Origin of the sequence: Microcoleus sp. A2-C3 (assembly GCF_036706065.1) — a bacterium.
Taxonomy (GTDB): domain Bacteria; phylum Cyanobacteriota; class Cyanobacteriia; order Cyanobacteriales; family Microcoleaceae; genus Microcoleus.
Map to the genome: position 1 here is coordinate 282,249 of NZ_JAUBVX010000001.1, position 56,751 is coordinate 338,999.

The following is a 56,751-nucleotide window of genomic DNA, read 5'->3' on the forward strand; positions in this document are numbered from 1 at the left end:
AATCTAGCCATTCAATACAGTCTAGCCATTTAGTACAGTAATTTTCACACAGAGAGCTTCTGCCAGGAGTTTCCCCCTGAGATTTTGGTCGATCGGATTTGGGTTCATCGTTACCCTCGAAATTGGAGTCTTCACTGCCAGATTCACTGGTAAACCGGGCTTTCAAGATTTGGTTCGCGTGCTTGCAAGCAGCAAACCGGCGGCGCGACGCTTTTATCGCCCCAAATAAGCCAAATTTGGCGATCGCGCCCTTGATATACTGCGAGCAAGACTCCCCCGCGTATAGCACTCGGTGAGCGCAAGAAAACCCTTTTATCGGTGAGATGTGTTTCTGGTATCCGCTAATAGAAGCTACAGCTAATTGTCGGAGGGCTGCATCAAAGATAGGCGTTTGCATTGGTTTCCCATACGTTTAGATATTTCCTTCCTGCTAAAAACTACAACCAACAGCTCAACAATTCCCCGCGCCCCATCCCTCGCGCGATGCCTATTTTCGTATCTAATTGTTAAGCTCTGTTTCATTTCATTTAAATCTCCCATTCTCACCCCACAGCAAAGAAACTCCGTGATACCATCACATCTGACTGGTAAAAACTATAGAAAAAATTGGGGAGAAAAGCTTTGACACTACGGGTTGCAGTTGTTGGATCAGGGCCAGCCGGTTCTTGCGCCGCCGAAACATTGGTAAAAGCAGGCATCGAAACTTATTTATTTGAGCGCAAATTAGACAACGCAAAACCCTGCGGCGGGGCAATTCCCCTGTGCATGGTCGAAGAATTTGACTTGCCGCAAAGTATTATCGATCGCCAAGTCAGAAAAATGAAAATGATTTCCCCCTCCAATGTAGAGGTGGACATCAATATCGAAAACGAACACGAATATATCGGTATGTGCCGCCGGGAAGTCCTCGATGGCTTTTTGCGCGATCGGGCTGCCTCCTTAGGTGCCAAACTGATTAACGGTACCGTTCACACCTTAGACATTCCCACGAACAACACCGACCCCTACATTCTCCACTACGCCGACCACTCCAACGGCACCGCAATGGGAATTCAGAAAACCCTGAAAGTGGATTTGGTAATCGGGGCTGACGGCGCTAACTCCCGCGTCGCGAAGGCGATTGATGCTGGTGACTACAATTATGCGATCGCCTTCCAAGAACGCATCCGCCTCCCAGAAGATAAAATGGCTTACTACGAAGGTCTAGCCGAAATGTACGTCGGCGACGACGTTTCCACCGACTTCTACGCCTGGGTGTTCCCCAAATACGACCACGTAGCCGTCGGTACCGGCACCATGAAAGTCAATCAAGCCAGCATCAAAAAGCTTCAAGCCGGAGTCCGGGCCCGCGCTGCCAAAAAACTCATGGGCGGTGAAATCATTAAAGTGGAAGCCCACCCCATCCCAGAACATCCGCGTCCCCGCCGGGTTGTCGGCCGAGTTGCCCTCATCGGTGATGCTGCCGGTTATGTTACCAAGTCTTCGGGCGAAGGTATCTATTTTGCCGCTAAGTCTGGCCGGATGTGCGCTGAAACTATTGTGGAGATTTCCAATAATGGCGCGCGGATTCCAACGGAACAAGAAATCAAGCTGTATCTGAAGCGGTGGGATAAGGCTTACGGTATTACTTACAAGGTGCTTGACATTTTGCAGCGCGTGTTCTACCGTTCTGATGCTACTCGCGAAGCTTTTGTGGAAATGTGTGCCGATCGCGATGTGCAGAAACTCACATTTGATAGCTACTTGTATAAGACCGTGGTGCCGGCTAATCCCTTCATTCAGATGAAGATTACTGCGAAAACCATTGGTAGCTTGTTGCGCGGTAGTGCTTTAGCTCCTTAATTTTGAGTAGGCTATCGCACTTTGTATAAGAAAGCGGAGATCCCCCTAGCCCCCCTTAAGAAGGGGGGGACATGAGTATTCAGAAAGTTCCGCTTCGATGGGGGGACAGGAATATTCTCAAAGTCCCCCTTCTTAAGGGGGATGGGAGGGGGATCTAGACTCGATGATGAGCGAGATTTATCAAGGCTTTCAGGCTTCAGTTGACACGCATTGAGCAGTGCTGTGTCCCTACAGATAAGCTGCCAAATCTGAAATCCCCCCAAATTTTGAATTTGGAGGGGATTTTAAGCTTTTTTCCGATTTAGGGAAATTGCTTTTTTCGGGTTAGTTTAAGTTCAATTGCACTAAGGTATCGGGGGCGAGGAAGTGGGAAATGTGATAAGCTCGCTCTTCTGTTTTTAGCAGGATTTTTTCGTAGAGGTAGCGCGTAGCTCGATCGCCCAAACTTTCTGCTTGTCCTGCTTGACGGCGCAGTAAACCTATAATAGCTTGTTCTGCTGTCAAATCATGTTCCAGCATTTGGCGGCAGGAATATACGCCGTCGGCTTCTGGCTCAAAACAGCACATCTCGGCTAATTTGCTAAAGCTAGCCGCCGGTATGCCGCCCAACCCGTTCAAGCGTTCGCCCAATTCGTGGACACTATCTTGAGCTTCTCCGTAGCTTTCTTGAAAGAATTGGTGCAAGGAGTAAAATTCTGCCCCTTCCACCACAAAATGATGTTTTTGATATTGCAGGTATAAAGCCTGAAAACTTGCCAGCAGCGCGTTCATCCCTTCACAAATCGGTGCTGTGACTGAATGTTCTAGTAGAACTGGGTTTTCGGCTATGTGACCAAACGGTCTCAATGCACTCTGAATCTCAGCCATGTGTGTTCTCCTTTCAATAGGCAGTTTTGTTGCCAATAGACTCACTCTAGCACCCTAGATTTACCAGTCAAGCAGGGTCGGCCTCGATAGTGGAAGACTTTGTATAGTAGAAAAATTTTTTACAAAATCTATTGAGAATTATTTGCAGTTGCGTTATCCTCTAAAAAGATGCTTGTTCTGAATGCTTCCTGAAAATGGGGTACATCAAGAGCAAAAATTAATGCAAATCATTATTGTTGTTAAAAAAATGAATCCAGCAGATCCAGAATTAGAAGTCTGTGACATCGTGCCAGTCAGTTGGCTAGACAGATGGCAAGTTTACCAACGCTTGCAAGAGCTAGAAATTCCCTGCTGGTGCGGAGTTGATCAACCTTTGCGGGCAAAAATTAGCACGGCTAAACAAGCTGCTCAATTAGCGAGTGTTTTGAGGCAATTGAGCGCTTCACGGGGCGAACTGGTGCATTTGCTGGAGTGCTGCTGGCAAATCGCCTAAAGGCAGTTCGGGAACGGATTATTTAACGGATTTAATGGATGTCACGGATTTAAAGGAGTTATGACAATGTATCAATCTGGTAAGCAACTTTCGGAATTTAGCTTAGAGGGAGAAATCCTCAGCCTGATTATTGAAGATGGTTACAAACTTAAATATTTGCGAATTGGTACGGATCGCGGAGTAGAGTTTCTGGTTAAACTTTGCAAGGAGTTGCGGTCATTTTTAGGGCCCGTTTTGACGACTGGGTTGAGAGTTCAAGTTGCGGGTGAGAAAGAACTCAATTTGAAAAATGGTAAAATAAAACTTAAAGCTCGCAGTCTCAAGCTGGCTCAAGGTAACAACGATCGATCGCCCGAACAGCTCGACTCTACCAGTTTACCTGCTGCGGTATTGACCTTAGATGGCGCGATCCTTTTCCAGGGCTTCGCCAACGATAAAACCGAAGTCAGCACTTGCACAGCAACTCAAACTGTCCAAACTCCGGCTAAAACCAAAACTAAAATATTAGTATGTCAAAAATCTGACTGCCAGAAGCGGGGCAGCGCAGCAGTCTGTAAAGCTTTAGAAACTGCTTTGAATGCGCGGGGTTTAGAAGGGCAAGTGACTGTTCAGGGAACCGGATGTCTCAAACAGTGCAAAGCCGGGCCAAATATGGTTTTGATGCCGGACAAAACTCGCTACAGTCGCATCAAACCTGCTGAAATTCCAGCAATGATTGACAAACATTTTGCGGTTATTGAAAAAGCTTAGCCGATCGCACGGCATGAGAGAGTCGAAGAGTTTGAGGGAAGCATCTCAATAAGTGCAAAAAGCATTTTTTTGGAGTGCGAGCTTAAGAGCTCGCGAGCTAGATAAGGCACGCGAGCTCTTAAGCTCGCACTAGATAAGCTGGCGTGCGCGCTCGATGCTCGCACTAAATAAGCTGGCGCGCTCGATGCTCCCAGTGGGAGAGTGTGGGCATTTTTCTGCTTATTCCCTCTTCCCTCTTCCCTCTTTCCTCTTCCCTCTTCCCTCTTCCCTCTTCCTTCTTCCCTCTTCCTTCTTCCTTCTTCCTTCTTCCTTCTGACTAGGGGTTTCTTTTGGAGAATCTATCAGGATAGACTGTATGTGAGACCCTGTGACTATTGGGATAAAAAGCCATGTCAGAAGCTGATCTTCGAGCCAGTCAGCACCAATCGCACCCTGCTGTTCGAGCCGATGAACCATTGCAGTCAAATTTTGCTGCTGCTGGGGGTTTTGAGCCGATCGCGCCCCCTGCGACAGAAACTCCCGCAAGGGTTCCCCAACAGCCAGAAGAAGACTGGCAAACAGTAGATTTTCCCAACGCGCTCAGCGTAGATGCAATTCCCACAACAACCTCCGCCAACAATTTGCAATCTCAGACACAGCCGCCAGAGCCGGGATCGCCGACGATTTCAAACAATCTCAAAAATCTGCTTGGCAATGCCGAACAGCATCAGGGACAAGGCTCTACCCCAGTCACCCTCATGCAAGCGCTGCACGAATGCAACCGCGACCTTTTGCAGCGCATCGCCCAGCTAGAAACAGCGCTCGAAGAGTCCCAAAAAAACTGGCAGCATCGCGAAGCCTTGCTAGAAAAGCAGACTGCTGAACTCGAAAACACTCAAGAACAATTGACGCGGCTGTTTGGCAAAGTGGAAGTTTCCCATCAAACCCTCCAAAGTCAAGAAATTTTAGTGGAGAGTTTAAGAAGTAAGTTAGCAACCAGCCAAACCAGGCTAGCGATTGTGGAGCGAGAATGTGCGTCTACTGTGCAGCGCTACAACGAACAGTTTCATCAGCTAGTAGCCACAGAAAATGTTTGCAAGGAATTGCGATCGCGCTTGCACCGCCAGCAGCGCCACACTCTGCAATTCAAAGCTGCCTTGGAAAAAAGTCTGGAGATGCCACAGAAGTCTCCAATTATTGAGCCACCTGACGATGCGGAGGATAGCGCCCACAAGCAATTAGAATCCTTGCTTGCGGTGGTCAAAAGCTCTCAGGTTCCGCTGCCGCCAGCCTTCAACGCTGCCCCTGTCAAACCTTGGTCAGAGTCCGAAGAGCATCCAGAGGTAGCGCTTGCTGAATATGCGATCGACCCTGAATCGATCGCCAATCTGGAACTTAACCAATTAGCCCAAGCATCCGGCATTCAATTGGAGAGCGAAACCTACCGCACTCAGGAGGCTGCAACTGACTCGGCGGTTGCGGTTGCAGAACCTCAATTACCTATGGCTGAGCCTGAACCGGAAACTGCTGCTGCCAAATTAGGCAGCCCAGAATTGGCCAAGGCGGTTCCAATTTTGAATTCAGTGGAAACCTTTGGCCTTCAAGAAGCGCGATCGAGTGAAGCCATACCTACAGCAATCGCACAACCCGATTGGCTGGCCTTGATTGCTAGTCCGCTACGGCCTTATAAAAAACCTCGATCGTTAGCTGAAATTGAATTGCCTAGTTTTCGATAGGTTGACAGTTGACAGTTGACAGTTGACAGTTGAGGGCGACCTCTCCCGGTCAGGAAGAGGATTGGAGTAATGAATCATCTTCTTTTAATTTCTCCCGATCAGGGTTCCGGCGTTCAAGCCATTCTTTATGGTAATTGGTAATTGGTAATTGCTCAAAATTATCAATTACCAAAAAGACAGCTAATTGGGTTTCAGCTTGGGATAAGTCGGTAAAAGTCTCCTATCCAGTTTACTTTTAAGAGAACTGATTGATGACTACATTTGTCAAACTTAAAATCGCTTTAGAAGAGTTCCTGAAACTTCCAGAAACCGAACCTACCTCAGATTTTATCGATGGAGAAATCATTCAAAAAACCATACCTCAAGGCGAACATAGCAGATTACAGAGTAAATTTTGTGCTGTCATTAATCAGATAGTAGAAACACCAAAAAATGCTTATTCTTTTCCAGAGTTGCGCTGTACTTTTGGGGGTGCATCAATTGTCCCAGATATCGCCGTATTCCGATGGGCAAGGATTCCCATACAGTCATCGTGGAGAATTGCTAACCGCTTTGACATTCATCCAGACTGGTCAATTGAAATTCTATCTCCAGAACAAAGCCAAACCAAAGTCCTGAGTAAATTACTGCATTGTTCACGAAATGGCACAGAATTGGGGTGGTTGATGTATCCAGAGGAAGAAAGTATTTTGGCCGTGTTTCCCGGACAAAAGGTGGAACTATACAAAGGCACTGCTCAATTGCCCATACTCAGTGGAATCGAATTAGAATTGACCGTGGAAACAGTTTTTAGTTGGTTGAGTTTTAGATAATACGGCGGTTGAAACCGCATCTACAAAAATGATGTCCGCACTTTGACAAGCTCAGCGACCACCTCCGCGGTGTCGAGAAAATAATGTCAAACGTAATTGTAACCGCCTGTTCTTCAACCCTTGGCAATGCGGGTGAGAGTTTGTATAGCCGCCGTTTCAACCGCCCGGTCTTCTATTTTCTACCCTTTCCCATGCCGTAGGTAAGAGCATAGCTGGTAGCCAACAGCCACAGCCACACAGCCGGATAGCGCGGCTCTAACCAAGGCTGTATTTTGCGGGCGAAACTGGGAAGCCATCCGAATAGGAAACTCGCCAAAGCCAAGAGAGTAAAAGTCAAGTAACTCCCCAACCAGCGCCAAATATCGCGCAAGGTGACAAAATCTAAAATCCACAACAGGAGAGAAGGATTTTTTCTGGCTGCTTTAATTGCCAATTGATTGAAAGTTAACCAGTCGGCTCTGTCTTTAATAAAAGTTTCCGCGACGGTGAGTTCTTGTTCTGCCAAAAGACCGAAAAAGGTATTGAGCATTGAATTAATTCTTTGGGGTGGCAAAGTTCGCCCCGTCGGCACCATCATGCCTTTGGAAAACAGCCAAGTTACTGATATATTGCTCTGGTAGGCACGAATTTGGTTTAAGTGTTTGGCACTTAATAAATTGTGCTTTAAAGCTGTATCCAATAAATCTGTTAATCGAAAAAGATTGCGGATGAGAGAGCCGAAACCGGTGAATACTAAGGGAGATTGCAAAGATGCTGCATCGCCGATCGCAATTAGGCGATCGACAGCCACGGCCCGATCGCTGCTGCTGGTGCTAAAATGGCCCGGAATATAACCAAAAGTAGTTTTTTTCCAGATTAATTTATTGACATCGCAGCGGCGGTACTCCGGCAAAATTGCGAAAAAATCCTCGTACAGTTCCAGCAAAGAACCGGGATTCTCGGCATTTACTTGGTGATAGTGAAAGAGATAAACTGTGAGTTCTCCACCAGCGCCGGGAAATAACTCCCAAATCAGTTGGCGGCCGCGGGAAATATCGCCGTGACTCCAGAGAACGTCGCCGTAATCGGAATCCCAAACTCCCGGCTCCATTCCTCCGTCAATGACTCCTCCCACCGTCGGACAAACGCTGTCAAAAGCCCGTCCTTCGTTCAATTGCCAAGCTATGGGAGAAGCCGAACCCATTGCATCGACGAGCAAACGTCCGCTGACAGTGCGATCGGTTTTTGTCGGCAAGTGGCAGCTCTGAACTATAACTTTTTCAGCTTCAATATCGGCTCTGATAAACTCAGTTTCGTCCCAGATTTCGCCGCCAGCTTCTGTGAGTTTAACTCCCGCCAAATACACCAGTTTATCGCTGTCCAAAGCTATATTCAACACCTTCGGCACGTGCAGAATTTCCGCTTTAGCAATGGGCGGATTGTTAGCATCAAAAAACTTGCAGTAGCCATCTTTGTATTCTCGCGCAATCAAAGTTTCGATTTCTGCTGCCGTAAATAAACCCAAATCAACTAAGCTTTGCATTTCGTCTCGCGAAATATTCCACTCGCGATTCATCTTCCCGAAAGGCATTCGTTCCAGCAACAGCACTCGGTAGCCCAATCTCGCCATGACTGCGGCGTGAATCACTCCTAATGCTCCGCCGATATAAATTAAATCGTAAACAGTCTCGCCAGCATCCGACAAAACAGTGCCTGCTTTCTTCTCCCCTCTTCCTTCTTCCTTCTTCCCTCTTCCTTCTTCCTTCTCTTCTTCTTTCAAAAACACGACTTGTTTTGGCTTTTGAGGATTGCGAGTGTTTTCGCGCCAACGCTGCTCCCACCAGTAAACGCGCTGCAAGTCGTATTCGCCTTTGGGCATTTTTTGGAAGTATTTGACGGTGAGAGGGTAATAGGGGGCAAGAGCTTCAAAAATTGACTGTTTGGAGAGGTCTATGGTGGGGGGTTCTGGGTAGCGATCGGGAAACTTGTTTCTGACAGCCAGATTTAGAGCTTGCAGGAACTGTTTTTCTCCAGGCGGCGCGTCTTCTAGACGAAAGACTTTTAAATAAGTTGTGCGCTGTACTGACCAGACAAAGGTGGAAAGTTCTGTGCGCCAATTGTGGTTTTCTGAATTGGTATCAGCGAGGGTCGGTTTTGGATTAGCATTTTGAGTTCCAGATTTGACTAACTCCGCTGTTGTTGCGTTGGAAAGCAGGCGAAAACCGTCAGGAGTAATAATTTTTTCTCCGATTCCGGGGTCGAATTCGTGCTGCAACCAGGTGCAGACTGCTGCTGTATCCGGTGTGGGGACTTCTAGATAAAGAATTTCTTGCATGATGGGGAGTTCAATTCTGAATAAATTAATAAAGATGGGGGAGTTGACAAGGGAGCAAAGTAGGCTATACTCCCGAATACTTATTCAGTTTTAAATAAGTTTACAATGTTCTCAGATTTTTAGCTTTTCGATCGCCTTAGCTCTTCGTTGACCCGCTGCGGGTCAGTATCTACTTTTTTCGGTATGCAATCTCATGAATTATCCCATTCCTACGAATCCTCAAGAAATGATTGCTTTGCGACAGCAGCCGCTGAATGAAGAATTGGTGGCGTCGGCGATCGCGGGTGTGATTCAAATAGCTCGATCGCGCTCTCAGTCTTTAGACGAGTTAAAGGCTGAGGTACTCGCCGACGACAATTTGCTCGATTTTACTCAACGGCTCTGGCTGAGCGAGATTGTAGCTCAAGCTTGGGAAAATTTGCCCTGATCGTGATCAAAATCCGAACAAGACACCGCGGTGAAAATTATCGCTCTTCTTAAGTCCGCGCAGGCGGACTTCGTTTGTGTAGTCGCGAATTCCATTCGCCGTCCGATCTTTTTCTACTATTTTCAAATATTGTTATTATTTTAACCAAAGCACAGGGGATTTAAGCCCCCACCTTTAGGTGGATTGTTTTTAGGCTGGGGATTTAAGCCCCAGCCTAAAAACTTCGCTGTCAACTGTCAACTGTCAACTGTCAACTGTTAAACTATCTGCATATCCATACCCAAGAAACCGGGTTTTTACTTAATTCAAGGCTGAGATACATGATTTTCGGAACCCGGTTTCTGACTGCTTGAATTGATAGGTTGCGAAGGAATAAATAAGGTTATCGCAATTCAACTTCTCGCTTAACTTCTGTTAAAACTCGATCGCCCCGCGTCAACCGATATTCTGCGCGCCACACTCCCGGAGTCAGAGGAGAATTTGTACTGTTTCTTTTGCCGATATAACCCAACCAAGTGCGGCTGGGGGCTTTAATTTCATTGGTTTGGTCAGCGATGGTTTGGCCGTTTGGTGCAAATAATTTGTATTGTTCGCGATCGCCCTTAAGGACTCCGTAACTCTGCACCCAAAACAACAAAGCTGGACTATTTACAGGTAGTTGAGTCTCAGAAAATTGTCCGGCCCAGACGGTGTTCTCGTCAGGTGCCTTGTTGGCAAAACCGGCGCGTATTAAACCTGTAGAAACATAGTCGATCGGCTGATCCCAAATTGGATTGCGGGCGGTGTTGCAGCCCAATTTGGCATCGGGCCCGACAAACGGATCTACGGGCTTACCTTGATAGCGAAAAGTGACGTGTACGTGAGGAAAAGACGCCTGGCCGGAGTTGCCCACCATGCCCAAAACTGTGCCTTTTTGTACCTGCATTCCCGGCTTGACAACAATGCTGTTTTGGCGGAGGTGGCAATATTGGGCTTCCCAACCGCCACCGTGATCGATTACCATGCCGTTGCCACATTCTGTACCTGCGACGTTGGCTTTGTCTGTCTGGTTTTGCAAACGTCGATCGACTACACCATCTCGCACTCGCAAAACTTTGCCCGCTGCGGATGCGATAACTGGAACGCCTTTTGCCATTGCTTTGGCGTCGGGAATGGCGAAATCTATGCCGTCGTGCCCGTCGTAGGTTTGCCGCCCGCAGCCGAAATCGACGGCGGCTGGGCTGGGATCGCGATCGAAATAGTGCATGATAAAACAGTCTTTGCCTAGGGTACAGGCGATCGGCTTACCGAATTGCCCGCTGGGTTTTTGGGCTACTGCGGTTGAAACGAGGCGCTGGGCGATCGTGTTGGCTTGGGCGATCGGCGCATTGACTGAGCTGTTGGTAGCACAGGCAGCCGTACTTGTCAACCCCACGGTTAACAAAATTGCAGAAAAGTGTTTTTTTGATATGATAGTCATTCGTCGGTGGGAGATAAAATTTGAGGAATGAAGTCAGTTAACAGTTGACAGTTGACAGTTGACAGTTGACAGTTGACAGTTGACAGTTAACAGTTAACTGTTGACAGCTTGCCTAGATATGGAAGTCCGAGGATTGAAGCAATGAATAGTCTTCTTTTAATTTCTCCTTCAAAGGGTTCCGGCTTTAAACCAATTCCTTCAGGTCAAAAATCAATCAATCATTCAAAATATAGTTGGCTCAATCATCTAGACGATCGATAAGGCGTTTTAGTTTCCCATATTTATTGTAAACTGTCGCGTCTTTTATTTATAATAAACTGTTTATTGAGACTTTTGTAGAGCGGAATTTCTGCCCGCTAGAGAGGTTAAATTGCAAAAGCAAAACAGCTTGATCTTCTCAGTTTTTACTGCTTAATTGGTTAAAAAATGCTCTCTAAAATTCGATCGCTCATTTCGATAATTCGGCTTGGCGGCCTTGCGGTTGCTGCTTTGGCGATGTGGGCATTTGCCACCATTGCCGAAGAGGTTTTGGAAAAGGAAACCTACGCTTTCGATAAATCTATCTTACTATATCTGAGGAGCCTGCACACTCCGGTGCGCGATCGCCTCATGCTCGGCTTGACATTTTTGGGAGAACCCAATCTGCTGCTAATGCTGAGCGTGAGTTTGGGTATTATATTGTGGGTACGCAAACATCGCTCCGAAGCCACAACTATTGCAGTTACAGGCGTGGGAGGCCTGGGTTTAAATTTACTATTGAAACAACTGTTTGCGCGCGATCGACCTCAACTTTGGGAGCGCACGGTTGACGTAAAATTTTACAGTTTTCCTAGCGGACACGCGATGATTTCAATGATTATTTACGGTTTGCTAGGATATTTATTGGGTTCGCGCTTTCCCAAGCAGCGCTGGTTGATTTACAGCTTGACTGTGGTATTAATTGCTGCTATTGGTTTGAGCCGGCTTTATCTCGGAGTTCACTGGCCTACTGATGTGATTGCCGGTTATATTGCTGGTTTTATATGGCTGCTTGCCTGTATTTTTAGTTTACAAGTATGGAAGGAATTTCATGATTCTCGTGCTGTTCCTGAAGAGAACTTTTTGTCGCCCGATCGCTCAAATGACTGTTGAATGATATTATGTCCGCTGGCATCAATATCTAGCCGGGGCGGGTTTATTTATCCCTTAATTTAGTTTCAAATATTTAGAAAAAAATCTTGAAACAAAGTTACCGGATATGACAACTTACAACTGACAACTGACTACTGACTAACAACTGTTTGCTTTTGGGTAAAACACATCGCAATCCCTTTTTCGTAGTAAGCAGCCTCGTTAATAAAAATTGGATAAACAATCGATTTGTCTTCATACAAGACTGACTCACCATCAAAGGTCAAAAACATCGGATCGCCAGGATTTAGGGCTTCATAATCTCTGGATTGTAGCTGAGGATGAATCATTGCCTGAATTTCTCCAGACTTGTTTCTGGGATAGTCGATCGCCCCAATGGTATGATAAACAGTCAGGGGATTGGTTGCAACTGGCATAGTGCCTTGATTGTAGCTTTCTACGCCGTCTAAAATTGTGCCGACAACTTGCTCGGTTTGCTGAAACAAAGAGGCATCCAATACGCCTTGTGGCACTGCACCAACCTCTAGCGTACCGCCTAACTCGGAGAGCGATCGCAGCAAAGGACTATCATAATTGTTAGTTGCCGAAACCAGCAGCTTGAGGTGGGGATAGACAGAGGTTAAATAAGCTGCTAGTTGCAGGTTAAAAGGATGCTGGCTGGCGAGAATAAATGTTAGCCCCATATTGGATGTGGTGCTGTGCAAATCGATAATTAAGTTTTGCTGCGGAGTATTTTTTGAGCTAAAAATGTGGTAGATTTCTTTTGCCCGCTGCGCTTCATAGGTGGAGAGGTGGGGATTTTGTAAATCTTGCTGTCGAAAGCAGCGGTTGAGGTCGATATCGATGTAGCGTGTCCCGATTTCGCAGGCTTGGGGATTGGCTAGCAGGGCGATTGTTTCAAAAGTCGATCGCCAAATTGACTCTGGCGCGCGATCGAACTTCTTCACAAGGTATACTCCTGTGAGTTCGTTTCCGTGGGTTCCTCCCACTATGGCAACACGTTTAATTTGATTCATAAACAAATAACTTCCTATGCCAAGGGTAGCATCATTTGTCATCAGTTGGTAACAAAGACCTCAGAAACCGGGTTTCTCTCTATATTTTTCGTCACCCAACCAAAGACTCGTAGAAATCCGGTTTCTTGGCTTATTTCTAGTTACTTGAGTCAAAAGTTCGATCGCGAATCTATCCCCAAACTTCATCGGGATTTAAACCTAGTTCATGTACTTGATATTTTTCCCGAAATGCACTGAGAGATTCTCCAAAGCTAAGTTCGAGATGCTGCGGTTGTTTGCGGCGTTGAATGTATTCGCGCAAGGCGATTTCAACTAGGGTTTCGATCGCAATTTCTTCCTTAAGTGCGATCGCCTCTTGCAGTAGTGCTGTATCCACATTTAGGCTTGTTACCATTGGCTTTCCTTTGTTAACTGAGATTCTATCATAAATGCAATCACCAGATAACAGAGATTACACCTGAATCGGTAATATTTCGTTCTACAATCCATGCAGCTTCAGCGAGGGCGATAGCAGGTAGAACAAGCTGACTGGTCACATTCGAGAGAATTGCTTGGGCTTGAGTCCCCAATCTTTGATTTCCTTCCAGAAACCAGATTAGCGCGTGGGTATCGATGACATATTTCATCGGCATCTATGACCAATCTAATTCATCGTCAGTAGCTAATAATCCTAGTTTAACAAATCTTCGCCGAAAACACAAAATTTTGATATAATAGTTGGAGCGATCGCCATTCCATCTTCTGTAAATTACTGGCTATGAACATTCAGTTGGTTGACTCCTTAATTCAAGTCATTGAGTCGCTGACACTTGAAGAGAGTTTGCTCTTTCAAGAAAAACTCTCGGCTAAGGCGATTCAGAGTACACCTGGAGTGTGTGGAGGAAATGCCAGGATTCGCAATACCCGCATTCCGGTTTGGACGCTGGTTTCGCTTCACCAACAGGGCGCTGATGACGCTGAGTTACTAAGGAATTATCCAGGTTTGTCGGGTTTCGATTTAGATAATACTTGGCGTTATTACGATCGCCACCGCGAACAAATCGATCGCATTATTGTCGATAGTCAAACCGATGAAGCAGTTTAAGAAAACCAGTTTTCGATGGGCAAGTCTTGAAGATTTGCATAATCAGCAATATTTTGTGTCACCAAAATCAGATTGTTGACTTTACTAATTAATTAATTTGTCGTATTCTGAGTGAGTACCAATCCAGAACCAGAGAATTCCTTGTTTAACTTCTATACCCAAAGCCCGATGACTTTTGCCAGCCCGAACTGACCAGTATTCACCAACTTTTTTAAAGTGTAAAGATGGATGACTGGGATCGACTTTGAGAAGTTCGTAGGCGCGATCGGCGGTGGATTGCACATTGTCTGGCAGTGCAGCATAGCAACTCCAAAAACGGCGGGTGGTATAGTGCATTAGATTGCCCGGTATTGCCCTTCTTCAAAGTCAGCTAGTGCTTCTTGTGCTAGAGTGTCGAGTTTACCACCAAGGATGTCTTGTTCGAGCTGTTCGCTCCAGCGTTCATAATCTAAATCTAGCAGCCATTGCACCAGTTTTTGATAGTCGCTGGGAGGCAGTTTGAGGATTGCGGATTCGATTTGCTCAATCGTTGACATAGAATCTGTAGGTTTGGGTTGCTTACTTATTATAGCTTTCTGGCTTTCCCCATCAAGCAAAAAATTCGATATTTATCGTCACCCAACCAAAAAACTCGTAGAAACCCGGTTTTTCGCCCCAGGCAAAAATCTCAGAAACCGGGTTTCTCTCGATATTTATCGTCACCCAACCAAAAACTCGTAGAAACCCGGTTTCTTGGCCTCGATGCGGTTTCTCGCCTCCACAATCGCGCGTCATCTTTCCCGGATCGCCAAAATCTCTGTCAGAATAGAAACAAGATGGCGGGGAAACACACGGGGAAATAAAGGGCATGACGCGAGAAGAAGCAGTGCGACGAATTCACCGGGCGGCTGAGGAAAATTTGACCCAATTGGATTTGGCGGGGCTGGAGTTGGAGGAATTACCGCCGGAGATTGGCAAGTGCACGCAGCTTGAGACGTTGGTGTTGGGGAAGGTGGAAAGCTGGATGTGGTCTAATAATGGTAAAACGACTCTGACGCTAATCACCAATCAATTAAGAACACTGCCAGAGGAATTACGATCGCTCTTAAATTTGCGATCGATCAATCTCAGCGGCAATCCATTCGGAACGATACCAGAATTGCTACGGGAAATGAAGCAATTAGAGATTTTAAATTTAACCAGTATTGGTTTAACAGACATTTCCAAGGATATCGATCAACTGTTCAATCTGACAGAGCTTGTCTTCCAGGACAATCAAATAACTCAAATCCCAGATGCGTTAGCAAAGCTTTGCGAAGCACTCGCCCAACTGTCCTATCTGACAAAGCTGGATCTTAGTTACAATCAGATAGCCCAAATTCCAGATACGATCGGTCAACTTTCCAAAATCAGAGAACTTGACCTAAGTCATAATCAGATTAATGAAATCCCAGATACGCTCGACCAATTGCCCAATCTGAAAAAGCTTAACCTCGGTGGAAATCAACTTGCACAAATCCCAGATGAGTTAGTAAAGCTTTGCGCAGCACTCGTGCAACTGCCAAATCTGTTAGAGCTTGATCTCAGTTTAAATCAGATTATATCCATCCCAGAAGTCATCGGTCAACTATCGAATCTGACAGACATTGACCTCAGAAGCAATCAGATTATATCCATCCCAGAAGTCATCGGTCAACTATCGAATCTGACACGGCTTCGCCTCAGTTACAATCAGATTACATCCATCCCAGAAGTCATCGGTCAACTGTGGAATCTGACAGAGATTGACCTCAGTTACAATCAGATTATATCCATCCCAGCAGTCATCGGTCAACTATCGAATCTGACACGGATTCGCCTCAGAAACAATCAGATTACATCCATCCCAGAAGTCATCGGCCAACTGTCGAATCTGACACAGCTTCACCTCGATTTAAATCTGATTACATCCATCCCAGAAGTCATCGGTCAACTATCGAATCTGACACATCTTTATCTCAGTAACAATCAAATTACCCAAATCCCAAAGGATCTCGGGCGACTGTCGAATCTGAAACAGCTTGGCCTCAGTAGCAATCTGATTACCTCCATCCCAGAGGAGCTCGCCCAACTGTCGAATCTGACACTGCTTGACCTCAGAAACAATCAGATTACAGTCATCCCAGAGGCGATCGCCCAATTATCGAATCTGACGGAACTTAACCTCGGTAGCAATCGGATTACAGCAATCCCAGAATGCTTAGAAACCCTGCCAAAACTTGAAAAACTCGACCTCCGCCGCAATCCCCTACCCATTTCTCCAGAAATCCTAGGGCCAGCCAACGAGAGGGAAGATCCCGGTACTCCCGCCGCCATTTTCAACTATCTCCAAAAACTCCGCAGTGGCGAAGTCCGCCCCCTCAACGAAGCCAAAGTCCTCCTAGTCGGGCAAGGTAGCGTCGGCAAAACCTCCCTAATTAACCGCCTGATCCGCGACAAATACAACCGCAACGAATCCCAAACCGACGGACTAAACATCACAGACTGGCAAATTACAGTCAACACCAAATCCGTCAAACTCAACGTCTGGGACTTCGGCGGACAAGAAATCTACCACGCCACCCACCAATTTTTCCTTACCAAACGCAGCCTCTACGTGCTCGTATGCAACTGTCGCATCAGCGAAGACGAAAACCGCCTCGAATACTGGTTGAAACTGATCGAAAGCTTCGGCGACGCATCCCCCGTCATCATCGTCGGCAACAAGTGCGACGAACAACCCCTCGATCTCAACCGCAAAGCCTTGCGCGACAAATATCCCAACATTAAAGCCATCCTCGAAACCTCCTGCGAAAGCGCAAAGGGAATCGAGGAACTCCGCAGCGCCATCCACACCGAAATCTCCGAACTCAAAGAAGTTTACGATCTTTTGCCGCTAAGCTGGTTTCAAGTCAAACAGAGTCTGGAAACGCTTGACAAAGACTTCATCAATATGAGTGAATACGCCAGTATTTGCGGCAAACAAAACATCTGGGAAGAAACCGACAAAACCCAATTGCTGGAACTGCTGCACAACCTGGGCATTGTCCTCAACTTCCGCGAACACCCCATCCTGCAATCCACCAACATCCTCAACCCTCACTGGGTGACAGAAGGAATTTATGCCCTCCTCAGCGACGAACATCTCAAAGTCAATACTAAAGGCATTCTCACCCACGACGACCTCAGCCGCATCCTAGACTCACATAAATATCCCCGCCACCGTTACAACTGCCTCACTGAGTTGATGCAGGAATTTCAACTCTGCTTTCCCGTCAGCAATTGCCCCGCGCCGACTTTCCTGATCCCCGGCATCTTGCCGAAAGAACAACCGGAAAACACCGAACTCGAAGGCGAAACTCTGGAATTTCAATACCACTACGACATCCTCCCCGACAGCATCGTCTCGCGCTTCATTGTCCTCACCCACGACAAAATCCACGACAAAATCCACTGGCGGACTGGCGTAATGCTGGCCTACTGCGAACGCGCTGATGTCTGCAACATCGCCCGGATCAAATCTGACCCGAAAGATCGAAAAATCTTTATTTCTGTTAGCGGGCGGGAATCGACGCGGCGTTCTTTTCTCACGATAATTCGCGATATGTTTAGCAAAATCCACAATTCTTTTGCGAATCTGGAAGTGAGTCAATGGGTTCCTGTTCCCGGACATCCCGATGCCGATCCGCTGGATTACGAGGAATTGCTGGGATTGGAGGATATGGGCGAGAATACTGTGCGCGTCGGTAAACTTAAGCTGAAACTGGATTTGCGGCAGTTGCTGGATGGCTATGATGCGATCGAGGTTCGGCGCCGAAAGCAAATGGGCGGCGAAGAAATGGAAAAATACGGAAGAGAATATGGCGACCTTGTAGATGCTTCTAATTCTCAGCAAATTGTGTACAACGTTCACTTAGGTAATAACAAAATGACTCAAGATTCTCCCCAAAACAACAACTTGCAAGGTGCACAAATCGGCAGCGTCGCTATTGCTAAGGAAGTAAAAGACAACGCCAAACAAACAGCCTCTGGCGGCATTCAAATCAATAACGCGAATACCGCTGAAATTCTACAACTGATTTTATCGATGCGCGAAACCGCAGCGCAGTTTCCCGAAGACATCCGCGATGGGATAATTCTGGATATTGAAGCTGTGGAAGCGGAAATCAAGAAACCGGAGAAGGAACGGGACAATACCAGATTAAAGACAATATTAAAACGTATTGTAACGACGGGTATTGCGATCGGCGTTGGTGTCGCTGGCGTGACTGATTTTGCTAATACGGCGATCGATGTCGCTCAAAAAGTTGGTGTCAAAATCGAGCTACCGTCAGGACGTTAAATTAGATCCAAATCCCTGATTTCCTCGGTTTCTTGGCCTCGATGCGAAAATCTCAGAAACCGGGTTTCTCTCTATATTTCTCGTCACCCAACCAAAGACTCGTAGAAACCCGGTTTCTTGGCCTCAATGCGTAAACCTCGGTTTCTTGGCCCCATGCGAAAATCTCAGAAACCGGGTTTCTCTCTATATTTCTCGTCATCCAACCAAAGACTCGTAGAAACCCGGTTTCTTGGCCCCGATTGGTACTTCTCTCCGGTCAATTACTGCGATCGCCCTTATTGCCCGCGTTGTCTTCCGACATGATACGATCTAAAATTAAGGTAGATCGGGCGATCGCCCCCACAGCCAAAATCCCGGTATTGCCATGCGTAAAGTTGTACTCTTCATTGCATCTAGTTTAGACGGTTACATCGCGCGATCGAATGGCGAAATTGACTGGCTGTATACAGACCAAAATTACGGTTATACTAAATTCTTAGATAGCATCGATACAGTCCTCATGGGTCGCAAAACCTACGAACAAGTTCTAACTTTTGGCGAGTATCCCTACCAAGAAAAAAAAAGTTATGTTTTTACCAAAAATGTAGATTTTTCAGCAACTTCTGATGTGGAAGTCGTAACACAATTAGAGAGCTTTGTCAATGATTTGCGCTTGCTTGAGGGCAAAAATATTTGGTTAGTGGGAGGATCTCTGCTAATTCGCGATTTCCTGAACAACAATCTTGTAAATGAGCTAATTCTATCGGTACACCCGCTGATTTTGGGCGAGGGAATTCCTTTATTTGCTAATCCCAATACTACAGCTTTGCAACTAACTGGATGTCAGACTTACAGTTCGGGTATGGTTCAGCTATCCTATGATGTGGCGGCTTGAGGGCGCGTTTTGTTGTTAAGCGGATGATGAAATATTTTTGCTGTTGGTTGCTATTAATCTCTTTTTTCTGCGCCGCGCTGCCGGCTGAGGCTTCTGTTTGCCGAAATTATCAAGGGCGCGAGATTTGCATTGTCGATATCAAACGCAGTGCGAAAAATTATTGGGAATACAGGGTGATTCTGAGTGTTGATGGAGTCAAACAGCCTCTGGAAATCTATAATTGTCGCGATCGCACTACAGTTAAGCAAGATGGCACTGTTTTGGCGTTTGGACAAAACAACCCTGGTGAAATCGTCTGCCATTTTTTTAAGAAATAGCATATTCGGGACGGGCTAGAAGCCCATCCCACAAGAGTTGGAGACGGCGGTTGAAACCGCGTCTACACAAACGAAACCCGAGCTCAGAGGGGTTGAAGACGATGGTTAGAATTTGCCGTCAACTGCTGACACGCAGCGTTCGCAAATTAGCGGATGCTCGATCGACTCTCCGACATGAGTAGAATAGTTCCAGCATCGATCGCACTTATGGCCACCCACCTTAACAACACCAATCGCTAACTCTGGAGATTCGTAACTGTAGGGCAATCCTTCAATCACCACGTTCGATTCAACCAGTTCGACTTCTGATGTGATAAATAAGTACCGCAGTTCGTCTACGGCGTTGCTAGCCTTGGCAGAATCAGGTATCAAAGTGATGTTAGCCAGAATTTCCGACTGTTTATCGATCGCACTTAATGTCGCTTTCGGGATTTCAGGCGCTTTCACAATAGCCATTTCGGCGGTTGCTGTGGCCATTTGTGCGATCGGCTGTAACTCTACAAGCACCTTTTCGGGCACTTCCATCACAATCGGCTGTTTTTCGGGGAACACAATCGCCGCATCATTTCCAGCCACATCTAGCCTCAGCAACTCAACTTGTGCTGCAATTTCTTGACGGTTTTCAGCAAACAACAAGTTACGGAAAACAAACCACAATGTGAATAGGAAACCGATCACTTCAAACAGTTCACCCAACATCGGAACCTGATTAATCGTATCCAAAACCGCCATTGTTATTCTACCAGTCAGCAACACAGAACCTAACAGCCCAAGTGTGACGATCGCCTTTTGGTATTCCGTGAAAAAATTGCCCATGTACTCAGGCAAATCAGTCAAAAACTGGGCGCTTTCATCTAACAATTGCTGCCATTCCGCAGCCGACGGTTCAGCAACCGCCGTATACTCGACTAATTCAGAAGATCGATCGCCCTTTTCGACAGTTTCCACAGCATCAATTGTCTTGACTGTCAAGACTTTTGCAACACTTGCCGCTTGTTCTTCCTGTTGATCTTGTACTGCTTTTGCCTTCTCCTCTGCGGCTAACTGAATTGCTGAATTTTGCGATCGCACATAATCCATCAATCCTTCGCTGCTAGGATTCAAAGCTTGCAATTGTGATCTTTTGGCGACATCAGGAACATACAATAAAACCTTAGCTTCCAAAGAAGAACCGATCGCCTTTTCAGTCCTCGCCTGTTCCAAAACCTTATTAACTTCCCCGCGTACTTGGCGCAAATACTGCCAGCGAGTAGCCAATTCAGGATTATGCCATTTCGCATCAAGTTGCACCCAACCAGCCTCAAACACTGACTTGTAGGGAGTTGGATAGGGGAGATACTGCCAAATATCCTCAGCCATGTGACATAACACAGGTGCGATCGCCCGTGCCAAATTCTCAACTGCGATCGCAATTACCGTTTGACAACTGCGACGGCGCAGTGAATCTGTCGAACTGATGTAAAGTCGATCCTTGGCAATATCCAAGTAAAAATTAGATAAATCCACCGTGCAGAAATTCTGGACAGTTTGGAAGAATCGCGAAAATTGGAAGCTTTCAAAAGCATCTTGAACTTCCGCAAAAACTTCGCCCATTCTGTGCAGCATATAGCGATCGAGTTCCGGCAAATCCTCGTAAGCAACAGCATCTTTTGCCGGATCGAAGTCGTGCAAATTGCCCAGCAAAAACTTAGCTGTATTGCGAATCTTGCGGTAAACATCCGACTGCTGTTTGAGAATGTTTTTGCCCAAAGGCACGTCGGCGGAATAGTCTACCGAAGATACCCACAGCCGCAAAACATCAGCGCCATATTCCTTAATTACTAAGGCCGGATCGACGACATTACCTTCAGATTTACTCATCTTCCGGCCTTTTTCATCGAGCACAAAACCGTGAGTCAAAACTGTTTTGTAAGGAGCAACGCCGTTAGTTGCTACACTGGTTAGCAAGCTCGATTGAAACCAGCCCCGATGTTGGTCTGAACCTTCCAAATAGATATCAGCAGGATAGTTTAATTCCGATCGCCCTTTCGCCACCGCAGCCCAGGAAGAACCGGAATCAAACCACACATCCATCGTGTCGGTTCCCTTACGGTAAGTGCGGCCGTTATTGCGGTATGATTCCGGTAGCAATTCGGCGATCGACATTTCCCACCAAGCATCCGAACCTTTGTCTGCAAAAATAGCTTGTACGTGGGCGATTGTCTCCGCATTCAACAGCGGTTCGTTCGTTTCTTCGTCGTAAAACACCGGAATCGGCACGCCCCAAGTCCGCTGACGAGAAATACACCAATCCGATCGATCGCTAACCATTGCAGTGATCCGATTTTCCCCTTGCGCGGGAATCCAATTCACACTAGAAATGGCCTTTAACGCTTCATCTCGGAACCCTGCAACCGACGCAAACCACTGTTCCGTCGCCCGAAAAATTGTCGGCTTTTTAGTGCGCCAATCGTAAGGATAGGAGTGAGGATAAGCTTCCTCTTTGATCAAACAATTTGCTTCGGCAAGGGCATCAATGACTGCGCCATTGCCATTTCCGAGGACATTTAGACCTGCGAAGACTCCAGCTTCGGCTGTGAAATTTCCGCTTTCATCAACGGGCGTTAAAACTGGTAAACCGCAGCGTTTCCCAACGATAAAATCTTCTTGTCCGTGGCCCGGCGCGGTGTGCACCAATCCGGTTCCTGAGTCAGCGGTAATGTAGTCGCCGCCGGCAACAATTGGGCTTTCGCGATCGAACAACGGATGTTTGTAGATGGAACCTTCTAAATCTTTACCTTTGAAGGTGGCCAGGATTTTTAATTCCGTGTTCAAAGTTGCCGACAGTCGATCGACCGCATCGACAGCAACTAAGATAAATTGTTGGGCGATGTGGGAATTTGCCGGCGGTTCCACCACTGCATAAGTCAGTTCGGGATTGACTGCGATCGCCAAGTTAGCCGGAATTGTCCAAGGGGTAGTCGTCCAAATCGCCGCCCAGAGGCTCGGCATATAGCGCTTGAGCTTCGTTTGCAAAGCTTTTGACAACTTTCTGACATGAAAGCCGACGTAGATGCTGCGCGAGACGTGGCCTTCGGGATATTCTAATTCAGCTTCGGCGAGGGCTGTTTTCGAGCTCGGACTCCAGTGCACGGGTTTGAAGCCGCGGAAGATGTAGCCTTTGAGCACCATTTCACCGAAAACGCCAATTTGAGCCGCTTCGTATTCGGGTTTCAGGGTTAAATACGGGTGTTCCCAGTCGCCCCAAACGCCGTAGCGCTGGAAGGATGTGCGCTGCTGGGCCATTGTTTCCTGGGCGAAGGCGGCGGCTTTGCGGCGGAGATCGATCGGGGTAAGATTTAGCCGATCGTCCGATTTCATGTTTTGCAATACTTTAAGTTCGATCGGCAATCCGTGACAATCCCAACCGGGCACGTAGCGAACTTTTTTGCCGCGCAGCATTTGGTAGCGGTTGATGAAATCTTTGAGGATTTTGTTGAGGGCGTGGCCGATGTGGAGTTGTCCGTTGGCGTAGGGGGGGCCGTCGTGGAGGATGAACAAATCGCCTGGGTTATCGTGGGAAAGGCGATCGTAGATTTCTTGATCTGCCCAAAATTGTTGCAATTCTGGTTCCCGTTTGACGGCGTTGGCGCGCATATCAAACTTGGTTTTGGGCAAATTTACGGTGTCTTTGTAGGATTTTGCTTCCATTTTTGAGTAAACCTTTATGTAGTTAGCTGTTAGTAGAAGGAAGGAAGAAGGAAGAAGGAAGAAGGAAGAAGGAAGAAGGAAGAAAAATGCTTATACAGCAAGTTTTTTAGCCCTCGATATCTTAAGTTTAGTTAAGTGGACTTACTTATCAAGTCGGGTTAAATAATCATAATTAAGTTTGTAGTGAGGAATTTAGTCCTCTCTCGTCCTTGAAGGGCTGACAACCAGATATTCCAGTATAAGCGATCGACTGCACATTATAGCAGTGGACAGTTGACATTGGACAGTTGACAGTTAAGTGTGGGACTCAAACCCTTGATCTGTAACGGGTCTAGTTTTTATTTGTGGGTTATTTACGTCCGTGCCCGATGTGGAGGTTGCTATACATTTTAGTTGATCGGGCGATCGGCTATTCGCTCAACCAACTGAACATTTGACCGACGGTGAGACTGAAGGATTCAGCAAAGGTGGGGACGGGGACGATCGCGCCCGGTTGTTCAAACAGTGTTATGGTGCGATCGGCACGGGTAGCCAGAAACCTGGACTACTCGTTACTTTCGCTCTGCGAAAGTAACGCAGATCCGGAGGCGAGGCCTCCATTTTCGCAGGCGAAGCAGAGCAAGAGTGACATGAGTTTCCTTTCGCCAAGAGCCTGGGAACCAGTTATTGAAAATGATTGAGGATTGCTATATTCTGATTTCTATATGGAGCTACATTAACTAATTTTTGTAAGCCCGATCTAAAGATATACTGATTAGAATTATTACTGCCACCTCCATCACATTTAATCAAAATCGAATGTGCTTGAGTGTAGAGAGAAATTCCGTAATTTTACCGCCATAATTTAATCGATTAACAAGCATAAATTACGGCGATTGGAAATCGCGGCGACACAGACAAAACCCACTCCAAGCGGGTTGAACACATTCTTAGTCCGCGTCGGCGGACATCATTTGTATAGCCGCGAATTCTATTCGCCGGGGCTATTGTCAAAAATGAGATACTACTCTAAAATATTTAGGATGACAGTTTAAAAAAATTAGAGATTAATATGGAAGATAAATTTGATTTGCACAACTGCGGTAATGAGGATGCTTTATCTTTCGGTAACGCAATGCTTAAAGTAGAAAAACTCAAGGAAACAGTAAATGGAGTTTTGACTGAATATGGGTTAGGAGCAACACTCACTAAGTCGTTAAGCCAAAATAAAATAAATATTGATGTAGGTCATAATGGTGATTTACATAACCTAAGATATTTATATGAGAACTGGTTTGGTGAAGGTATAGATTGTGAAATTCTCAGAGTGGGTGCTCAGGGCTGGAAGAAAGGAAAGATTAAGCTCAAACTCAATGTCACCATAGAATTTTGCCCCGACGAACCAGAAGTCGAAGAAACACCAGAAAACAACGAGTCAGAAACTAGCCAACCAGAATCTCCCCTCGATGATTTGCGCCGCCAATTTCTCAATCAAGAAAACTCACCCAGCTAATCCATCAAACATCTGCGGTTAAAATACATCATGACTAAAACCCCCAGAATTCCCATCCCTCCAGAAGTCCGAAAATACGTATTCACCCGCAATAAATACCAGTGCCAAAGCTGTGGCCAAACGAAACTAGAAGCCGAACTGACGATCGATCATATCATCCCCCTAGGGCGCGGTGGCAGCAACGACATCAGCAACCTGCAAACCCTCTGCCGCACCTGCAACCAAAGGAAAACCGACAAACTAGACCCGCGCTTTAAGCGACACTTTGACCTGTGATATTGAGTATAATAAGTTTGACCGTTTGAGAGAGAAATTGCACTCTGCCATGCGATCGCACTTTTAACTCCTAGCTAGGATAACTGCAATGCTCACAAAAACAGTTGACATACAAGAAGCACAAACAAACTTAAAAGAGTTATTATCTCTAGCACTTAAAGGCATAGAAGTTGTGCTCACAGAAGGCGGCATTCCCCTTGTACGCTTAGCGCCCATTGCATCCCCAGCTAAGCCGCGCACAGCAGGATTGCACGCTGGAACAATCTGGACAAGTGAGGATTTTGATGAGCCGTTATCTGACGAATTCTGGACAGGTAACTCATGAAATTACTCCTGGATACTCATACCAAATCCTGTTTAAATACTCCCTCTATTCTTCAGTCCGCGGAGGCGGACATCGTTTGTATAGCCGCGAATTCTATTCGCCGGGGATATTGCCAAATATCCGGTCAAAATTGACTGGTAAAACTTACCATCGATAATACCGATAAGGATCGTCCCCATTCTCAAAATCCGTCTTGTAATCCGAGTGATAAAACTCCTGACTAGAACCGTTAAACACAGCACCATCCGCCTTAAAACTCGCCCCCAAATTAGCCAAAATCTGAGCATTAGCCCTGGTTTGTCGCCAGCGAGTAAAACGCAAATAAGTCTTAGCATCAGCATTCAAACTATCCGAGTCAATCTGAGAGAAAATCGCCACGCCCTTACCTACAGCAACCCGACTTAACAAACCGTCAGCACCGATTTCTCCCCCAGACTTAATCAACCAAGTATCATAAAAAGAGCGCGATCGCAAATCCGAACCGCTAAGCCCCTTCACCTCATCCCAACCCGGAACCGCCAGCGAACCCCCAAAATCCTTCGCCTGCTGCAAACCCACGCCCAAACCAGCGACAGGTACTTGACGCGGCAAGAAAAACGCCTTCCCGCCAGCATTCAAATAACCGCGTAATTCTGCATCTTTCAGATTCGCTTCGGCACCCACAATCGCCAAACCAACATCCTGAGAAAGCCCATTAGCCCGCTGATAAATTACCCCCAAACTGTCCAACTTCTTGGCATCCTTGTCTCCCCCAATTAAAACCACTTTATCCGGCTTTCCCATCACCGGAGAATTCATCCCGTAACTCACAACTTGTTGCACTAACTGCGCCGCCCCACCATCTACAGAATAATGGTCTTCCACATCCAACTCGTTTAAAATCAGTCGCCCTTTTCCATAATCCAATTCCATCAGCGGCGAATAAGCCAAATCAAACTCAGATTCCAAAATTGGCCGCCAACCGCTACGATGTGGCTTCTCCATTGAAGCGCTGCTGACAGCGCCGCGATTTCCCCAATGCCAGCCGTACCAAGGCATATTTGCCGGACTCAATCTTGACCCAGTTTGAGTTGTATCTGGATAAGCTTCAAGCAGCGTGCTTTCTCCCATCCAATCGCGCAAATCTTCACCGTCTAAACCGCTAATTGCTGCATAGTTATTATCAACTGGATACGCGCGGCGGCTGACGTGTTCGGCAACCCGCAAACCCATGTTTTTTAGCCATTCCCGGCGCTGAGCAAACACCATTGCTTTGCCACCGTTTCGCACGAAAGTTTCTAAATTTCCTGGCAAATTTTGCCCGCTAGAAAATGCTTCCCGACCGATAATTAGTAGCGATGAAACTTGCGAACCGTTCCACGGCACAAGCTGATAACCTAACTGCTTTAACATTGCCGATGTTTTGCCCACAGGATCGAAGATTGTCAGCGCATCCTTGACTTTGGTTTGATTGGCAAACACCCGGAAAGGAAATGTATCAGAATGCGGGCGATCGCCAATTCGTGCAGTCAAGCGAATTTCGCCGTCAGCCTTGCTAGAAATTGTATTTGGCAATTTCACATCTATTGGCAGAAATAGCGTGCCTGCTGTCTCAATTTTCCCCTTCTTTTCGCCAGTTGCTACCTCTTCTCCCCCGACCCTAACTCGCCAATTGAGTGCAAAATCCTGCTGCGCTCTAGTATCGTTAATTAATACTATTTGCTTGGCCAATTTTCCGCCTGCAAAAAAGCTATGATCTTTGGCAGCAAAAGCCTGATTAGCACCAGCAATCCAAGCCAAAGTCGGGCCGTTATTATTCATAATTGCCTCCCCTGCCGGATAAATATTGTAAGCTTCGGGCTGCAAATGATGCATCAGATTATTCGACACTTGCTTCAAATAAACGCCCCGGCGACCCGATTGAAATGCTCCAAGATCCACCTTAGTTCTGCCAGCATCCGAAACCTCCCAACCGTGTCCTTGCTGCCAAGGAATCATCCCCCCAGACATTCCAAAAGTCCGCCAAGTCCGCCAAGTATTTGTACTGAATAACTGCTGCAACTTTTGAAAAGCAGGTGCAAAATCTAAATCCTTGCTGTTATGCCAGCTTTTATACTGCATATCCTTGACAAATTGCTCGCGAATTTTACCTTTATAAGTGGGATTTTCTAACTGATAAGCTTCTTTCCCCAAGTAAATTGCTGCAAATTCAGTCATCAAAGGCTCGCTAACAATCACTTTATCAAAACCTTGGCGGTTTCGCATCATTGTCGCGTGCAGAGGCGTGCCAAATTCTACCACCATGTAGGGCATTTCTCCGGTTTTGCTCCATTCGGAAATCCACTCTTCCCTCTCTTGCAATGGCATCACATTTAAATAAGAATTCAGCGAATAAACATCGCCAAAAGTGCCGCCTTGATGTACCATTACAGGTCTGGTTGGGTCTACCAATTTCATAGCAGCAAAAGCCTCGTTCCCCAAGGGGGTTTTGGCGCGCATACGCTGGTCTTCTGTGGGGCCGAGAGTTCCTTCTATTTTTTTCTTGCCGATGCGGCGGGGATTTTGATCGTCACCGCTGCCGAAATAATTGGGACTTGTCGCCCACATTAATACTGAGGGATGATTGCGGTAGCGGCGCATTTCTGCTGCCATTCGCCCTTTCCAGCGATCGATTATTTGGCGGTTATTCCACTGTTCGCTCCAAGCTATGGGAGTAATATCTAAAGCGGGAGCCATAATTGGAAAACCTTTGAGGTCTGCGCGTTCGGAAAATAGTTCTCGAAAGTGCCATCTACCCCGTTCGTCGTGATTCCAAGGCCAGATTTCTGCTATATTGAAACCGGCTTTTACATAGGCGTCTATTAAACTATCTGAAACTTCTAATGTGCCGCCTTCCCAAGTATCGGAATGTAAGGTGGGACGCAGGCGAAACTCGGTGCCATTTAAGAAAAACTTGCGCCCTTCTACCCAAAATTCGCGGAATCCGAAGGGTTGGTGATATTGCGTTTTGACGCCGCTGCCTGTTACTTCTAATTGCAGGGTGTAGAGGTTGGGTTGGCCGGCATCCCAAAGGCGGGGATTTTGCCAATCCCACTGGACTTGTACGGTTTGAATTGGTTTGGCTTGAACGCTGGCTGTTCCGATAAATTTTTGTTCAACTTTGCCTTTCTCGTCGAACATTTGGGCGATTAGTTGAACTTGACCGTTTTGGGTAATGTCTTTGAGTTCGACATCTAATTTAACTTGTTTCTTTCTGGTGGAAGTTTGGACGAATACGTCGCTAATTAGGGGGCCTTGGGGAACGCTAAAAATCCTGACTTCGCCGATGAGTCCGCGCGATTGCAAATTGGATTTTGTTGTATAAATTTCTGTGGGACTCATGATCACGGCTTTGTCTTTTTCGTCGGAGACTGCCGCGACTAAAATAGATATGGTATTTTGACCTGATTTGGCTACTTTTGTAATTTCAACAGTACCGTAAGGCGATTCGATTTGGCCGCAGTTAATGCCGTTAACAAAGATGATTGCATCGGTACTCACTCTGGCTAAGTCGATAAAAATTCGGCGGTTTTGACCGTCGCCTGGGATGTCTATATTTTTCTGATACCAAGCTTTTGATAGTTGTTTGCTGTTGAAATTTTCCCAGTCTTTGCCGGTGCCGCGAGTGATGATTCCGGGTATGAATTCGCTTTTTTCTTCTTGCCAGTCTCCGGGTACTTGGATGGAGCCCCAACTTGGGGAGGCGGGGGGACTTTGGGGGTTGCCAATGGCGGGGACAAATTGCCAGGTGCCGTTGAGATAGATTTGGTCGCGCTTGTTGTCGATCGCACTGGCGGTAGCTGGGGTAAGATTGGGAAAGCCGATCGACATTACTGAGTTGTTGACCGAGTTGGGATTTTGCAGCGCGTAACCGATGAATCCGAAGACGATGGCGGCTGCGAAAAATAATCCGATAATTTTTGCCAGCTTGTGATTCACGGTAAGTTCCTCCCAGAAATCAACTTATCCAGTTTGTCGATTCATTTATCATAAGCTGCTGCGCGTATAAATTGTTTGGCTTCGACGAATGGAGAGAGGGGAGAGTGGGAGAGTGGGAGAGTGGGAGAGTGGGAGATGGGGAGAGTGGGAGATGGGGAGAGGGGGAGAGTGGGAGAGGGGGAGATGGGGAGATGGGGAGATGGGGAGAGTGGGAGATGGGGAGAGTGGGAGCATTTTTCTTATTCCCTCTGACTGACAACTAACAACTGACAACTAACAACTGACAACTATCAACTGTCAACTGTCAACTGACTTCGGCAAATCTGTCTCTGGGAAGATGGCACGACCCCTACAAATGTGGTCATGTATAGGAAAAAGACATAATTAGTTTTAACAATATTGTTTCATCGGTACCAGAACTCGTGCGATCGCGCCATCGCTACAGGTCAACAAAAATGAGTCGGTTTCAGGTCTTGCCCTTACCCATTAAATCTTACAGCATTGCTACATTTAGCGCCGCCACGGCTTTACTGCTGACAAGTCTGTTACTGTTTTCCTTCCAGGCAACTCCTGCAATTTTACTTTTTGCCGCTGCAATGGTTAGCGCTTGGTATTTTAGCTTAAAGTCCGCAGAACAAGAACTAGAAATAGAACGCCAGATTATTTCAAAAGTAATTGACACGACGGCTTGCTTAATTGTAGTTCTCGACAGCCAAGGACGGATTGTCCGCTTTAACCAAGCTTGCGAAAAAACCACAGGCTACTCAGCAGCAGAAGTTGTGGATAAATATGTTTGGGATCTCTTCTTGATTCCCGAAGAAATAGAGCCAGTACAAACAGTTTTTGCTAAACTTAACACCGCAGAATTTTATAGCGAATATCAAAACTATTGGCGTACTAAGAATGGCGGCAAGCGCTTCATTTCTTGGTCGAATACAGTGATGGTCGATGGCGAGGGTGTGGTAGAATATGTGATAACAAGTGGCATTGATATTACCGATCGCAAATCAGCAGAACTAGCCCTAGCTTTAGCTTACTCTGAGCTAGAAAACCGTGTTAAACAGCGCACGGCAGAACTGACAGTCGCTAAAGAAGCGCTGCAAGCTCAAGAAGAACGATTTCGCTGTTTAAGTTCCTGTTCGCCGATGGGGATTTTTATGGCGGATTTCCAGGGGCGCTACACCTATGCAAACCCGCGCTGTCAGGCAATTTTGGGCTTGAGTTTGGCAGAACTTTTAGGAGAAGGTTGGGAGAATTGCATTCACCCGGAAGACCGATCGCGCGTATTGAGCCAATGGCAGGATTATACTCAAGAAGCTGGGGAATATGCGATCGAGTATCGCCTGCAAATATCAGAGGGGATTGTGCGCTGGATTCACGTTGGTTCCGCGCCGATGTTCTCCGACTGTGGCGAACTCATCGGACACGTGGGCACGGTGCGAGATGTCACCGAAAGAAAAAAAACGCAAGCAGCTTTGTCAAGCAGCGAACAGCAACTGAGAACGCTGCTAGAAAATACGCCAGATGCGATTATCCGCATTGACAAAGAACTGCGTTATATTTATGTCAATCAAGCAGTTGCCAGAAGCCAAGGAAAACCAGTTTCATTCTTCCTCGGCAAAACCAATCAAGACCTAGGAATGCTGCCAGAACTCTGCCAAATGTGGGATGAAACCCTGCACCAAGTATTAGGAACAGGTAGAGAAAAAATCATCGAATTTCAGGGGCACTCAACCGACGGTCTCAGAACATATCAATCTCGCGTTGTTCCAGAATTTGACAAAGACGGCGTACCAGAATCGGCGTTAATTGTTGCCCGCGACATCACAGAACTCAAACTTGCCGAAACTCAAAGATTGCAGTTGACAATCGAACAAGCAGCTAGGGAAAAAGCGGAAATTGAACAGCGGCGATCGGGATTTTTAGCAGAAGTTAGCAAAATGCTGGCTGCGGCGTTTGACGGGGAAACAGTGCTGCAAAATGTCGCTGAATTAGCCGTTAATTCGATCGCAGACGGGTGTTGCATTCATTTGACCGAAACTGACTCAAAAGTGCGCCAAGTCGCTGTGGCTCACGTAGAACCCTCTACGGTTGATACTCTGAATAACTTGAGAATCCGCAGCCAGATCGCCTCCGATGCTGTTAACGGCTATCCGCTGGTAATTCGCAGCGGCAAATCCGAGCTAATTGCCGAAGTGGATGCAGAGATTTTAGCAGCAGCAGCCGACAATGCAGCAGAAATGGAAAGATTGCGATCGCTCAATATCGGATCTCACGCTTGCGTACCGCTGAAAGCGCGCGGGCGGGTAATGGGTGCGATTAGTTGCTTTACCTCGAAGTTTGGCCGCCGCTACAGTGCAGCAGACATGGCAATGCTAGAAGATTTAGCATACCGCGTGGCGATCGCCCTAGACAACGCCAGACTTTATACAGAAGCACAACAAGCACTATCTCAAACATCGGAATCCTTCGCCTTAATTGACGCGCTGTTAGAAGCATCTCCCCTAGCGATTTGCTTTCTCGATCGCGAAATGCGCTTCATCCATATCAATCACGTCTTAGCAGAACTCCAGGGTTTGTCCGCCGAAGAGCATCTCGGTCAAGATTTCCGCCAATTGTTGCCAGAATCAGCAGCCAAATTTGCACCGATAATTCAGCAAGTTCTAGAAACCGGTCAACCTATTTTAAATGTAGAAGTTAGCGACGAACTTCCGGGAAAAGCGGGAGATTTTGGCTACTGGCTAGCCAACTATTACCCAGTGAAAAATGAAAGGGGAGAAATCATCGGTGCCGGCATAATTCTCGCAGATATTACCGCCGCCAAACAAACAGAATTAGCTTTGCGGAAAAGCGAAACGCGGTTCCGCAGCGTGGTTGAATCTAATATGATCGGTATCGGTTTCTGGGATGTGGACGGCGAAATTACGGAAGCTAACGACGCGCTGCTGGAAATGATTGGATATACTAGGAAAGACTTAGTTTCTGGACAGATTCGCTGGGTCGATATCACGCCGCCGGAATACGCAGAACTCGATCGCAGCGCCCTCGCCCAAATCGCAGCATCAGGAAGTTGCGCGCCCTATGAAAAAGAATTCATCCGCAAAGACGGCACACGCTTTCCAATTTTAGCCGGCGCCGGAAACTTGCAAGGATTCACAGACAAAGGATCGTTCTTTGTACTCGATATCACCGATCGCAAACAAGCCCAAAACCAACTCCGAGAAAACGAAATTCGCATTCGCAACCAACTAGCAGAACTCGACTTAGTTTACAACACCACACCAGTTGGGCTCTCCTTTGTCGATACCAATTTGCGCTACATCCGCATGAACGAATGCCTCGCTCAGATCAACGGCAGATCGATCGCAGATCACATCGGGCACACCGTCAGAGAAGCGATACCAGAACTTGCCGATATGGTAGAGCCGATTTACCTGCAAGTGCTGGCAACGCAAACCCCCGTGCTCGACTTGGAAATGAAGGCTGCAACCCTTCAACAGCCGGGAGTTGTCCGGGATTGGCAAGTCAGCTTTTACCCCGTGATCGATGAATCGGGAACGCTGTTGGGAGTCAGCACTGTGGTTGCCGAAATTACTGATCGCAATCAAGCAAAACGGTTGGTGCAGCAAAGCGAAGCCATATTCCGGCGACTGTTTGAGTCCAATATTTTCGGAGTCGCGATCGGCGATTTGACCGGCCGCATCGCCTACGCCAACGACTCCCTGCTAAAAATGGTCGGCTACACCCGCTCAGACGTGCTCTCCGGTATCATGCGGTGGGACAGGATGACCCCCCCCGAATACCTGCACCTCGACGCCAGGGCGGCGCAAGAACTCCGGGCTAAGGGAGTTGCAACTCCTTTTAAGAAAGAGTACATCCGCAAAGATGGCAGCCGCGTCCCGATTTTGATGGGCGCGACGACTTTGTGCCCCGACAAGGGCGAACCAGAGACGATCGTCGCCTTCTACATCGACTTGACCGAAATCTCGCGGGTGGAAGCAGAACTCAAAAACAATCAACAACGGCTGCAAATCGCTCAGCAAGCAGGCAAAATCGGAACTTTTGAATGGAACGTCCAAACGGGCGAACTCGCTTGTACGCCGGAGTTAGAGGCATTGTACGGGCTGCCGATCGGCGGTTTCGACAGCAGCTATCAAAATTTGCTGGCAATGGTGCATCCAGACGATCGCACTTTCACCCAACAGCAGGTGCAGGCAACCGCAGCTTCCGGGGAGGAATTAAACATTGAGTTCCGCATCTGCCGGCCCGACAACAGCGTGGGCTGGATTGCTTGCAGGGCTAAGGTGTTTCAGGACGATCGCGGTTTACCTCTGCGGATGATCGGGGTGAACGTCGATATCAGCGATCGCAAACAAGCAGAGGAAGCGCGATCGCAAATCAATCAAACTTTGGAAGCTTTGATTCAGGCTTGTCCCCTAGCAATTAGCGTTTTCAGTGCCGACGACGGGATTGTGAAAATGTGGAACCCAGCCGCCGAGAGGATTTTTGGCTGGTCAGAATCAGAGGTGGTAGGTGAATTTTTGCCCAGCATTCCCCCAGACAAACGGGAGGAATTCACGGCGAAGTTGAAAAGAATTCGCGCCGGACACGGGCTCGCCGGAGTGGAAACCCACCGCCAAAGGAAAGACGGCAGATCGATCGACATCGGTTTGTGGGCAACTCCAGTCCGCGACGGCAAGGGTAACATTAACTGTATGTCGATCGTCGCCGACATCAGCGATCGCAAGCAAGTAGAGGCAGAACTCGCTCAGTTGCTCGATCGCGAACAAGCCGCGCGGGCCGAAGCAGAAGCCATCAACCGCCAGAAAGACGAGTTTCTCGCCACTCTTTCCCACGAACTGCGGACGCCTTTAAATGCGATTCTGGGCTGGGCCCAGATACTTCGCAGAGGCGGGTACACCCCAGCAACTTTAAAGAGCGCCCTCGAAGCGATCGAGCGTCAGTCACGGGTGCAGGCGCAGCTAGTGGAAGATTTGCTCGATGTTTCCCGGATTATTCAAGGCAAGCTGGCTCTGAAACCCGGCTGGTTCATGATCAGAAAGACGATCGAAGTTGCTCTGAATTCAGTCATTTTCACAGCCCAGGCTAAGTCTGTGACTGTTTCCTCGGAATTTGACCCCGCAGTCAGTTTGATGTGGGGCGATGCCCAGAGGTTGCAGCAGGTAGTCTCGAATTTGCTGACTAACGCCGTCAAGTTTACGCCTTCTGGCGGAACTGTAGCAGTGCGCTTGTCTGCGGTAGCTGTGGCTAATTCCTCATCACCTAATTACGTGCAAATTACTGTTAGCGATACCGGCAAGGGCATTTCTGCTGAGTTTCTGCCCTACGTATTCGATCGCTTCCGACAAGCAGATGGCTCGATTACTCGGGCTGACAGCGGTTTGGGGCTGGGATTGGCGATCGTCCGGCACTTGGTGGAACTCCACGGCGGCACTGTACGCGCCGAAAGTCCGGGTAAAGACCTGGGTGCGACATTCACGGTAATGCTGCCCCTGAAACAGCGTCGGATTAAGCAGCCGCAATTGAGAGAGGAAAGGCAATTAGCTCCCGTGAATCCGGGTATTTTGGCTGGTTTAAAGGTGTTGGTAGTTGATGACGAACCCGACAACCGCGAGTTTTTGGTGGTGGCGCTGCAACAGTTGGGGGCGAGTGCGACTGCTGCTGCTTCGGCTGCTGAGGCGATCAACATTTTACAGCAGTCGCCGCCAGATATTTTAGTCAGCGATATCGGGATGCCGGTTGAGGATGGCTACTCGCTGATCCGCAAAGTGCGATCGTCCGAATCTGACAAAATCAAGCGCTTGCCGGCTGTGGCGCTAACAGCTTATGCTAGCCAACAAGACCGCGATCGAGCGATCGCCGCTGGTTACAACGAACACTTAGCAAAGCCGATCGATCCTGCTCGATTCGCCGCCGTCTTAGCTCAGTTAAATGTGCCAAGGTAGGGGTAAAAAAAACTCATAACAATCAGCCTCCACTAGGGCAATTCCCTCACACCCATGCCCATTAATCCCTTCAACCGCCCAGCAGCAAAACTTTTCCGCAAGCTTCCCCTGCGAACAGTTTTGATTGTTCCGTTTGTTTTGCTAACAGTCAGCGCCGTCGGCGTCGTAGGCTTTCTTTCTTTTAAAAGTGGTCAAAAAGCCGTCGAGGAGGTAGCGCAGCAGCTAATGCAGCAAGTAGGAGAGCGAATTGCCGATCGCCTCACCAATGATTCTGGGCCGTCCAAAATTAGCACTTTTCTCGATCGGCTGCACTTCTCTAAATCTGGACAAACTTTCATCATGGATCGATCGGGCAATTTGGTTGCCACATCCACCCTAGAAACGCCTTTTGTCAAGCAAGGAAAACAGCAACCGATGCCATTGCGGCGCATCAACAGCCAGGATGTCCGCACCCGATATATTGCTCAGCAACTCGCCAACAAATTTGGCAATTTGGGCACCCTACAAACAGCCCAGCAATTGACTTTGACGATCGAGGGATCTCCGCAATTTCTCCGCGTCACTCCCTATCGAGATGCCCGTGGCTTGGATTGGTTGATTGTGGTGGTGGTGCCAGAGTCGGATTTCATGGCTCCCATTCAAGCGAATACGCGCAATACATTGTGGTTGTGCGCGGGTACGCTGGCGATCGGGAGTGCGATCGGATTTTTGACTTCCCGTTGGGTAACAAAACCCATTTTGCGCTTGAATACCGCCGCCAAAAATGTAGCAAAAGGCGAATGGGATCAACCTTTAGAAATTAGACGCTGCGATGAAGTCGGAGAACTCACCAATTCCTTCAATCTAATGGCAGCGCAACTGCAAAAGGCTTTTGCAGAACAAAAATCTTTAACTGAAGCTTTAGCGCAGAGTGAGAGCCAACTCAAGCAATTTATCGAAGCCGTACCCGCAGGGATATCTATCCACGATACATCGGGTAAAGTCATCTACTTAAACCAAACTGCCAAGCGTTTGCTCGGCGTAGAAAATATCCCCGAAGCGACTTTACAAGAAATGGTAGAAGTTTATCAAATCTACCGCCAAAATCAGCCGTATCCAACAGAAGAACTGCCCGCCTTCCGAGCGCTGCGGGCCGAAACGGTGCTCGTTGACGATTTAGAACTGCATCGAAATGGGGAAATTATTCCTCTTGAGGTGCGCGCCACACCAATTTTTGACGCAGGCGGAAACATTATTTATGCCGTCAATGCTTTTGCTGACATCTCAGGCCGGAAACAATCAGAAAAAATCTTAACTAACTACAATCGCACTTTAGAAACCGAAGTTGGTACCACCGCCTTAGCTCGTGCTAATGAACTATTACAGGATGAAATTGCCGATCGCCAATTGCTCGAAGAAAAGTTTTACAGTTCTACCGAGCAAATTCTAAAAATATTCGAGTCGATCGCAGATATTATCTTAATTTTAGAGCCCACAGAAAAAACCATCCAAATCATACCCACCAAGGGAATTTTTCAAGACAACTATCACACGAGTCAGATCGACTCCATCATCCAACAATTTTTCCAAGACGAAAGCGAGGAGATTTATTTCGATCGAGTTCGAGAGGCATTAGCAACCCAACAAACTATTAATTTTGATTACAGTCTGCAAATTAATAACCAAGAAGTTTGGTTTGCTGCTAAAATTTCGCCATTGTCCGATCGCTCTGCGGTTTGGGTAGCCCGTGATATTAGCGATCGCCAGTTAGCCGAAGCCCGACTGCTGGAAGCCCAAAAAATTGCCCATATTGGTAGTTGGGAATACGATATAGCCCAAGCCACAAGCACTTGGAGTCAAGAACTCTATCGTATGTTCGAGCTCGATCCGACTCAAAAACCGCTAGCAACCCCAGAATTAGTCGAGCGTTTTCATCCCGAAGATCGATCGCCCTATCTGACAATGCTTGAAGAGCGATCGATCCACAAAAAAAGCTTTGAACTCGATCTGCGGCTGATCCGCAGAGATGGCTCGCTCACTTACATGGAAGTCCGAGGGAAACCAGTTTTTGATCAAACAGGGCAGTTGATCCGTTGGTTCGGCACTGTCTTGGATATTAGCGCTCACAAACAAGCCGAGGCAGCTTTGCGAGAAAGCGCCCAGCGGGAACAAGCGATCGGGCGATCGATCGATCGCATCCGTCACTCCTTAGATATTGACACAATCTTCCAAACCACAACCTCTGAGCTGCGAGAAACCCTAAAATGCGATCGAGTCGCCATCTATCGTTTTAATCCAGATTGGAGCGGCGAATTTGTTGCCGAGTCAATGGCGGAAGGCTGGACATCTCTGATCCAAAAACAATCGAACGATTCTGATTGGTCAAACAATCTTGTCGAAGACTCTAACTGTACAGTAAAAACGCTCCAAACCTACAGAGAACCAGTGCGAGATACCTATCTACAAAGAAATCAAGGCGGTATGTACAATCGAGGCGTTGCTTACCGCATGATTGAAGACATATACACCGCTGGGTTTACTCCTTGTTACCTGAAACTATTAGAGCAATTTCAAGCTAAATCCTACATTATTTCACCCATATTATGTGGCATTCAACTGTGGGGTTTGCTCGCCAGCTATCAAAATTCTGGGCCCCGTACTTGGCGCGAAGCAGAGATCAATATTGCGCTGCAAATTAGCACTCAACTCGGAGTAGCCTTACAACAAGCTCAATTGCTCGAAGCCACTCAACAGCAAGCAGTACAGCTCCAACAAACCGCCTGGGCAGCAGAATCAGCCAACCTCGCGAAAAGCACTTTTTTGGCCAACATGAGCCACGAATTACGCACCCCTCTCAACTCAATTCTAGGATTCTCCCAATTGATGCAGCGCTCAACAAACCTCAGCCGCGAACAACAGGAAAATCTCCAGATCATCAACCGCAGCGGAGAACACTTGCTAACTCTGATCAATCAAATATTAGATTTAGCCAAAATAGAGGCGGGACGCATTACCCTCAACCCAACAAACTTTAAATTAAGCAGACTACTAAACGAGGTGGAGGAGATGTTCCAACTCCAGGCGCGGGAGCAACAATTGGAGTTAATATTTAGCTACTCTAGCGATACTCCCCAATACGTCAAAACCGATGAAATTAAATTGCGCCAAGTTTTAATTAATCTACTTTCTAACGCCATTAAGTTTACGAAAGAGGGAGGAATTGCGGTAAAAGTAAGTTGGGTTATGGAGCCTGAAAATCAGCAATTACCAATCAATTACAAATTACATTTTGAAATAAAAGACACCGGCTGCGGCATGGCGAGTGATGAGTTAGATCAGCTTTTTCAAGCCTTTGTCCAAACCAAAACAGGGGAAACATCTCAGCAGGGAACCGGCTTGGGGCTAGCCATCAGTCAAGAGTTTGTCAAGCTGATGGGTGGCATGATCACTGTGCGCAGTCAAGTAGGGCGCGGCACTACCTTCGCCTTTGATCTCCCCGTCAGCGCGGTTGAGGCGGCGGACATTCAACTGGTACAGCCGCCGCGTCGGATAATAGCCCTCGAACCTAATCAGCAGCGCTATCGGATCTTGATTGTGGACGATCGCGAGGACAACCGCAAACTGCTGATCAAAATCCTTGCAGCCTTTGACTTTGAACTCAAAGAAGCCAGTAATGGTGTAGAAGCCATTGAAATCTGGTCGAGTTTCGAGCCACACTTAATTTTTATGGATATGTGGATGCCCATGATGGATGGACATGAAGCTACGCAACGTATCAAAGGCACCATTAAAGGTCAAGCTACCGCCATTATTGCCGTCAGTGCCGCTAGCGCCGAGGAAGCGCGAACCGTTACTGCATCAGATGATTGCGATGACTTTATCCACAAACCCTTTCGAGAGGCAGAAATATTTACCACGCTCCACAAACATCTCGGAGTGCGTTACATTTACGATGAACCGGAGAATGTGCCGGAGCCAACTCCAATCGAGGCTCCGACTTCAGAGACTATCGCAGCTTTACCAGCGGGTTGGCTGGCTGATTTAGAGAAAGCTACAATTGAGTGCGATTTAGAATTGATTCTCAATCAAATTGAGCTAATTCGCGATCGAAATCACTCTTTAGCCAGCGCTCTCGCCGCATTAGCTAACGAGTTTCAATTCAATCAAATACTAGCTCTCATCCGTCCCGAAACGAAATAACAATGATATTAAATAATGTTCGTAGTGAGGACTACAGTCCTCATTAAACTTTGAATACTAAAGTCAATACAGTTCATTTAACGCTTTTTTGTCATTGCGCTTCTGGAAAGCAATCGCAGTATATTTTTGTCACATCGTTTTGCCGATCGGATTATCTTAAGTGAATCGTATTGATCCTAAAGTCATCATTACAAACCTACAAAAGTTGTTTTAAAAAATAGCAAGCGCGCCCGAAGCTGAGGAGGTTCATAATTGCTGACATCCTTGCAGAAGATAGCTTCTTCATTCTCTCGCGACGATAACTAAAAGCTTCCTTCTTCCTTCTTCCTTCTTCCTTCTTCCTTCTTCCTTCTTCCTGATGACTACTGACTAATGACTACTGACTAATGACTACTGACTAATGACTACTGACTACTTATAAAGATATGAATGACCAAACAACTCCCCTGTTAAAAGGGAATATTTTAATTGTTGATGATGTTCCGAATAATTTGCATCTTTTATCTAAAATACTCTCGAAGCACGGCTACAAAACACGCACCGCACCCGACGGTCAACTAGCTTTAAGGTCGATCGAATTAACTCCTCCCGACTTGATATTGCTGGACATCATGATGCCAGATATGGACGGCTACACAGTCTGCAAAGAGTTAAAAGCTTCTGCCAAAACCAAGGACATTCCCGTTATTTTTATCAGTGCTTTGAATGAAGTGTTAGATCAAGTCAAAGCCTTTGAAGTTGGCGGTGTAGACTATATCACAAAACCGTTTCACGACAAAGAAGTTCTGGCCCGCGTCTCAAATCAAATCATGCAGCGCCATTTGTTCCAACAAACACAATCCTACGCCCAACAACTCGAACAAACTGTAACTGAACTTAAGAAGACTCAAGCTCAGTTAATACAGAAGGAAAAAATGGCTTCTTTAGGTCAACTAGCCGCAGGAATTGCTCACGAAATCAACAATCCAGTCAACTTTATCTCCGGCAATATTGGTATGGCTGCTGACTATGCACGAGATTTGGTTCGCCTCATCAAATTATACCGACATTACTACCCGCACCCCGTTGCAGAAATTACCGACGAATTGGACAAAATTCAACCCGACTTCATTGCAGAAGATTATCCAAAACTGCTGAATTCGATGAAAGATGGTGCTTCTCGGATCAGCAAAATTGTGCTATCTTTGCGCAACTTCTCCCGCCTTGGCGAAGAAAAAAATAAGTCAGTGGATATTCATGCAGGCATTGACAATACTTTAGTTATTTTGGAACATCGGCTCAAGGAAGCAAACAAGGCCGGTGAAATTGAGGTGATCAAACACTACAGTCAACTACCAAAAATCACCTGTTACGCCAGTCAATTAAATCAGGTGTTCATGAACCTGCTAAGTAATGCTATTGATGCCCTGGAAACTAAACCATATCCTCGAAAAATTACCATCAGCACTTCAGTAACTTCTGACTCAGAACCTGCGCTGCACAATCCAGATTCAAAATTCGCAATTCAAAACAATCAATCGGTTGTTATTCACATTGCCGATAACGGTTGTGGGATCAGCGAGGCAGTGTACCACCGGATATTTGACCCATTTTTTAGCACGAAGCCTGTCGGCAGCGGTACTGGATTAGGGTTGGCTATCAGTCACGATATTATAGTGGAAAAACATGGAGGTAAAATCAGTTGTATTTCTGCTCTTGGCGGGGGGACAGAGTTCATTTTGCAGATTCCGATATCTGTTATGGCAGTTGACGGTTGACAGTTGACAGTTGACAGTTGCACAGTACGGGAATCAAACTATTTATGCTTGACTGGTATCGGCTCTATTTATGAGGTTATTTATGTCCGCGCCCGATGCGGCGGTTGCTATAAATTTTAAAATGTTATAAGTTCGTAGTCAGGAATAAAGTCCTGAGAGAAAGAACTTAAGTCCTCAATACAAAAAGGTTTGTAGTGAGGACTTTAGTCCTGAGAGAGAGGACTTAATTCCTGACTGCAAACAGGGTAGATTGTGTGGAATTAGCCTGAGAGCGTAGTTACTTTAAATCCAGCAAACCGCTAGTTTTCAGCTTGGGATTAAACCGGATTTCTTCAGTTACACCGCGAAGTTTGAGCAGCGATAAAATTTCATTTTCCACGCGCCGTGCTACATTTTTTAACAATTTATCTTTGGCAAGTTCATCGGCGACAATACCTTCATAATTTGCGATTTCTTGGGCAGTCATCACGGTTTTGGTGTCGATGGGATCGTTCCACTTGGTGGCATCGGCAGCGTTGCCCTGGGGCTGGGAACCGTTTTCGGAAATCCAACTCGAGCGGATGCTTTCTAGTATAGTGCGGCTGGGTCGATCGATAATTTGGACTTTTAGCCAGTAGCAATGTTCGGTTTGGCGCACCAAATGCTGTTTGAGGCTGAGGTAAGTATCGCGGGAATAGCCGACAAATTGCAGGACTTTTTCGTTGTCGAAAATCGCGTACACGCCGATTTTACCCTGGACAAATTCGGGCAATTTCCCTTCTGAGTCAATGTAGGGAATGAATTCTAAGCTGGCGAGAGGGTGAATTTCTTCTGTCATTTGTTGTTTGAATTATCGATGTTAATTTTTCCTGAAATTTTCCTGATTTTTAAGTAAATCTACTTAATTGAAGGTGAAATACGGACGGATGCTAAAAAGCTTGCTGTGTATGTTTTCTTCCTTCTTCCTTCTGTCAACTATCAACTGTCAACTGTCAACTGTCAACTGTCAACTGCCAACTGCCAACTATCAACTGCCAACTGTCAACTGCCAACTATCAACTGCCAACTGCCAACTGCCAACTGTCAACTGTCAACTGTCAACTAATTCTTGAAAACGCGATAAACGGCACAGAGGCGGCTGGGTTTAAATATTTTGGCTTGAAACATGAAATTGGGCGGGACGTTGACGATCGCAAAATCGATCGATTCGTGATACTTTTGAAATTCCGCAGGCATTCCCTTCGGCGTCTCGCTGCTGTAAGGGACTGGCTGAAAAAGTAACTCGGCAAATTCAATCCGCGAGCACTGCAATTGTCCGGCTACTTGTTGGAGAAAGCTGTCACCGGTTAGTGAACCGAACAGTGCAGCTTTAGCCTCCGGTTCGAGGACAAAACTGCTATCGTAGCTTTCAATAATCTTGAGACCCATTTTCTGTATACTCCTGACAGACGATCGGCGCATTCTGAATTTTACCCGACACCGACCGCTTTGAGGGCACTCATTCTCATCTGTTGGCATTCGGCAGAAGTAAGTAAAAATATCACAATCCCGAAATTTTGATAAATGACCCTGATTTATTTGCCGATCGCTTTATCATGTCTCTATCGGAATCTATCAGACTACGACTAAAAGGCTATGCAGAAGATCGAAGACGCATCAAACCCAGCTTTGAGAATTTCCCCAAACCAGCCGGATTGGCTAGAATTGGCAGAATACGCCTCTATTGCCGGTTCAGCGATTGGCACGATTGCTGCGGGATTGTCGGGCCAAATTCTCTACGCTGCCGCCCCGTTAACCGCAGCACTCTCGCTAAATCTCGCCAATCGCCAGCGTTTCGAGCAAAAAATGCAATACAAGGCAAATTCTGCGATCGCGGAGGTGCAGGCCTCCGTAGAAGGTCGATCGCAGCAAGTTCAGAGACTACCTGGAGAACTTGTCCAACTCGACACCACCGTCTCCGACTTGAAACAAAAACTCGGTATTTTGGAATCGGGCCCCATCGCCGACTTACAAGCTGCGGTAGCATCCCTCGAACGCCAAGCGCAGGCACTTCCTGCCGATTCTCAGGAACTCTACACCATGCTGTCGGATTTGCAGCAAAAACTCCGCATTCTGGAAAATAGCGCCCTCAGAGAGCATGATTGGGAAAATGTCAATGTCCGATTTTTATTGCTGGACGAAAAGTTAACTGAGGTTAAAACTATTACAGCAGAGTTGCAGGAGCGATCGAACGAAGTAGACTTGGATCAAATCCAAGGTTCTCTGAAGCAATTGCAGGATTTGCTCGATCGACCGACAATAGACACAGAGATGCTGCAAACCGAGATTCACCGTTTGCAGAACCAGGTTTCCGAGTTGCAGCGCCAAAATCAAGAAATTGTCAAGCCTTATTTGCAGCGCCTGACTCGCGCCGTCAAGAAACTATCAGAAAATTAGTTTTTCGTAGGGTGCGCACTGCGCACCGAACCCGAGTCCTTCGTAGGGTGCGCAATAACCAATAACCAATAACCAATAACCAATAACCAATAACTAATTCTGAAATTTTTGCCAAGCTTGCCAGAAAACATAGAGCGATAATACTGCCAAGAGCGATCGAAAAGCTAAACTAATAGTGCGATCGGACAATCTCGGCAAAAACCGCGTGCTAATTTGCGCCCCCAACAAACCGCCACCCCCCAAAATCAACCCCACAACCCATAAAACATTCCCACGCGCCGCGTGTCCCGCCGTCGCCGAAATAGCAGTGATGACGATGACACCCAAACTCGTTTGAATTGCCGTTTTAATGCTTTCTCCTAACAGCAAGATTTGCAGAGGAACCATAATCACGCCGCCACCAACGCCGAACAAACCCGCTAATAAACCCGCCGCACTGCCAGTCGCAATTTTAGCAAAAGTTGGATTAAATAAAATATTTGAATTATTTGGGAATTGGGAATTGGTCATTGGGAATTGGTCATTGGTAATTGAGCCTGATTCTTTCCTATCTTCCCCTTCCCTTTCCCCTTTCAGGTGCTTGCGAACTTCAATCAAATAAATATTCAGCCACAACAACAACCCAAAAGAAACTAACAGCAAATAAGGCGGAAATATCCCCGCCAAATAAGCACCAATTTGTGCTGTGATGACGGCGGGAAATCCGATGCCTGCGACTTGACTCAAATTGAGGTAGCCCATGCGCCAATTCTGGATGCTGCCAGAAAGAGCTGTAATTACGATCGACAAACCGCTAGTAGCAACCGCTTGCACCGGAGCATAATTGAGAGCAACCAACAAAGGTACAAGCACCGTACCGCCGCCGATACCCAAAAAACCAGCTAGGATACCCGCAAACAGTCCGGCCGCACCCAGAATCAATAATTCACTGATAGTCATTATATCAAGTCCGGTTAATTGCTAATAAAACCTCTACGGGCATTGGGCATTGGGCATCGGGCATCGGGCATCGGGCATCGGGCATCGGGCATCGGGCATCGGGCATGGTCGGACAAAAGTATGATAACTATTCAACCGGACATGATATTAGTCAATAGTTAACTGTTAACTGTTAACTGTTAACTATTGAGAGTCATTAGTGGCGCCGTCAGGCATAATTGCCCGCCTCAAATCAGCATCACGGAAGTTAGTTCGATTGAGATTAGCATCAATCAAAACAGCTTCCACCAAAATAGCCCCGCTCAAATTAGACCAGTAAAGCTTAGCCCGGAACAAATTAGCACCGCTCAAGTTAGCTCCGCGCAGCGTTGACCAACTCATATTGGCAACTCTCAAATTAGCATTGCTCAGATTAGCTTCGGTGAGATTAGCTCCAACCATCGTGACTTGGCGCAAGTCTGCACCAGTCAGGTTGGCCCCACTCAGCATCGCCCCGCTGAGAATTGCCTGAGTCAGATTAGCTCTTTCTAACAGCGACTCGCTGAGGATGGCATTTGTCAGGTTTACGGCTTTGAGAGTTGACCAACTCAAATTTGCCTTCATCAAATTAGTGCGAATCATGCTAGCTTCGGTTAAGTTAGCCGCAAACAAATTCGCTTCGGTAAAGTTGGCTTCTGTCAAATTTGCTTCCGTCAAATTTGCTTTAGTCATATTGACTTCTCTCGCCATTGAGCCGCGCAGGTTTGCTCCCACCAGGTTAGCCCCGCTGAGATTGGCGCGGCTCAAGTCGGTACCGATCAGATTTGCTTCGGTGAGGTTGGCTTCCGTCATGTCCACTCCTGCCAATTTCACCTCGCGCAAGTTCGCTCCCGTCAGGTTAGCGCCTTTGAGGTTGGCGTCTTGGAAATTCGATCGGGTAAAGTTAGCCTCGCTGAGGTTGACTCCTTTTAAGTCGGCTCCCGCGAGGTTAATCTCTCGAAAAATTCTTTCTCCGGCCGCATATTGCCTCAGAATTCGATCGGCCTCCATGTCATTAGCCTCGCAATTTTTGTTTCAAACGTTAGAATGACGGGTTATACCACACACATCATCCCAGATAACCACGGTATTCACGCTGCACAGTTTAGTATCAGTATAATTTTTGCCCTCTGCTGTCCCCACACTGCTGTGCGAATCTATTCTAGAGGGCATCACAAATGTCAGCGATTCTGAGAGAATCAAAGATAGCGTAAAGATATCAACAGTCAGCAGTCAACAGCCAGCGACCACAAACAACTGACAACTGACAACTGAACCACAAACAACTGACAACTGACAACTGACAAAGGAAATTTTAAAATGCCTGAAAATTTGAGAAGCCAAGCTGTGACTGGCGGTGTGCAGCGCGCGCCCAACCGAGCTATGCTGCGGGCAGTGGGTTTTGGCGACGGCGATTTCACTAAGCCCATTGTGGGCATTGCTAACGGGTACAGCACGATTACGCCCTGCAATATGGGATTGAACGAGCTCGCTATGCGGGCTGTGGCCGGTGCCAAAGAAGCTGGCGCGATGCCGCAGATGTTCGGTACGATTACGATCAGCGACGGGATCTCGATGGGAACTGAAGGGATGAAATATTCTCTGGTGTCGAGAGATGTGATTGCAGATTCCATCGAAACTGTTTGCAACGGCCAAAGTATGGACGGGGTGCTGGCTGTGGGCGGCTGCGATAAGAATATGCCGGGGGCGATGATTGCGATCGCCCGCATGAACATTCCTGCTATTTTTGTCTACGGTGGCACGATCAAACCCGGACACCACAACGGACGCGATTTAACCGTTGTCAGCGTTTTTGAAGCAGTCGGTCAATTCAGCGCGGGCAAAATTGACGAAGCAGAACTCACCGCAGTGGAACACAAAGCTTGTCCGGGCGCGGGTTCCTGTGGCGGAATGTACACAGCAAATACGATGTCCAGCGCTTTTGAAGCGATGGGCATGAGTTTGCCCTATTCTTCGACAATGGCTGCTGAGGATGCCGAAAAAGCTGACAGCGCTGAGGAATCTGCCAAAGTTTTGGTGGAAGCGATTCGGAAACAGTTGTTACCGAGCCAAATTTTGACACGAGCGGCCTTTGAAAATGCGATCGCGGTAATTATGGCGATCGGCGGTTCAACCAACGCTGTGCTGCATTTATTGGCGATTTCAAATGCGATCGGCGTTGAGTTGTGCCTCGACGATTTTGAAACAATTCGAGCCAAAGTGCCAGTCTTGTGCGACCTCAAACCAAGCGGCAAATACGTAGCCGTCGATTTGCACAAAGCCGGCGGCATTCCTCTAGTAATGAAAATGCTTTTGGAACGCGGTTTACTGCACGGAGACGCGCTGACAATTACCGGCCAAACTATTGCTGAAGTGTTAGCAGATATTCCAGCCGAACCGCGCGCCGATCAAGATGTCATCCGTCCTTGGAACAACCCGATGTACGCCCAAGGACATTTAGCAATTCTGAGGGGAAATTTGGCAACAGAAGGAGCCGTTGCTAAAATTACAGGCGTTAAAAAACCGCAAATCACCGGCCCGGCGCGAGTATTTGAATCGGAAGAAAATTGTTTGGATGCAATCTTAGCCGGCAAAATTCAAGCCGGAGATGTAATTGTCATCCGCTACGAAGGGCCAAAAGGCGGGCCGGGAATGCGCGAAATGTTAGCACCAACTTCGGCAATTATTGGCGCAGGTTTGGGCGATTCTGTGGCGTTAATTACTGACGGCCGTTTTTCTGGCGGAACCTACGGCATGGTGGTGGGTCACGTAGCACCGGAAGCGCAAGTTGGCGGCATAATTGCTCTCGTAAATGAGGACGATTCAATCACGATTGATGCTCCAAATAGGTTGTTGCAGCTCAATGTTGATGATGCAGAATTGGAGCGGCGACGGGCTCTTTGGCAGGCTCCTCAACCTCGCTATACTAGGGGAGTTTTGGCTAAATACGCTAAGTTGGTTTCTTCTAGCAGTATTGGTGCTGTGACTGATTTGGGCTTGGGTTAAAGAAGGAAGACTTTTTTTAACCGCAGATAAACGCAGATGAACGCAGATGGTATTTCATCTGCGTACATCTGCGCTCATCCGCTGATATCTGCGGTTAAAAAATCCCAATCGAATTGGGGTATATAGCCTTTCTCAGAAAGATCAGGTACGCTTCGGGCATAGGGCATAGGGCATATGGCATACCTCACTTTTTTTGAGAACCGCTATAGGAGAGAGGACTGTAGTCGTGGTTTAAGTTATTAAATTTTCGTTCCTAAGAATGTCTTCAACCCGCTTGGAGTGGGTTTTGTCTGTGTAGCCGCGATTTCCAATCGCCGGATTTTCTAGTATTTGTTGCGAGTAAATACGTATTTTCTGACTTCTGGGGGAATGGGAATTCTGGGGGTTTTAGTCATGATGTATTTTAACCGCAGATGTTTGATGGATTAGGAGGCTGAGTTTTCTTGATTGAGAAGTTTGCGGCGCAAATCATCGAGGGGAGATTCTGGTTGGCTAGTTTCTGACTCGTTGTTTTCTGGTGTTTCTTCGACTTCTGGTTCGTCGGGACAAAATTCTACAACTATTTGAACTCTAATTTTTCCTTTTTGCCAACCTTGGCTACCAAACCTAAGAACTTCACCTTCTATGCCTTCACCAAATAGCACAGATTTTATCTCTTCTTGGATACTGGTATGGTTTTTGAGATATGTTTGAAATTGGCCACTACTAATAATTGGATGTGCAAAATAAGAGTTAACTCCTAAATCTTTATTAAGACTTTTCCAGTCGTTTACAAGCCACAAAACTTCTTTGTAGTCTAATTTAATAAATTTTTCTTCATCGTCATTATTGCTCATGATTAAATCTCGTTTAACTTAAACGTTGTGTTGGGTTTCATTCTTCAACCTAACCTACTTATAATAATTATAGAGTATTGGCGTATTTTTGGGATAACCAGGCGAATTCCAATCGCCGGTTTCCAATCGCCGGTTTCCAATCACCGGATTTCCAATCACCGGATTTCCAATCACCGGATTTCCAATCACCTGGTTTCCAATCGCCGTAATTTCACTCGCCTTAATTTCAATTATTCACCATCCACCGCAACGCTCTTGTTTTCTCCAATTACAGGCAATAAATGCTCGTGTAACTTCATCGCTTGCAAACAACCATTAATCCCAGAAACCGCCCGATCGTACTCTTGGATTTTCTGCTCATTCTCACCTTGCAGCCGCAGATTCTTAGCAATTTTCTCCTCAGCTTCCTGTGCCAAAGTTTGCTCCAAATAATCGCGGGCTTGACTGTATTTCTGCAAAATATCATCAGCTTGCTTCTCCGCCATCGGTAACAAATGCTCTTTCAGCGTTTGATTCACAGTTTGGCGGAAAGTTTGCCGAATAGTTCTAGATACTTTCGGCTCAAAATCTAGCCTCAACAATTGCCGAATTGCCGGTTGCGCGTCTACCATGTTTTCGCAGTCGTAACCTTGAGATGTTTGCTGCAATGTTTCCCGGAATTGATAAATCGAAAACGTGCCTTCATCGTAAAAACGTGGACTTTCTCGCACGTAGCGATCGCACTCCACGCCCGCTGCATTCACCAAAGCATTAGAAACCCGCTGCGACAACTCCTCTAACTGCTGTTCAATTCCCCCATCGTTCCCCAACAACCGATAAAGCAATCGATAGTATTCCGACTTACGAACACTGTCTTTCAAATACTGGAAATAATTATCAACCAGTGACTTAGTAGCCTCTACTAAAATATCTTCCAACTGATTCGCTAAATAATAAAGCGCTTCCACTAAAACAGCAATTAAAGGTGCAGTAGCATTGCGCGGATGAGTCATCAAAGTGCGTCCGTAAGCCGCCTCAACCGAAAATCCATCTAACAATTCATCCAAGCGACGAATCATCCGAGATTGCAGTTGTCGAAAATCAATGTCAAAAATATCGCATCTGTTCATAATCATATCATTGACTTCGGCGGCGATATGTTCCCGAAATTCTTGTCCAACTTGCTGCAATTCTTGATTTAGCCGCAAAAGTTCCTGGGCTTTCATCGCTTCAATTTCGCGGGGCTGGCTGTCCAAATTCCGCTGGATTGTTTGGTATTGTTTCCGCAGTTGAATGCACAAATCTTCTAAATCGTCAGCGAGATTTTTGAACAGTTGCGGGCGCTTTTCTTCGGTGAGATAATCGGTGATGGCTGTGCGAAAATCTTCGATACCGCTATCTTGAATTAATTGCTGGATTAACGGTTGACCTTGTTCCGCAAGAATCCGCACGTAGTTTTGATTTGGGGTTTCGTAACTGTTAACTGAAATCCGAAATTGGCTAGCAGACAGTTTGCCAGAATTGGCGCAGTAGCGGTTAAATTCGTTGACAAATTGCGGTGTTTGTTGACTATTTTCGCTGTTATTACCCGAATTCGTGTCTGCATCAAGGCGATCGCGACTTTCGGCAAATATTGTATCCAAACCAAAGCGATCGCGCCCGGTTGTCCCTTTAATCAAACTCCCGTAAAATCCCAGCAATCCGCTAGTTTTATAGACTCTGGTGGTGTCGCGAAAGTCGGAATTAATCAGATTTTCTAAGCGCTGTCGCAGTTGCGTGTTGTACCAAGTTTCGTCAATGCGGTTGAAAATGTAAAACAGCCGATCGCGAATTCCCGGATTTCCCCGTGTCTTTTCCATCAACTCGGTTTCTTCCGTCGTCATTTCCCCAGACGAAGCTGCTTTCAAGACGCAGACAACCGCCGAAGTATCCGGGCTTTCAATCCGATCATAGGTCAATTCCGCATCCTGTTTGACCGGTGCATCAATTCCCGGCGTATCGATCATAATATTGCCATCTTGGAGCAGCGGATGATAACAGTAATATTCAACTCGCTTGAGTACAGCACTGTTGCTACCCCGCCGCGCATAACTTGCAGCTTCCTTAAGATTAGAAAAATTAAACTGTTCCATCGAATAAGTAGCATTTTCGACAGTTTGGATGCGCTCGCGATTCGTTTCAAACCCTTCTAAAAGTAGAGTCAAAGCCTTCGCTTTTTTGGCTATTTCCGATTTGTTTTCTCCGCCTTCCTTTTCAATAATTATCTTACATCCCTGAGATAATATTTTTACTACATCTGTTTGATTAATATCGATTTCAGTAGTTAAATTCAACTGTTCGCAAAGAGCATAAGCTTGCTGGCGAATCTCAAATTCACTCAAAAAAGTGAGAACTACGCGCTCTTTTTCAACCGATTCAGCGTAGGCGATGTAGCATTCAGTACCTGTGGCGTGTCCTTCAGCACTGTAGAGCAATTCTCGCTCCAGCAAAGCATTGATCAGCATTGATTTTCCCGCACTGAAAGCGCCCGCAAACACAATCTCAAATTGGGGAGAAGTTGCTTTTTTCAGAGAAGATTGTACCGCAGTGATATCTTGTTGTCGCAAAGACGATTCCTGACGCAGCAGTTGCAGTAAAGAATCAACTTGCTCTTGCAGATTTTTGCATTGAGGGGGCATTTGAGTCATTGCGGCAGACTGCTCCTGATTGTGGGAAAATTACCTTATTGTTAATTCTCTGTTACTTCACGAATAATTGCAACAGTAATTTTACTTATTTTATCGAGGATTGTTTAACATAATTAGTAAGCTGTTCTGCTTTTTAATTGCATATTAGGCGCGGGCTAGAAGCCCACCCCACAAAAGTGTGATTGATTTTTGACACACAATTTAAATGCGCAACAACTTAGAAGGTGCGCAGTGCGCACCCTACAGAATTAAACCGACAAATCTTGACGGGGTTTAAAAGTCTCAATCTGCCGCAATTTTTCGTATAATTCCCGTTCCTCTTCACTAATTTCCTTGGGAATTAACACCTGAATTTCTACTAGCTGATCTCCCCGATCGCCATTGACCGTCGGATAGCCCTTATTCGCCAGCCGCAACCGCTTTCCAGAGGTTACTCCCGGCGGTAGTTTCATCTTCACCGGGCCATCCAGCGTCGGCACTTCCACATCTCCACCAAGCACCGCTTCGCAGGGTGTCAGCAGCAATTGACAGCAAATATCCGACATTTCTAAGCTAAAAAATGGATGGGGAGAAACTGTGATTTTTAAGTACAAATCGCCGCCGCCAATTCCTTGATTTCGCAGGCGAATTTGCTGGCCCGATACCATCGCCCCAGGCATATTTACCTCGATCCACCGCCCGTCATCCAAACGAATGCGCTCAGTACCGCCGGAATAAGCTCTTTCCAAAGGCAGAGTCAGCCTCGCCTCGATGTCTCTTCTGATTTCGCGATCGTCTATTTCCCGACTTTCGCGTCGCATTTCGCGATCGACTGTTTCTCGTCGCATTTCGCGATCGACTGTTTCTCGTCGCATTTCGCGATCGTCAAAATCCCTTCTATCTTCCCTAGAATTAGCAACATAACTCGTTTTTTTAGAACCGGTACTCCACGGTTCCGAAGTGGACACTCGCGGTGCATCATTTGCTGTCGCCATTCTCACTTCCCTGCGTCTTCCGAGCACTTGGTCGAGAAATTTATTGAAATCTGAGTAATCGCTAAAATCGATATCTTCAGCAGGTTTTTTACGGCTAGCTTTGTTGTTTCCCCAACTTGTAAAATTGGGAAGTTTTACGCCTTGTTTCCCTTGAAATCCCTTTTGTTTCCAGAATTTACTAAACTGGTCGTATTGAGCACGCTTTTCGATGTCTGAAAGAATATCGTAGGCTTCATTAATATCTTTAAACCTATCTTCTGAAGATTTGTCCCCCGGATTTACGTCAGGGTGCAACTGTCTCGCGAGTCGTCGATAGGCTTTTTTGATCTCATCAGCCTTAGCATCTCTGGGTACTCCCAGAATTTGATAGTAATTACGAAAGTTTTGCATAATTGGAGAAGGAAGAGGGAAGAAGGAAGAAGGAAGAAGGAAGAAGGAAGAGGGAAGAGGGAAGAATTAAAGAGGTTTTATTCGGCTTGAAGTTTATTGATAGTGCTGACAATTAGTCGTGTGACTTCATCTACGTCTTTAACAACAGGTGATATTTGCTCGTGTGTTCCTAACCCCACTTTTTCAGAAATCACTAAATGAGTATCCAGTTCTCGCAGTGAACCAAGAGCTATTTGTAAATATCGACTCTTTCCTGCTAACACGTCCATATCCCTCAGCAATATTAGCTGGTACTGATACAGATGCACGGCGAATTTGACTGGTAAGACCATATAGTTCAGATGGAGGAAAAGATTTGGTTAATTCGTAGCAAAGTTGACAAAGATAAATACCCCGCTGCCAAATGTATTGTTCTCTATGGGCTATAAAACATAATTTTCTCCTTGCTTATTATAGTGATCTCTATCGATTTCAAAGAAGTCTAGTGTAGTAGAGGATAGAGGAGAGAGGAGAGAAAAAAGAGGAGAGAGAAGAGAAAAAAGAAGTGTAGAAGAAGTTAGAAAAAAGCCATCACATATTGTGTGCGGAAAATCTGCTTCTTCCTTCCTTCCTTCTTACTTCTTCCTTCTTCCTTCTTCCCTCTTCCTTCTTCCTTCTTCCTTCTCCAAAAATCTTCCTTCTTCCTTCAATTACAGCCAATCGTCGTCATCATCCCAGTCGTCGCTTTGGTTTTGATAGGGGCGAGTCGGGCGATTAGTGCTGGTTCTACGATCGGGTGTACGATCGTAGGATCGATCGCGATCTGGCATCCGATCGCGATCTGGCATCCGATCGCGATCGTAGGGGCGATCGGGAATTGGATCGACAGTCGATCGCCTGTACGGCTTAGCATTCGTATAATAGCTGCTGTCATCACTGCGTCGCTTCGTACCATCGCCCGTAAAAGTCCGCTTCACAGACTCAAAGAAATCATCATCATCGTCATCCTCAGCAAAAGCTGAAACTTCGCGGTTCAAATCGTAAAGAGCATCTTGCAAATCCGAACCAACTTGGTCAACTCCCCGCTCGTCGTTGCGTTCCAAACTGTCTCGCAATTCCCGAATTAACGTTTCAATGCGCTGGCGGCTTCTTTGAGCAAACTGCATTCCGCGATCGAGTGCAACTTCCCGCAATTGTCGCTCAGCTTGATAGGCCAAAGCCTCAGCACGATTGCGTTTTTCCACCCTTTCCCGCTGCAACTTATCAGCTTGAGCAAACTGTTCCGCATCGCGAATCATTTGATTCACTTCCTGCTGACTCAGCGTCGAAGCACCTTGCACAGTAATGCTTTGTTCCCTGCCGGTAGTTTTGTCTAAAGCAGTCACCAACAGCATCCCGTTAGCATCAATATCAAAAGCAACTTGTACCTGGGGAATCCCTCGCGGTGCCGGCGGAATTCCAGTTAGTTTAAACCTTCCCAAAGACTTATTATCTCTACCTAATTCCCGTTCCCCTTGGATGATGTGAACTTCTACCACAGTTTGGTTGTTTTCAGCAGTCGAAAAAATGTCCGATCGCCTAACGGGAATAGTAGTATTGCGAGGAATCAGTTTTTTCATCACCCCGCCGATAGTTTCCAAGCCCAGGGACAGCGGCGTCACATCCAACAGCAGCACATCGCGGACATCCCCGCCCAAAATTCCCGCCTGAATTGCAGCACCCACGGCCACAACCTCATCGGGATTCACATTTTGATTCGGTTCGCGATCGATCAAACTGCGAACAATTTCCTGCACCAAAGGAATCCGAGTCGAACCGCCAACCAACACAATTTCATCAATCCGAGAAGGACTCAAATTTGCATCAGCCAAAGCTTGTTTCACCGGCCGCCGCAGCCGCTGCACCAAATCGGTGCACAGCCCCTCAAATTGACCGCGAGTTAGTCGCGTTTCCAAATGCAAAGGCCCATCTTCATTAGCATCAATAAACGGCAAATTAATTTCAGTAACACCAACTCCCGAAAGCTCAATTTTAGCTTTCTCAGATGCTTCGATCAAGCGCTGCAAAGCTTGGCGGTTTTTGCGTAAATCCACCCCTTCTTTTTCTAAAAATTGTTCAGCCAACCAATCAACAATTTTCTGGTCAAAATCATTGCCACCCAATTGAGTATCGCCGCTAGTTGCTTTGACTTCAAATACTCCATCTCCAACATCTAAGATAGATACATCAAAAGTACCGCCGCCCAAATCAAAAACTAAAATAGTTTGACTTTCTCGCCTTTCCAAACCGTAAGCCAAAGAAGCCGCAGTCGGTTCATTTAAAATCCGCTTCACATCAAGTCCGGCAATTCTGCCAGCATCCCGCGTCGCCTGTCGCTGCGAGTCGTTGAAATAAGCGGGAACAGTGATTACAGCCCCCGTGACTTCTTGTCCGAGATAGCGCGTCGCTTCATCGGCCAATTTCCGCAACACCATCGCCGAAATTTCCTCTGGGGCGAAATCTTTTTTCAGGCGAGGGCATTTAATTTTGATGTTCCCATTCTCCTCGCGGCGAGTTGTGTAAGGGACGCGCTTTGCTTCTGGAGTCAGTTCGGTATATTTGCGCCCGATGTACCGTTTGACGGCGTAAAAGGTGTTTTGGGGGTTAAGAACATTTTGGCGTCTGGCCATTTGTCCGACAAGGCGTTCTCCTTCCTTGGTGAAAGCAACCACCGAGGGAGTTGTCCGCATCCCTTCTGCGTTGGCAATCACAACCGGTTTGCCGCCTTCCATGACAGCTACTACTGAGTTTGTCGTTCCGAGGTCAATGCCAACTACTTTTCCCATACGTCCGTTGTCTCCTGTGGCGTTGTGTGTAGCTTTTTAAATATAAGCGTTAAGTTCGATCGCATTTATTGTACCTTGTCGAGCCACGGGGCTGCGGAGGGTTATCTCACTCGTGGCCCAAACGGTTCGTAGTGCGGACTGAAGTCCGCAGGCTGTTACGGACTGAAGTCCGCACTACAAACGATCGCGCGGCGGGTTCGTAGTGAGGACTTTAGTCCTTCCATAGCGTTTCTTACCCTACTATGGAAAAAGCTGTCTTCAAAGGACGGGGTTTTAAACCCAAATCTCTGATAATTGTCATTGCGAGCTCTTAGCAAAGCAATCGCCGAGATTATGCGATTGCTTTCCCGAAGCGCAATGACATATATATAAAACTTACTATAATCATCACACAAAAAAGCCATGCCGCGCATCTTTGACAACATCGAAATATCCCTGCTTCCCGCACTCCGAGAAACCATCAAACTCTCCTATCGATCCGATTTTTGCGTTGGCTATTTTAACCTCAGAGGCTGGCGAAAAATCGGCGATTTAATCGAAACATATATGGGCAATCAAGGAGCCTGTTGTCGCCTTTTAGTTGGGATGCAAAGATTGCCCTCCGATGAATTGAATGCTAGTCTTAGCCTGCGTTCCCATCACAGCGGGATTGACAACAGTGAAATAAATCTGCTCAAAAAGCGGATGGCAGAAGAATTTAGGCAACAGTTGACAATCGGCGCTCCAAACGATGAAGACGAGAAAGGTTTGCAACGGTTGAGCTATCAAATTAAAACCAAAAAAGTCATTGTTAAATTATTTTTAGCTTACCCGCTACACGCCAAACTATATCTCGTACACCGTCACGATCCAACCACTCCGATTGTGGGGTTTTTGGGTAGCAGCAATCTAACTTTATCGGGACTTTCCAAACAAGGCGAATTGAATATTGATATTTTAGATGGTGATGCTTGTACTAAATTGCAAAAATGGTTTGACAACCGCTGGGAAGAATACGGCTGCATTGATATTTCTCAAGAACTTGCAGAAATTATCGATCGCAGTTGGGCGCGAACCGAAACAATTCCACCATACCACATTTACCTAAACATAGTCTATCACCTATCCCGCGAAGCCATTGCCGGTCTTGCCGAGTTTCGCATTCCCAAAGAATTTAAGGGTTTATTTAGGTTTCAAGAAGAAGCTGTGAAATTAGCCGCCCGTCACATTACCAAACGCGGCGGCGTGATTATTGGCGACGTTGTGGGTTTGGGTAAAACTTTGGTTGGTACGGCGATCGCCAAAATCTTATACGAAGATTATCTCTTAGAAACATTGATTATTTGTCCGAAAAACTTGGTGAAAATGTGGCAAGAATATGCCGGTGACTACGGGCTTCATGCCAAGGTTTTATCCATCAGCGTAGTGCAGCAAGAATTACCAGAATTGCGACGATATCGAGTTGTGTTAATTGATGAAAGTCACAATCTCCGCAACCGACAAGGTAAGCGCTATCGAGCAATTCAGGAATATATTACAGCTAACGAAAGTAAATGTATTCTGCTCAGGGCTATTTCATTCTAAACAGATCTTTGAGTATGCTACAACTAAAGCCAGCGAGACGTTGAGCTTGAGCCATGTT

General features: G+C 46.6%; 42 protein-coding genes and 1 pseudogene. 20 read left to right on the forward strand and 23 right to left on the reverse strand.

Annotated elements, in window-relative coordinates:
* A partial coding sequence (gene yidD, locus QUB66_RS01110) for a membrane protein insertion efficiency factor YidD (RefSeq protein WP_332971184.1) occupies nucleotides 1-397 on the reverse strand: 397 nt, incomplete at its 3' end.
* 224 nt (nucleotides 398-621) lie between these two features.
* Between yidD and chlP the strand changes: the two genes are divergently transcribed.
* Nucleotides 622-1,842 (forward strand): geranylgeranyl reductase, encoded by a 1,221-nt coding sequence (gene chlP / locus QUB66_RS01115; protein WP_265233575.1) that lies wholly within the window; start codon nucleotides 622-624, stop codon nucleotides 1,840-1,842.
* 324 nt (nucleotides 1,843-2,166) lie between these two features.
* Here chlP and QUB66_RS01120 read toward each other — a convergent pair whose 3' ends face one another.
* Nucleotides 2,167-2,709 carry a Dps family protein gene (locus QUB66_RS01120; RefSeq protein ID WP_265233574.1) on the reverse strand — a complete coding sequence of 181 codons (543 nt, stop codon included), beginning with the start codon at nucleotides 2,707-2,709 and terminating at the stop codon, nucleotides 2,167-2,169.
* Between the two features lie 220 nt (nucleotides 2,710-2,929).
* On the opposite strand from QUB66_RS01120, the gene QUB66_RS01125 reads away from it, so the two are divergent.
* Both QUB66_RS01125 and QUB66_RS01130 read left to right on the forward strand, forming a co-directional pair.
* Entirely contained in the window at nucleotides 2,930-3,202 is a 273-nt protein-coding gene (locus QUB66_RS01125; RefSeq protein ID WP_321161501.1) for an Asr1405/Asl0597 family protein, read from the forward strand.
* A 66-nt stretch (nucleotides 3,203-3,268) separates the two neighbouring features.
* Nucleotides 3,269-3,952, forward strand: a complete 684-nt coding sequence (locus tag QUB66_RS01130; protein WP_332971186.1) for a (2Fe-2S) ferredoxin domain-containing protein — start codon at nucleotides 3,269-3,271, stop codon at nucleotides 3,950-3,952.
* Nucleotides 3,953-4,171: 219 nt separating this feature from the next.
* On the opposite strand, the gene QUB66_RS01135 is transcribed toward QUB66_RS01130, so the two are convergent.
* A complete protein-coding gene (locus QUB66_RS01135) occupies nucleotides 4,172-4,408 on the reverse strand; it encodes a hypothetical protein (RefSeq protein ID WP_332967553.1) in 237 nt (78 codons plus the stop codon).
* On the opposite strand from QUB66_RS01135, the gene QUB66_RS01140 reads away from it, so the two are divergent.
* Both QUB66_RS01140 and QUB66_RS01145 read left to right on the forward strand, forming a co-directional pair.
* The gene (locus tag QUB66_RS01140) at nucleotides 4,408-5,667 is read left to right on the forward strand and encodes a hypothetical protein (RefSeq protein WP_332967551.1); all 1,260 of its coding nucleotides are present in this window, start codon (nucleotides 4,408-4,410) and stop codon (nucleotides 5,665-5,667) included. The two genes, QUB66_RS01135 and QUB66_RS01140, sit on opposite strands and share 1 nt — an antisense overlap.
* 251 nt (nucleotides 5,668-5,918) lie before the next feature.
* Entirely contained in the window at nucleotides 5,919-6,479 is a 561-nt protein-coding gene (locus QUB66_RS01145) for a Uma2 family endonuclease (RefSeq protein WP_332967549.1), read from the forward strand.
* Between the two features lie 172 nt (nucleotides 6,480-6,651).
* Here the strand turns inward: QUB66_RS01145 and QUB66_RS01150 are convergent, their stop codons facing one another.
* On the reverse strand, nucleotides 6,652-8,793 hold the full coding sequence (locus tag QUB66_RS01150; RefSeq protein ID WP_332967547.1) for an NAD(P)/FAD-dependent oxidoreductase: 2,142 nt from the start codon (nucleotides 8,791-8,793) through the stop codon (nucleotides 6,652-6,654).
* A 193-nt stretch (nucleotides 8,794-8,986) separates the two neighbouring features.
* Between QUB66_RS01150 and QUB66_RS01155 the strand changes: the two genes are divergently transcribed.
* Entirely contained in the window at nucleotides 8,987-9,220 is a 234-nt protein-coding gene (locus tag QUB66_RS01155; RefSeq protein ID WP_332967545.1) for a hypothetical protein, read from the forward strand.
* A 382-nt stretch (nucleotides 9,221-9,602) separates the two neighbouring features.
* On the opposite strand, the gene QUB66_RS01160 is transcribed toward QUB66_RS01155, so the two are convergent.
* Nucleotides 9,603-10,679, reverse strand: a complete 1,077-nt coding sequence (locus tag QUB66_RS01160) for a M23 family metallopeptidase (RefSeq protein WP_332967544.1) — start codon at nucleotides 10,677-10,679, stop codon at nucleotides 9,603-9,605.
* 426 nt (nucleotides 10,680-11,105) lie between these two features.
* On the opposite strand from QUB66_RS01160, the gene QUB66_RS01165 reads away from it, so the two are divergent.
* Nucleotides 11,106-11,810: a phosphatase PAP2 family protein gene (locus QUB66_RS01165; RefSeq protein ID WP_332967542.1), complete on the forward strand. Its 705-nt coding sequence runs from the start codon at nucleotides 11,106-11,108 to the stop codon at nucleotides 11,808-11,810.
* A 131-nt stretch (nucleotides 11,811-11,941) separates the two neighbouring features.
* Here the strand turns inward: QUB66_RS01165 and QUB66_RS01170 are convergent, their stop codons facing one another.
* From QUB66_RS01170 to QUB66_RS01180, 3 genes are all read right to left on the reverse strand, one after another.
* Nucleotides 11,942-12,826, reverse strand: coding sequence for an aspartoacylase (locus QUB66_RS01170; RefSeq protein WP_332967541.1), 885 nt, complete (start codon nucleotides 12,824-12,826; stop codon nucleotides 11,942-11,944).
* Between the two features lie 169 nt (nucleotides 12,827-12,995).
* A complete protein-coding gene (locus QUB66_RS01175) occupies nucleotides 12,996-13,220 on the reverse strand; it encodes a type II toxin-antitoxin system VapB family antitoxin (RefSeq protein ID WP_332967539.1) in 225 nt (74 codons plus the stop codon).
* A 40-nt stretch (nucleotides 13,221-13,260) separates the two neighbouring features.
* A complete protein-coding gene (locus tag QUB66_RS01180; protein WP_332967538.1) occupies nucleotides 13,261-13,452 on the reverse strand; it encodes a type II toxin-antitoxin system VapC family toxin in 192 nt (63 codons plus the stop codon).
* Between the two features lie 131 nt (nucleotides 13,453-13,583).
* On the opposite strand from QUB66_RS01180, the gene QUB66_RS01185 reads away from it, so the two are divergent.
* The gene (locus QUB66_RS01185) at nucleotides 13,584-13,910 is read left to right on the forward strand and encodes a DUF433 domain-containing protein (protein WP_332967536.1); all 327 of its coding nucleotides are present in this window, start codon (nucleotides 13,584-13,586) and stop codon (nucleotides 13,908-13,910) included.
* 84 nt (nucleotides 13,911-13,994) lie between these two features.
* Here the strand turns inward: QUB66_RS01185 and QUB66_RS01190 are convergent, their stop codons facing one another.
* Nucleotides 13,995-14,246 carry a hypothetical protein gene (locus tag QUB66_RS01190; RefSeq protein WP_332967534.1) on the reverse strand — a complete coding sequence of 84 codons (252 nt, stop codon included), beginning with the start codon at nucleotides 14,244-14,246 and terminating at the stop codon, nucleotides 13,995-13,997.
* Nucleotides 14,246-14,446, reverse strand: a complete 201-nt coding sequence (locus QUB66_RS01195) for a hypothetical protein (protein WP_332967532.1) — start codon at nucleotides 14,444-14,446, stop codon at nucleotides 14,246-14,248. The genes QUB66_RS01190 and QUB66_RS01195 overlap by 1 nt, the downstream gene beginning before the upstream one ends.
* A 311-nt stretch (nucleotides 14,447-14,757) precedes the next feature.
* Between QUB66_RS01195 and QUB66_RS01200 the strand changes: the two genes are divergently transcribed.
* From QUB66_RS01200 to QUB66_RS01210, 3 genes are all read left to right on the forward strand, one after another.
* Entirely contained in the window at nucleotides 14,758-18,249 is a 3,492-nt protein-coding gene (locus tag QUB66_RS01200) for a leucine-rich repeat domain-containing protein (protein WP_332967531.1), read from the forward strand.
* 364 nt (nucleotides 18,250-18,613) lie between these two features.
* A complete protein-coding gene (locus QUB66_RS01205; protein ID WP_332967530.1) occupies nucleotides 18,614-19,123 on the forward strand; it encodes a dihydrofolate reductase family protein in 510 nt (169 codons plus the stop codon).
* 47 nt (nucleotides 19,124-19,170) lie between these two features.
* Nucleotides 19,171-19,440: a hypothetical protein gene (locus tag QUB66_RS01210; RefSeq protein WP_332967529.1), complete on the forward strand. Its 270-nt coding sequence runs from the start codon at nucleotides 19,171-19,173 to the stop codon at nucleotides 19,438-19,440.
* Nucleotides 19,441-19,545: 105 nt separating this feature from the next.
* On the opposite strand, the gene ileS is transcribed toward QUB66_RS01210, so the two are convergent.
* Nucleotides 19,546-23,130 carry an isoleucine--tRNA ligase gene (gene ileS, locus QUB66_RS01215; protein WP_332967528.1) on the reverse strand — a complete coding sequence of 1,195 codons (3,585 nt, stop codon included), beginning with the start codon at nucleotides 23,128-23,130 and terminating at the stop codon, nucleotides 19,546-19,548.
* Nucleotides 23,131-23,793: 663 nt separating this feature from the next.
* On the reverse strand, nucleotides 23,794-23,952 hold the full coding sequence (locus tag QUB66_RS01220; protein WP_442923288.1) for a hypothetical protein: 159 nt from the start codon (nucleotides 23,950-23,952) through the stop codon (nucleotides 23,794-23,796).
* A gap of 229 nt (nucleotides 23,953-24,181) precedes the next feature.
* Between QUB66_RS01220 and QUB66_RS01225 the strand changes: the two genes are divergently transcribed.
* From QUB66_RS01225 to QUB66_RS01235, 3 genes are all read left to right on the forward strand, one after another.
* Nucleotides 24,182-24,622, forward strand: a complete 441-nt coding sequence (locus tag QUB66_RS01225) for a KGK domain-containing protein (protein WP_332967525.1) — start codon at nucleotides 24,182-24,184, stop codon at nucleotides 24,620-24,622.
* Between the two features lie 30 nt (nucleotides 24,623-24,652).
* A complete protein-coding gene (locus QUB66_RS01230) occupies nucleotides 24,653-24,898 on the forward strand; it encodes an HNH endonuclease (protein ID WP_332967522.1) in 246 nt (81 codons plus the stop codon).
* Between the two features lie 88 nt (nucleotides 24,899-24,986).
* Nucleotides 24,987-25,223, forward strand: a complete 237-nt coding sequence (locus tag QUB66_RS01235) for a type II toxin-antitoxin system Phd/YefM family antitoxin (protein WP_265233551.1) — start codon at nucleotides 24,987-24,989, stop codon at nucleotides 25,221-25,223.
* Nucleotides 25,224-25,367: 144 nt separating this feature from the next.
* Here the strand turns inward: QUB66_RS01235 and QUB66_RS01240 are convergent, their stop codons facing one another.
* Nucleotides 25,368-29,180 (reverse strand): beta-galactosidase, encoded by a 3,813-nt coding sequence (locus tag QUB66_RS01240; RefSeq protein ID WP_265233550.1) that lies wholly within the window; start codon nucleotides 29,178-29,180, stop codon nucleotides 25,368-25,370.
* A gap of 455 nt (nucleotides 29,181-29,635) precedes the next feature.
* Here QUB66_RS01240 and QUB66_RS01245 point away from each other — a divergent pair, with 455 nt between their 5' ends.
* The 3 genes from QUB66_RS01245 to QUB66_RS01255 all read left to right on the forward strand — a co-directional run bounded on the left by QUB66_RS01245 (nucleotide 29,636) and on the right by QUB66_RS01255 (nucleotide 41,082).
* Nucleotides 29,636-35,146 carry a PAS domain S-box protein gene (locus tag QUB66_RS01245; protein ID WP_332967521.1) on the forward strand — a complete coding sequence of 1,837 codons (5,511 nt, stop codon included), beginning with the start codon at nucleotides 29,636-29,638 and terminating at the stop codon, nucleotides 35,144-35,146.
* 54 nt (nucleotides 35,147-35,200) lie between these two features.
* Entirely contained in the window at nucleotides 35,201-39,325 is a 4,125-nt protein-coding gene (locus QUB66_RS01250) for an ATP-binding protein (protein WP_332967520.1), read from the forward strand.
* A 425-nt stretch (nucleotides 39,326-39,750) separates the two neighbouring features.
* On the forward strand, nucleotides 39,751-41,082 hold the full coding sequence (locus QUB66_RS01255; protein WP_332967518.1) for a hybrid sensor histidine kinase/response regulator: 1,332 nt from the start codon (nucleotides 39,751-39,753) through the stop codon (nucleotides 41,080-41,082).
* A gap of 277 nt (nucleotides 41,083-41,359) precedes the next feature.
* Here the strand turns inward: QUB66_RS01255 and QUB66_RS01260 are convergent, their stop codons facing one another.
* Both QUB66_RS01260 and QUB66_RS01265 read right to left on the reverse strand, forming a co-directional pair.
* Nucleotides 41,360-41,899 (reverse strand): GIY-YIG nuclease family protein, encoded by a 540-nt coding sequence (locus QUB66_RS01260; protein ID WP_265233546.1) that lies wholly within the window; start codon nucleotides 41,897-41,899, stop codon nucleotides 41,360-41,362.
* A gap of 263 nt (nucleotides 41,900-42,162) precedes the next feature.
* Entirely contained in the window at nucleotides 42,163-42,489 is a 327-nt protein-coding gene (locus QUB66_RS01265; RefSeq protein ID WP_332967516.1) for a hypothetical protein, read from the reverse strand.
* A 207-nt stretch (nucleotides 42,490-42,696) separates the two neighbouring features.
* Here QUB66_RS01265 and QUB66_RS01270 point away from each other — a divergent pair, with 207 nt between their 5' ends.
* Entirely contained in the window at nucleotides 42,697-43,497 is an 801-nt protein-coding gene (locus QUB66_RS01270) for a hypothetical protein (protein WP_332967514.1), read from the forward strand.
* Nucleotides 43,498-43,590: 93 nt separating this feature from the next.
* Here the strand turns inward: QUB66_RS01270 and QUB66_RS01275 are convergent, their stop codons facing one another.
* Together QUB66_RS01275 and QUB66_RS01280 are read right to left on the reverse strand one after the other, a co-directional pair.
* Entirely contained in the window at nucleotides 43,591-44,436 is an 846-nt protein-coding gene (locus QUB66_RS01275; protein ID WP_332967512.1) for a sulfite exporter TauE/SafE family protein, read from the reverse strand.
* A 183-nt stretch (nucleotides 44,437-44,619) separates the two neighbouring features.
* Nucleotides 44,620-45,465, reverse strand: coding sequence for a pentapeptide repeat-containing protein (locus QUB66_RS01280; RefSeq protein ID WP_332967511.1), 846 nt, complete (start codon nucleotides 45,463-45,465; stop codon nucleotides 44,620-44,622).
* A 309-nt stretch (nucleotides 45,466-45,774) separates the two neighbouring features.
* On the opposite strand from QUB66_RS01280, the gene ilvD reads away from it, so the two are divergent.
* Nucleotides 45,775-47,460, forward strand: a complete 1,686-nt coding sequence (gene ilvD, locus QUB66_RS01285; protein ID WP_332967510.1) for a dihydroxy-acid dehydratase — start codon at nucleotides 45,775-45,777, stop codon at nucleotides 47,458-47,460.
* A gap of 425 nt (nucleotides 47,461-47,885) precedes the next feature.
* On the opposite strand, the gene QUB66_RS01290 is transcribed toward ilvD, so the two are convergent.
* From QUB66_RS01290 to dnaK, 6 genes and pseudogenes are all read right to left on the reverse strand, one after another.
* On the reverse strand, nucleotides 47,886-48,296 hold the full coding sequence (locus tag QUB66_RS01290) for a KGK domain-containing protein (RefSeq protein WP_332967508.1): 411 nt from the start codon (nucleotides 48,294-48,296) through the stop codon (nucleotides 47,886-47,888).
* Between the two features lie 230 nt (nucleotides 48,297-48,526).
* A complete protein-coding gene (locus QUB66_RS01295; protein ID WP_332967507.1) occupies nucleotides 48,527-50,962 on the reverse strand; it encodes a dynamin family protein in 2,436 nt (811 codons plus the stop codon).
* A 248-nt stretch (nucleotides 50,963-51,210) separates the two neighbouring features.
* A complete protein-coding gene (locus QUB66_RS01300; RefSeq protein ID WP_332967505.1) occupies nucleotides 51,211-52,326 on the reverse strand; it encodes a DnaJ C-terminal domain-containing protein in 1,116 nt (371 codons plus the stop codon).
* Nucleotides 52,327-52,403: 77 nt separating this feature from the next.
* Nucleotides 52,404-52,752, reverse strand: a pseudogene (locus QUB66_RS01310) (four helix bundle protein).
* Between the two features lie 144 nt (nucleotides 52,753-52,896).
* A complete protein-coding gene (locus QUB66_RS01315) occupies nucleotides 52,897-53,025 on the reverse strand; it encodes a hypothetical protein (RefSeq protein WP_265233537.1) in 129 nt (42 codons plus the stop codon).
* Nucleotides 53,016-55,130, reverse strand: coding sequence for a molecular chaperone DnaK (gene dnaK / locus QUB66_RS01320; protein ID WP_332967503.1), 2,115 nt, complete (start codon nucleotides 55,128-55,130; stop codon nucleotides 53,016-53,018). The genes QUB66_RS01315 and dnaK overlap by 10 nt, the downstream gene beginning before the upstream one ends.
* 402 nt (nucleotides 55,131-55,532) lie before the next feature.
* On the opposite strand from dnaK, the gene QUB66_RS01325 reads away from it, so the two are divergent.
* A complete protein-coding gene (locus QUB66_RS01325; RefSeq protein WP_332967502.1) occupies nucleotides 55,533-56,693 on the forward strand; it encodes a phospholipase D-like domain-containing protein in 1,161 nt (386 codons plus the stop codon).
* Nucleotides 56,694-56,751: the final 58 nt, after the last annotated feature.

What these genes read in the sequence shown, in the direction of transcription:
- QUB66_RS01120 (WP_265233574.1), bottom strand. Translation starts at nt 2,709, where the DNA reads ATGGCTGAGATTCAGAGTGCATTGAGACCGTTTGGTCACATAGCCGAA.
- QUB66_RS01125 (WP_321161501.1), top strand. Translation starts at nt 2,930, where the DNA reads ATGCAAATCATTATTGTTGTTAAAAAAATGAATCCAGCAGATCCAGAA.
- QUB66_RS01130 (WP_332971186.1), top strand. Translation starts at nt 3,269, where the DNA reads ATGTATCAATCTGGTAAGCAACTTTCGGAATTTAGCTTAGAGGGAGAA.
- QUB66_RS01135 (WP_332967553.1), bottom strand. Translation starts at nt 4,408, where the DNA reads ATGGTTCATCGGCTCGAACAGCAGGGTGCGATTGGTGCTGACTGGCTC.
- QUB66_RS01145 (WP_332967549.1), top strand. Translation starts at nt 5,919, where the DNA reads ATGACTACATTTGTCAAACTTAAAATCGCTTTAGAAGAGTTCCTGAAA.
- QUB66_RS01150 (WP_332967547.1), bottom strand. Translation starts at nt 8,793, where the DNA reads ATGCAAGAAATTCTTTATCTAGAAGTCCCCACACCGGATACAGCAGCA.
- QUB66_RS01155 (WP_332967545.1), top strand. Translation starts at nt 8,987, where the DNA reads ATGAATTATCCCATTCCTACGAATCCTCAAGAAATGATTGCTTTGCGA.
- QUB66_RS01160 (WP_332967544.1), bottom strand. Translation starts at nt 10,679, where the DNA reads ATGACTATCATATCAAAAAAACACTTTTCTGCAATTTTGTTAACCGTG.
- QUB66_RS01165 (WP_332967542.1), top strand. Translation starts at nt 11,106, where the DNA reads ATGCTCTCTAAAATTCGATCGCTCATTTCGATAATTCGGCTTGGCGGC.
- QUB66_RS01170 (WP_332967541.1), bottom strand. Translation starts at nt 12,826, where the DNA reads ATGAATCAAATTAAACGTGTTGCCATAGTGGGAGGAACCCACGGAAAC.
- QUB66_RS01175 (WP_332967539.1), bottom strand. Translation starts at nt 13,220, where the DNA reads ATGGTAACAAGCCTAAATGTGGATACAGCACTACTGCAAGAGGCGATC.
- QUB66_RS01180 (WP_332967538.1), bottom strand. Translation starts at nt 13,452, where the DNA reads ATGAAATATGTCATCGATACCCACGCGCTAATCTGGTTTCTGGAAGGA.
- QUB66_RS01185 (WP_332967536.1), top strand. Translation starts at nt 13,584, where the DNA reads ATGAACATTCAGTTGGTTGACTCCTTAATTCAAGTCATTGAGTCGCTG.
- QUB66_RS01190 (WP_332967534.1), bottom strand. Translation starts at nt 14,246, where the DNA reads ATGCACTATACCACCCGCCGTTTTTGGAGTTGCTATGCTGCACTGCCA.
- QUB66_RS01195 (WP_332967532.1), bottom strand. Translation starts at nt 14,446, where the DNA reads ATGTCAACGATTGAGCAAATCGAATCCGCAATCCTCAAACTGCCTCCC.
- QUB66_RS01200 (WP_332967531.1), top strand. Translation starts at nt 14,758, where the DNA reads ATGACGCGAGAAGAAGCAGTGCGACGAATTCACCGGGCGGCTGAGGAA.
- QUB66_RS01205 (WP_332967530.1), top strand. Translation starts at nt 18,614, where the DNA reads ATGCGTAAAGTTGTACTCTTCATTGCATCTAGTTTAGACGGTTACATC.
- ileS (WP_332967528.1), bottom strand. Translation starts at nt 23,130, where the DNA reads ATGGAAGCAAAATCCTACAAAGACACCGTAAATTTGCCCAAAACCAAG.
- QUB66_RS01225 (WP_332967525.1), top strand. Translation starts at nt 24,182, where the DNA reads ATGGAAGATAAATTTGATTTGCACAACTGCGGTAATGAGGATGCTTTA.
- QUB66_RS01230 (WP_332967522.1), top strand. Translation starts at nt 24,653, where the DNA reads ATGACTAAAACCCCCAGAATTCCCATCCCTCCAGAAGTCCGAAAATAC.
- QUB66_RS01235 (WP_265233551.1), top strand. Translation starts at nt 24,987, where the DNA reads ATGCTCACAAAAACAGTTGACATACAAGAAGCACAAACAAACTTAAAA.
- QUB66_RS01245 (WP_332967521.1), top strand. Translation starts at nt 29,636, where the DNA reads ATGAGTCGGTTTCAGGTCTTGCCCTTACCCATTAAATCTTACAGCATT.
- QUB66_RS01250 (WP_332967520.1), top strand. Translation starts at nt 35,201, where the DNA reads ATGCCCATTAATCCCTTCAACCGCCCAGCAGCAAAACTTTTCCGCAAG.
- QUB66_RS01255 (WP_332967518.1), top strand. Translation starts at nt 39,751, where the DNA reads ATGAATGACCAAACAACTCCCCTGTTAAAAGGGAATATTTTAATTGTT.
- QUB66_RS01260 (WP_265233546.1), bottom strand. Translation starts at nt 41,899, where the DNA reads ATGACAGAAGAAATTCACCCTCTCGCCAGCTTAGAATTCATTCCCTAC.
- QUB66_RS01265 (WP_332967516.1), bottom strand. Translation starts at nt 42,489, where the DNA reads ATGGGTCTCAAGATTATTGAAAGCTACGATAGCAGTTTTGTCCTCGAA.
- QUB66_RS01270 (WP_332967514.1), top strand. Translation starts at nt 42,697, where the DNA reads ATGCAGAAGATCGAAGACGCATCAAACCCAGCTTTGAGAATTTCCCCA.
- QUB66_RS01275 (WP_332967512.1), bottom strand. Translation starts at nt 44,436, where the DNA reads ATGACTATCAGTGAATTATTGATTCTGGGTGCGGCCGGACTGTTTGCG.
- QUB66_RS01280 (WP_332967511.1), bottom strand. Translation starts at nt 45,465, where the DNA reads ATGGAGGCCGATCGAATTCTGAGGCAATATGCGGCCGGAGAAAGAATT.
- ilvD (WP_332967510.1), top strand. Translation starts at nt 45,775, where the DNA reads ATGCCTGAAAATTTGAGAAGCCAAGCTGTGACTGGCGGTGTGCAGCGC.
- QUB66_RS01290 (WP_332967508.1), bottom strand. Translation starts at nt 48,296, where the DNA reads ATGAGCAATAATGACGATGAAGAAAAATTTATTAAATTAGACTACAAA.
- QUB66_RS01295 (WP_332967507.1), bottom strand. Translation starts at nt 50,962, where the DNA reads ATGACTCAAATGCCCCCTCAATGCAAAAATCTGCAAGAGCAAGTTGAT.
- QUB66_RS01300 (WP_332967505.1), bottom strand. Translation starts at nt 52,326, where the DNA reads ATGCAAAACTTTCGTAATTACTATCAAATTCTGGGAGTACCCAGAGAT.
- dnaK (WP_332967503.1), bottom strand. Translation starts at nt 55,130, where the DNA reads ATGGGAAAAGTAGTTGGCATTGACCTCGGAACGACAAACTCAGTAGTA.
- QUB66_RS01325 (WP_332967502.1), top strand. Translation starts at nt 55,533, where the DNA reads ATGCCGCGCATCTTTGACAACATCGAAATATCCCTGCTTCCCGCACTC.